Origin of the sequence: Pseudomonas sp. TWR1-1-4 (assembly GCF_049897165.1) — a bacterium.
GTDB lineage: Bacteria > Pseudomonadota > Gammaproteobacteria > Pseudomonadales > Pseudomonadaceae > Aquipseudomonas > Aquipseudomonas canadensis.
The window spans coordinates 1-57,671 of sequence record NZ_JAFCVS010000005.1; the positions used below are offsets into that span (position 1 = coordinate 1).

At 60.1% G+C, this 57,671-nt stretch carries 52 protein-coding genes and 1 tRNA gene (1 of these 53 running past the window's edge); 29 read left to right on the forward strand and 24 right to left on the reverse strand.

Translation table 11 applies throughout. The features are described from left to right. Positions 1-154 precede the first annotated feature (154 nt). Positions 155-1,354 (reverse strand): tyrosine--tRNA ligase, encoded by a 1,200-nt coding sequence (tyrS, locus tag ACP7C6_RS15755; protein WP_016977905.1) that lies wholly within the window; start codon positions 1,352-1,354, stop codon positions 155-157. Between the two features lie 208 nt (positions 1,355-1,562). Here tyrS and ACP7C6_RS15760 point away from each other — a divergent pair, with 208 nt between their 5' ends. Continuing rightward, positions 1,563-2,981, forward strand: a complete 1,419-nt coding sequence (locus ACP7C6_RS15760; protein WP_068933407.1) for a peptidoglycan DD-metalloendopeptidase family protein — start codon at positions 1,563-1,565, stop codon at positions 2,979-2,981. 3 nt (positions 2,982-2,984) lie between these two features. After that, positions 2,985-4,076 (forward strand): anhydro-N-acetylmuramic acid kinase, encoded by a 1,092-nt coding sequence (locus tag ACP7C6_RS15765; RefSeq protein WP_426108970.1) that lies wholly within the window; start codon positions 2,985-2,987, stop codon positions 4,074-4,076. A 67-nt stretch (positions 4,077-4,143) separates the two neighbouring features. Here the strand turns inward: ACP7C6_RS15765 and erpA are convergent, their stop codons facing one another. Both erpA and argC read right to left on the reverse strand, forming a co-directional pair. Next, positions 4,144-4,494, reverse strand: a complete 351-nt coding sequence (erpA, locus tag ACP7C6_RS15770; protein ID WP_003176443.1) for an iron-sulfur cluster insertion protein ErpA — start codon at positions 4,492-4,494, stop codon at positions 4,144-4,146. A 164-nt stretch (positions 4,495-4,658) separates the two neighbouring features. Then, positions 4,659-5,693, reverse strand: coding sequence for an N-acetyl-gamma-glutamyl-phosphate reductase (gene argC / locus ACP7C6_RS15775; RefSeq protein WP_010206935.1), 1,035 nt, complete (start codon positions 5,691-5,693; stop codon positions 4,659-4,661). A 135-nt stretch (positions 5,694-5,828) separates the two neighbouring features. Between argC and hemJ the strand changes: the two genes are divergently transcribed. The 6 genes from hemJ to coq7 all read left to right on the forward strand — a co-directional run bounded on the left by hemJ (position 5,829) and on the right by coq7 (position 10,271). Beyond that, on the forward strand, positions 5,829-6,257 hold the full coding sequence (hemJ, locus tag ACP7C6_RS15780; RefSeq protein ID WP_028618141.1) for a protoporphyrinogen oxidase HemJ: 429 nt from the start codon (positions 5,829-5,831) through the stop codon (positions 6,255-6,257). A 24-nt stretch (positions 6,258-6,281) separates the two neighbouring features. Beyond that, the gene (locus tag ACP7C6_RS15785; RefSeq protein WP_025857066.1) at positions 6,282-7,244 is read left to right on the forward strand and encodes an NAD(P)H-dependent flavin oxidoreductase; all 963 of its coding nucleotides are present in this window, start codon (positions 6,282-6,284) and stop codon (positions 7,242-7,244) included. A 69-nt stretch (positions 7,245-7,313) separates the two neighbouring features. After that, entirely contained in the window at positions 7,314-8,270 is a 957-nt protein-coding gene (locus tag ACP7C6_RS15790) for a DUF805 domain-containing protein (protein WP_028618142.1), read from the forward strand. Between the two features lie 63 nt (positions 8,271-8,333). Further along, on the forward strand, positions 8,334-9,122 hold the full coding sequence (locus ACP7C6_RS15795; RefSeq protein WP_016977897.1) for an SDR family NAD(P)-dependent oxidoreductase: 789 nt from the start codon (positions 8,334-8,336) through the stop codon (positions 9,120-9,122). Between the two features lie 46 nt (positions 9,123-9,168). Beyond that, positions 9,169-9,507: a histidine triad nucleotide-binding protein gene (locus ACP7C6_RS15800; protein WP_122729401.1), complete on the forward strand. Its 339-nt coding sequence runs from the start codon at positions 9,169-9,171 to the stop codon at positions 9,505-9,507. 116 nt (positions 9,508-9,623) lie between these two features. Beyond that, positions 9,624-10,271, forward strand: coding sequence for a 2-polyprenyl-3-methyl-6-methoxy-1,4-benzoquinone monooxygenase (gene coq7, locus ACP7C6_RS15805; protein ID WP_311893722.1), 648 nt, complete (start codon positions 9,624-9,626; stop codon positions 10,269-10,271). Positions 10,272-10,335: 64 nt separating this feature from the next. Here the strand turns inward: coq7 and ACP7C6_RS15810 are convergent, their stop codons facing one another. Continuing rightward, the gene (locus ACP7C6_RS15810; RefSeq protein WP_323987905.1) at positions 10,336-10,758 is read right to left on the reverse strand and encodes an OsmC family protein; all 423 of its coding nucleotides are present in this window, start codon (positions 10,756-10,758) and stop codon (positions 10,336-10,338) included. Positions 10,759-11,005: 247 nt separating this feature from the next. Here ACP7C6_RS15810 and crp point away from each other — a divergent pair, with 247 nt between their 5' ends. After that, positions 11,006-11,650: a cAMP-activated global transcriptional regulator CRP gene (gene crp / locus ACP7C6_RS15815; RefSeq protein WP_028618143.1), complete on the forward strand. Its 645-nt coding sequence runs from the start codon at positions 11,006-11,008 to the stop codon at positions 11,648-11,650. On the opposite strand, the gene ACP7C6_RS15820 is transcribed toward crp, so the two are convergent. The 14 genes from ACP7C6_RS15820 to ACP7C6_RS15885 form a co-directional block, all read right to left on the reverse strand. After that, on the reverse strand, positions 11,647-12,342 hold the full coding sequence (locus ACP7C6_RS15820) for a lipoate--protein ligase family protein (protein ID WP_426108971.1): 696 nt from the start codon (positions 12,340-12,342) through the stop codon (positions 11,647-11,649). The two genes, crp and ACP7C6_RS15820, sit on opposite strands and share 4 nt — an antisense overlap. Before the next feature lie 72 nt (positions 12,343-12,414). After that, on the reverse strand, positions 12,415-13,251 hold the full coding sequence (trpC, locus tag ACP7C6_RS15825; RefSeq protein ID WP_028618145.1) for an indole-3-glycerol phosphate synthase TrpC: 837 nt from the start codon (positions 13,249-13,251) through the stop codon (positions 12,415-12,417). Continuing rightward, complete coding sequence (gene trpD, locus ACP7C6_RS15830) at positions 13,248-14,297, reverse strand: anthranilate phosphoribosyltransferase (RefSeq protein WP_010206948.1); 1,050 nt, start codon at positions 14,295-14,297, stop codon at positions 13,248-13,250. Before trpD ends, trpC begins: the two co-directional genes overlap by 4 nt. Before the next feature lie 9 nt (positions 14,298-14,306). Then, complete coding sequence (locus ACP7C6_RS15835) at positions 14,307-14,900, reverse strand: aminodeoxychorismate/anthranilate synthase component II (protein WP_236318464.1); 594 nt, start codon at positions 14,898-14,900, stop codon at positions 14,307-14,309. Positions 14,901-14,909: 9 nt separating this feature from the next. Then, the gene (trpE, locus tag ACP7C6_RS15840) at positions 14,910-16,391 is read right to left on the reverse strand and encodes an anthranilate synthase component I (RefSeq protein ID WP_028618147.1); all 1,482 of its coding nucleotides are present in this window, start codon (positions 16,389-16,391) and stop codon (positions 14,910-14,912) included. A 70-nt stretch (positions 16,392-16,461) separates the two neighbouring features. Then, positions 16,462-17,280 carry a phosphoglycolate phosphatase gene (locus tag ACP7C6_RS15845; protein WP_028618148.1) on the reverse strand — a complete coding sequence of 273 codons (819 nt, stop codon included), beginning with the start codon at positions 17,278-17,280 and terminating at the stop codon, positions 16,462-16,464. Next, complete coding sequence (gene rpe / locus ACP7C6_RS15850; protein ID WP_028618149.1) at positions 17,277-17,951, reverse strand: ribulose-phosphate 3-epimerase; 675 nt, start codon at positions 17,949-17,951, stop codon at positions 17,277-17,279. Before rpe ends, ACP7C6_RS15845 begins: the two co-directional genes overlap by 4 nt. A gap of 84 nt (positions 17,952-18,035) precedes the next feature. Beyond that, positions 18,036-19,184, reverse strand: a complete 1,149-nt coding sequence (locus ACP7C6_RS15855; protein WP_426108972.1) for an iron-containing alcohol dehydrogenase — start codon at positions 19,182-19,184, stop codon at positions 18,036-18,038. Between the two features lie 217 nt (positions 19,185-19,401). Then, positions 19,402-20,226: an ABC transporter permease gene (locus tag ACP7C6_RS15860; protein ID WP_028618151.1), complete on the reverse strand. Its 825-nt coding sequence runs from the start codon at positions 20,224-20,226 to the stop codon at positions 19,402-19,404. Between the two features lie 12 nt (positions 20,227-20,238). Next, positions 20,239-21,486, reverse strand: a complete 1,248-nt coding sequence (locus ACP7C6_RS15865) for an ABC transporter permease (RefSeq protein ID WP_122686799.1) — start codon at positions 21,484-21,486, stop codon at positions 20,239-20,241. Between the two features lie 216 nt (positions 21,487-21,702). Further along, the gene (locus ACP7C6_RS15870; RefSeq protein ID WP_028618153.1) at positions 21,703-22,743 is read right to left on the reverse strand and encodes an ABC transporter substrate-binding protein; all 1,041 of its coding nucleotides are present in this window, start codon (positions 22,741-22,743) and stop codon (positions 21,703-21,705) included. A 43-nt stretch (positions 22,744-22,786) separates the two neighbouring features. Next, positions 22,787-23,899, reverse strand: coding sequence for an ABC transporter ATP-binding protein (locus tag ACP7C6_RS15875; RefSeq protein WP_028618154.1), 1,113 nt, complete (start codon positions 23,897-23,899; stop codon positions 22,787-22,789). A 225-nt stretch (positions 23,900-24,124) separates the two neighbouring features. Further along, positions 24,125-24,754: a response regulator gene (locus tag ACP7C6_RS15880; RefSeq protein WP_015886166.1), complete on the reverse strand. Its 630-nt coding sequence runs from the start codon at positions 24,752-24,754 to the stop codon at positions 24,125-24,127. A gap of 18 nt (positions 24,755-24,772) precedes the next feature. After that, positions 24,773-26,767 carry a PAS domain-containing sensor histidine kinase gene (locus ACP7C6_RS15885; protein WP_068933424.1) on the reverse strand — a complete coding sequence of 665 codons (1,995 nt, stop codon included), beginning with the start codon at positions 26,765-26,767 and terminating at the stop codon, positions 24,773-24,775. Positions 26,768-26,844: 77 nt separating this feature from the next. Here ACP7C6_RS15885 and ACP7C6_RS15890 point away from each other — a divergent pair, with 77 nt between their 5' ends. Then, a complete protein-coding gene (locus ACP7C6_RS15890; RefSeq protein ID WP_426108973.1) occupies positions 26,845-27,819 on the forward strand; it encodes an alpha/beta hydrolase family protein in 975 nt (324 codons plus the stop codon). Positions 27,820-27,873: 54 nt separating this feature from the next. On the opposite strand, the gene ACP7C6_RS15895 is transcribed toward ACP7C6_RS15890, so the two are convergent. From ACP7C6_RS15895 to ACP7C6_RS15905, 3 genes are read right to left on the reverse strand one after another with little or no spacing between them, the layout of a single operon-like run. Next, on the reverse strand, positions 27,874-28,641 hold the full coding sequence (locus tag ACP7C6_RS15895) for a TerB family tellurite resistance protein (RefSeq protein ID WP_028618157.1): 768 nt from the start codon (positions 28,639-28,641) through the stop codon (positions 27,874-27,876). Position 28,642: 1 nt separating this feature from the next. Then, positions 28,643-29,317, reverse strand: coding sequence for an N-acetylmuramate alpha-1-phosphate uridylyltransferase MurU (murU, locus tag ACP7C6_RS15900; protein ID WP_122686805.1), 675 nt, complete (start codon positions 29,315-29,317; stop codon positions 28,643-28,645). Continuing rightward, positions 29,314-30,339: an aminoglycoside phosphotransferase family protein gene (locus ACP7C6_RS15905; RefSeq protein ID WP_126569568.1), complete on the reverse strand. Its 1,026-nt coding sequence runs from the start codon at positions 30,337-30,339 to the stop codon at positions 29,314-29,316. Before ACP7C6_RS15905 ends, murU begins: the two co-directional genes overlap by 4 nt. A gap of 130 nt (positions 30,340-30,469) precedes the next feature. On the opposite strand from ACP7C6_RS15905, the gene ACP7C6_RS15910 reads away from it, so the two are divergent. The 11 genes from ACP7C6_RS15910 to ACP7C6_RS15960 all read left to right on the forward strand — a co-directional run bounded on the left by ACP7C6_RS15910 (position 30,470) and on the right by ACP7C6_RS15960 (position 44,506). Continuing rightward, positions 30,470-33,283, forward strand: a complete 2,814-nt coding sequence (locus ACP7C6_RS15910) for an LPS-assembly protein LptD (protein ID WP_028618160.1) — start codon at positions 30,470-30,472, stop codon at positions 33,281-33,283. Continuing rightward, on the forward strand, positions 33,258-34,595 hold the full coding sequence (locus ACP7C6_RS15915) for a peptidylprolyl isomerase (protein ID WP_016977878.1): 1,338 nt from the start codon (positions 33,258-33,260) through the stop codon (positions 34,593-34,595). Before ACP7C6_RS15910 ends, ACP7C6_RS15915 begins: the two co-directional genes overlap by 26 nt. Further along, positions 34,592-35,581: a 4-hydroxythreonine-4-phosphate dehydrogenase PdxA gene (gene pdxA / locus ACP7C6_RS15920; protein ID WP_028618162.1), complete on the forward strand. Its 990-nt coding sequence runs from the start codon at positions 34,592-34,594 to the stop codon at positions 35,579-35,581. The genes ACP7C6_RS15915 and pdxA overlap by 4 nt, the downstream gene beginning before the upstream one ends. After that, a complete protein-coding gene (gene rsmA, locus ACP7C6_RS15925; RefSeq protein ID WP_016977876.1) occupies positions 35,578-36,390 on the forward strand; it encodes a 16S rRNA (adenine(1518)-N(6)/adenine(1519)-N(6))-dimethyltransferase RsmA in 813 nt (270 codons plus the stop codon). Before pdxA ends, rsmA begins: the two co-directional genes overlap by 4 nt. 97 nt (positions 36,391-36,487) lie before the next feature. Next, positions 36,488-36,868: a Co2+/Mg2+ efflux protein ApaG gene (gene apaG, locus ACP7C6_RS15930; protein WP_068936224.1), complete on the forward strand. Its 381-nt coding sequence runs from the start codon at positions 36,488-36,490 to the stop codon at positions 36,866-36,868. Continuing rightward, positions 36,868-37,719: a symmetrical bis(5'-nucleosyl)-tetraphosphatase gene (locus tag ACP7C6_RS15935; RefSeq protein WP_028618164.1), complete on the forward strand. Its 852-nt coding sequence runs from the start codon at positions 36,868-36,870 to the stop codon at positions 37,717-37,719. Before apaG ends, ACP7C6_RS15935 begins: the two co-directional genes overlap by 1 nt. Before the next feature lie 9 nt (positions 37,720-37,728). After that, a complete protein-coding gene (gene glpE / locus ACP7C6_RS15940; RefSeq protein ID WP_426108974.1) occupies positions 37,729-38,058 on the forward strand; it encodes a thiosulfate sulfurtransferase GlpE in 330 nt (109 codons plus the stop codon). Between the two features lie 285 nt (positions 38,059-38,343). Next, positions 38,344-40,266 carry a PrkA family serine protein kinase gene (locus ACP7C6_RS15945; RefSeq protein ID WP_016977873.1) on the forward strand — a complete coding sequence of 641 codons (1,923 nt, stop codon included), beginning with the start codon at positions 38,344-38,346 and terminating at the stop codon, positions 40,264-40,266. Between the two features lie 113 nt (positions 40,267-40,379). Continuing rightward, positions 40,380-41,651, forward strand: coding sequence for a YeaH/YhbH family protein (locus ACP7C6_RS15950; protein ID WP_426108975.1), 1,272 nt, complete (start codon positions 40,380-40,382; stop codon positions 41,649-41,651). Then, on the forward strand, positions 41,648-43,213 hold the full coding sequence (locus ACP7C6_RS15955) for a SpoVR family protein (RefSeq protein WP_426108976.1): 1,566 nt from the start codon (positions 41,648-41,650) through the stop codon (positions 43,211-43,213). The genes ACP7C6_RS15950 and ACP7C6_RS15955 overlap by 4 nt, the downstream gene beginning before the upstream one ends. Positions 43,214-43,276: 63 nt before the next feature. Further along, positions 43,277-44,506: a multifunctional CCA addition/repair protein gene (locus tag ACP7C6_RS15960; RefSeq protein ID WP_426108977.1), complete on the forward strand. Its 1,230-nt coding sequence runs from the start codon at positions 43,277-43,279 to the stop codon at positions 44,504-44,506. A 57-nt stretch (positions 44,507-44,563) separates the two neighbouring features. Here the strand turns inward: ACP7C6_RS15960 and folK are convergent, their stop codons facing one another. Both folK and folB read right to left on the reverse strand, forming a co-directional pair. Continuing rightward, entirely contained in the window at positions 44,564-45,082 is a 519-nt protein-coding gene (gene folK / locus ACP7C6_RS15965; protein WP_028618169.1) for a 2-amino-4-hydroxy-6-hydroxymethyldihydropteridine diphosphokinase, read from the reverse strand. Next, positions 45,073-45,426: a dihydroneopterin aldolase gene (folB, locus tag ACP7C6_RS15970; protein WP_015886183.1), complete on the reverse strand. Its 354-nt coding sequence runs from the start codon at positions 45,424-45,426 to the stop codon at positions 45,073-45,075. Before folB ends, folK begins: the two co-directional genes overlap by 10 nt. Before the next feature lie 74 nt (positions 45,427-45,500). Between folB and plsY the strand changes: the two genes are divergently transcribed. After that, complete coding sequence (gene plsY / locus ACP7C6_RS15975; RefSeq protein WP_038843023.1) at positions 45,501-46,070, forward strand: glycerol-3-phosphate 1-O-acyltransferase PlsY; 570 nt, start codon at positions 45,501-45,503, stop codon at positions 46,068-46,070. 33 nt (positions 46,071-46,103) lie between these two features. Here the strand turns inward: plsY and tsaD are convergent, their stop codons facing one another. Further along, positions 46,104-47,129, reverse strand: coding sequence for a tRNA (adenosine(37)-N6)-threonylcarbamoyltransferase complex transferase subunit TsaD (gene tsaD / locus ACP7C6_RS15980; RefSeq protein ID WP_028618170.1), 1,026 nt, complete (start codon positions 47,127-47,129; stop codon positions 46,104-46,106). A 202-nt stretch (positions 47,130-47,331) separates the two neighbouring features. On the opposite strand from tsaD, the gene rpsU reads away from it, so the two are divergent. The 7 genes from rpsU to ACP7C6_RS16015 all read left to right on the forward strand — a co-directional run. Continuing rightward, positions 47,332-47,547, forward strand: a complete 216-nt coding sequence (rpsU, locus tag ACP7C6_RS15985; RefSeq protein WP_002551877.1) for a 30S ribosomal protein S21 — start codon at positions 47,332-47,334, stop codon at positions 47,545-47,547. Positions 47,548-47,992: 445 nt separating this feature from the next. Further along, a complete protein-coding gene (dnaG, locus tag ACP7C6_RS15990) occupies positions 47,993-49,966 on the forward strand; it encodes a DNA primase (RefSeq protein WP_028618172.1) in 1,974 nt (657 codons plus the stop codon). Positions 49,967-50,033: 67 nt separating this feature from the next. Beyond that, positions 50,034-51,884, forward strand: a complete 1,851-nt coding sequence (rpoD, locus tag ACP7C6_RS15995; protein WP_028618173.1) for an RNA polymerase sigma factor RpoD — start codon at positions 50,034-50,036, stop codon at positions 51,882-51,884. A gap of 121 nt (positions 51,885-52,005) precedes the next feature. Then, entirely contained in the window at positions 52,006-55,749 is a 3,744-nt protein-coding gene (locus ACP7C6_RS16000; protein ID WP_426108978.1) for an EAL domain-containing protein, read from the forward strand. A gap of 15 nt (positions 55,750-55,764) precedes the next feature. Next, a tRNA-Ile gene (locus tag ACP7C6_RS16005) sits at positions 55,765-55,841 on the forward strand. An 87-nt stretch (positions 55,842-55,928) separates the two neighbouring features. Next, positions 55,929-56,375 carry an Lrp/AsnC family transcriptional regulator gene (locus ACP7C6_RS16010; RefSeq protein WP_028618175.1) on the forward strand — a complete coding sequence of 149 codons (447 nt, stop codon included), beginning with the start codon at positions 55,929-55,931 and terminating at the stop codon, positions 56,373-56,375. 145 nt (positions 56,376-56,520) lie between these two features. After that, on the forward strand, positions 56,521-57,671 hold the 5' portion of the coding sequence (locus ACP7C6_RS16015; protein ID WP_028618176.1) for a flavin monoamine oxidase family protein. It continues 553 nt past the right edge of the window; only the first 1,151 of its 1,704 coding nucleotides appear in the window; the start codon lies at positions 56,521-56,523; its stop codon lies off the right edge, out of view.

Below are 57,671 nucleotides of genomic sequence, written 5' to 3' on the forward strand. Positions count from 1 at the left end.
TTTTCAACTTCCTTTTGGCTTCGATGAACTGAAGCAACCTGCTGCCGAAACCTACATAACTCATTGTTTACCAAGGAGTTTTCCATTTCGACTGCGCCGGAAGTGGGGCGAATTATAGAGAGTTACAATTCGCCGTCAATACCTAATTTCAGTTTTATTCGGATTTGAGCGTAATACGCGCAAATGCCTTCTTTCCAGCCTGGCAAACGTGGGTAGCACCCAACTCGTATATAAAGGTGCGGTCCACAACCTCACCATCTATACGCACACCACCAGAACCCAGAAGGTCGCGCGCAACGGCCGAGTTCTTAACCAGACCCGCCTTATTAAGGACAGCCGCGATCGGCATCGCCTCGGCAGCAGACAGCTCAATCTCCGGCAGATCATCCGGCAGCTCGCCATCCTTCATGCGATTACCCGCAGCACGGTGAGCATTGGCAGCAGCCTCCTCACCATGGAAACGCGCAACAATCTCTTCAGCCAGCTTGATCTTCACGTCACGAGGATTGGCGCCTGCCTCTACATCAGCACGCAGCGCATTGATCTCATCCATCGAGCGGAAGCTCAACAACTCGAAGTAACGCCACATCAGCGCATCCGGAATGGAGACCAGCTTGCCGTACATCACACCCGGCGCTTCCTGGATGCCGACATAGTTGCCCAAGGACTTGGACATCTTCTTGACGCCATCCAACCCTTCGAGCAACGGCATGGTCAGAATACATTGAGCTTCCTGCCCATACGCACGCTGCAGTTCACGCCCCATCAACAGGTTGAATTTCTGGTCGGTGCCACCCAACTCAACGTCCGCACGCAAGGCTACCGAGTCATAGCCCTGAACCAGCGGATAGAGGAACTCATGAATAGCGATCGGCTGATTGGTGGAGTAGCGCTTGTCGAAGTCATCGCGCTCAAGCATCCGCGCAACGGTGTACTGAGAGGTCAGACGAATGAAGTCCGCCGGCCCCATCTGATCCATCCAGGTGGAGTTGAATGCCACTTCGGTCTTGGCCGGATCGAGAATCTTGAACACCTGGGTCTTGTAGGTCTCGGCATTGTCGAGCACCTGCTCACGCGTCAGCGGCGGGCGTGTCGCGCTCTTGCCACTCGGATCACCGATCATTCCGGTGAAGTCACCGATAAGGAAGATGACCTGATGCCCCAGCTCCTGGAACTGGCGCAGCTTATTAATAAGCACGGTATGACCCAGGTGCAGATCCGGCGCGGTCGGATCAAAGCCAGCCTTAATACGCAGGGGCTGGCCACGCTTGAGCTTTTCGATCAGCTCAGCTTCAACCAACAGTTCTTCCGCACCACGTTTTATCAGCGCTAGCTGCTCTTCAACCGACTTCATAACAGACCCGCAAGGCTCAGATTCAAAAGGGAACCAACCATACAAGATCAGGGACTAATTACAAGTTTTGCCCTGCGAACGGACACCGTTCAGCAAGCCCAGCGTTCGCGAGCTTGCGCCACAGATGATTTGGTTATATTTTATACAGTTATTTCATCTTCATCATGTCATTCATCTTTTCCATTTCATCTTCAAAGTCAAATTACCTATGACCACTGAACCGTCTAAAGCGCCGCCGCTTTACCCGAAGACCCACCTGCTCGCCGCAAGTGGTATCGCCGCACTTCTCAGCCTGGCACTCCTGGTATTCCCTTCCAGTGACGTAGAAGCCAAACGAACATCCCTGAGCCTTGACCTGGAAAGCCCCGCTGAACAACTGACACAAGATCAAGACGCTTCCGACGCGCAACAAGCCACAAATGCACCGACCGAATCGCCGTTCGCCCAGATAGAAAGCAGCCCCGAAGATACCCAGCAAGCCGCCCAAGAGCCGCCTGCACCGGTCGTCGACGCTGCCAAGAACCCACAACACCGCGAAGTGATCGTGGCCAAGGGCGACACATTGTCGACCCTGTTCGAGAAAGTCGGCCTCCCCGCTGCCACCGTCAATGAAGTACTGGCCAGCGACAAGCAAGCCAAGCAATTCACCCAGCTCAAACACGGCCAGAAACTTGAGTTCGAACTGACGCCTGACGGCCAACTGCACAACCTGCATAGCAATGTCAGCGACCTTGAAAGCATCACCCTGACCAAAGGCGCCAAGGGCTTTGCCTTTAACCGCATCACCACCAAACCAGTGATGCGCTCCGCCTACGTGCACGGCGTCATCAACAGCTCGCTGTCACAATCCGCAGCCCGCGCCGGCCTGTCCCACAGCATGACCATGGACATGGCCAGCGTGTTTGGCTACGACATCGACTTCGCTCAGGACATCCGGCAAGGCGACGAATTCGACGTGATCTACGAGCAGAAAGTCGCCAACGGCAAAGTCATCGGCACTGGCAATATCCTCTCGGCGCGTTTTACCAACCGCGGCAAAACCTACACCGCCGTGCGTTACACCAACAAACAAGGCAACAGCAGCTACTACACCGCCGACGGCAATAGCATGCGCAAGGCCTTCATCCGCACCCCAGTGGACTTCGCTCGTATTAGCTCGCGTTTCTCCATGGGTCGCAAGCATCCAATTCTGAACAAAATCCGCGCCCATAAAGGTGTGGACTATGCGGCCCCGCGTGGCACGCCAATCAAGGCTGCCGGCGACGGCAAGGTACTGCTGGCCGGTCGTCGCGGCGGTTACGGCAATACCGTGATCATCCAGCACGGCAACACCTACCGTACGCTATATGGCCACATGCAAGGTTTCGCCAAGGGCGTGCAAACTGGCGGTACCGTGAAGCAAGGCCAGGTGATCGGCTATATCGGCACTACCGGCCTGTCCACTGGCCCGCACTTGCACTATGAGTTCCAGGTCAATGGCGTCCACGTCGACCCACTGGGCCAGAAACTGCCGATGGCCGACCCGATCGCCAAGGCCGAGCGCGCCCGCTTCATGCAACAAAGCCAGCCGTTGATGGCGCGCATGGATCAAGAGCGCTCCACCCTGCTGGCTTCGGCGAAGCGTTAAGGTATGCCGCTCTATATAGGCGTGATGTCCGGGACCAGCCTCGACGGCCTGGACATTGCCTTGATCGAGCAAGACCCGGCGATCAAGTTGATCGCCACGCACTACATCCCAATGCCAGATACCCTGCGCGCCGAGCTGCTCGCTCTATGCGCCAGTGGGCCGGATGAAATTGCCCGCTCAGCCATCGCCCAGCAAAACTGGGTGAACCTCGCCGCACAAGGCATTCACGCTCTACTCGACCAGCAAAACCTCAAGCCGCAGGACATTCGTGCGGTTGGTAGCCATGGCCAGACCATCCGTCATGAGCCCGCCCGAGGCTTTACCGTACAAATCGGTAATCCGGCCTTGCTCACCGAGCTGACAAACATCACCGTGGTCAGCGATTTCCGCAGCCGCGATGTGGCCGCCGGTGGCCAGGGCGCCCCGCTGGTGCCCGCCTTCCACGAAGCGTTGTTTGGCGAGCGCACTGGTAACCGTGCCGTATTGAATGTCGGAGGTTTCAGCAACCTCAGCCTTATCGAGACCGGTAAGCCTGTAGCCGGCTTCGACTGCGGCCCGGGCAACGTCCTACTGGATGCGTGGATTCACCAACAACGCGGCGAACACTTTGATCGCGATGGTCAGTGGGCAGCCAGCGGCAAGGTCGAGCCTCAGTTGCTCAATGCCCTGCTCAGCGACCCCTTCTTCGTGACCAAAGGCCCCAAGAGCACTGGGCGCGAAGTGTTCAACCTGGAATGGCTGCGCCAACACCTTGCCCGCTTGCCTGCATTTGAGCCTCAGAATGTGCAGGCAACGCTGCTTGAGCTGACCGCCCTGACGATCGTTGAGTCCCTACAGTCGGCCCAATCCCAGACAGAAACATTGCTGGTATGTGGCGGCGGCGCTCACAACGCCACGCTGATGAACCGTCTGGCCACCCTACTTCCGTCAACTCACGTCAGCAGCACCGCTACCTACGGGGTGGATCCCGACTGGGTCGAAGCCATGGCCTTCGCCTGGCTGGCCCACTGCTGCCTCGAAGGCATTGCCGCCAACCGCCCGAGCGTCACCGGCGCACGCGGGCTTCGGGTACTGGGCGCGATCTACCCCGCCTAAAATATCCGGACAGCAAAACGCCGCTTGGCCTATCACAGCCAAGCGGCGTTTTTGTATACGCTACAGATTAGATCGAGAACGAAGACCCGCAACCACAGGTCGTGGTGGCATTAGGGTTCTTGATCACGAAACGCGAACCCTCCAGACCTTCCTGGTAATCCACCTCGGCACCTGCCAGGTATTGGAAGCTCATCGGATCCACGACCAGGCTCACGCCCTCGCGCTCAACGATGGTGTCATCATCGGCCACATCTTCATCGAAGGTAAAACCGTACTGAAACCCTGAACAACCGCCGCCCGTAACGAATACGCGCAGCTTCAAGCGATCATTACCCTCTTCATCGACCAGGCTCTTCACCTTGTGCGCAGCACCGTGGGTGAATTGCAAAGCCGTGGGGGTGAAGGATTCAACGCTCATGCTGATAATCTCCCGGCGTACCGCCGCCATATGCGTAATGACGGCATTATCCGCTTCTCCTAGAAAAGCGGTCAACTATTGTTACGGTATATCAATCTGCGCTGCTGCCATTAAAAACACAAAAGGCCCGATCAACGGGCCTTTTGCTTAACAGCCAGGAAGCCTTAAGGCAGCATGCCCGCGTGGGACAAGCCGAGCTTCTCATCCAGGCCAAACAGGATGTTCATGTTCTGCACAGCCTGGCCAGACGCACCCTTGACCAAGTTATCAATCACCGACAACACCACGACCAAGTCGCCATCCTGAGGACGGTGTACGGCAATCCGGCACACGTTGGCACCACGTACGCTGCGGGTTTCCGGGTGGCTGCCAGCTGGCATCACATCGACGAACGGTTCGTTGGCATAACGTTTTTCGAACAGCGCCTGCAGGTCTACCGAACGGTCAACCACAGTGGCATACAGTGTGGAGTGAATGCCGCGAATCATCGGCGTCAGATGAGGCACGAAGGTCAGGCCCACATCTTTACCCGCCGCACGACGCAAGCCTTGGCGGATTTCCGGCAAGTGACGGTGACCTTTCACCGCATAGGCCTTCATGCTTTCCGACGTCTCGGAGTACAGCGAACCAACCGCCGCCCCACGACCGGCACCACTGACACCTGACTTGCAGTCAGCGATCAAACGCGAAGCGTCCGCCAGCCCGGCTTCCAGCAAAGGCAGGAAACCCAATTGAGTAGCAGTCGGGTAGCAACCCGGCACCGCGATCAGGCGCGCTTGCTTGATCTGCTCACGATTGACTTCCGGCAGGCCGTACACCGCCTCTTCCAACAGCTCCGGCGCACCGTGAGGCTGACCGTACCACTTGGCCCACTCGTCAGCGTCCTGCAGACGGAAATCCGCCGACAAATCGATCACCTTGGTACCCGCCGCCAGCAGTTCACCGGCCAATGCGTGGGCAACACCGTGCGGGGTAGCGAAGAACACCACGTCGCAGGCGCCCAGGGTCTTGATGTCCGGAACGCTGAACGCCAGGCCGTCGTAGTGGCCTCGCAGGTTCGGGTACATATCGGCCACGGCCAGCCCGGCCTCGGATCGGGAAGTGATGACCACCACCTCAGCTTGCGGATGCTGTGCCAACAGACGCAGCAATTCGACCCCGGTGTAACCCGTGCCGCCGACGATACCGACCTTGACCATAAACCTGCCCTCAACGAACCCACTGGAAAGCCGTCGATAATAGGGGCCGTATCGTCCTGCGACAACCGTCAACGTGACGTACGGGCGCATGAGCCACTACTATCTCGGCTACCGTGAACCTGGGAATAACTAAAAATGCTTTATCTATGGGTCAAAGCCTTTCATATCGTCAGCATTGTCTGCTGGTTTGCCGGGCTGTTTTACCTGCCCCGCCTGTTCGTTTACCACGCGCAGAGCGACGACACTGTCAGTAAAGAACGTTTCAGCGTCATGGAGCGCAAGCTGTACCGCGGCATCATGGGGCCGGCAATGGTTGCCGCGCTGATCTTCGGCGGTTGGCTGATCTACCTGAACCCGAGCATCTTTCACTCGGGCGGTTGGATTCACGCCAAGCTGACGCTGGTCGTACTGCTTATTGGCTACCACCACATGTGCGGCGCACAGGTAAAACGTTTTGCGCGTGGCGAAAACACCCGCAGCCATGTCTTTTATCGCTGGTTCAATGAAGTGCCCGTTCTGATATTGCTGGCTATCGTAATTTTGGTCGTGGTCAAACCGTTCTAACTTCAATTACTCGGGGTACCTCCAATGTCATTGCCCGCTCTGCTTGAACAACGCCTGCGCCTGCCCGTCGTGGCGGCGCCGATGTTCCTGATTTCCAACCCGCAACTGGTCCTGGCGTGCTGCCGCAATGGGGTGGTCGGGAGTTTCCCGGCGCTCAACCAACGTGAAAGCAGTGGGTTCAAGGCCTGGCTGGAGGAAATCGAAGCGGGCCTGGCCCAGTTGGACAATCCCGCGCCTTACGCCGTCAACCTGATCGTACACAACAGCAACCCAAGGCTCGAGGCGGATCTGGCGATCTGCGTCGAGCACAAAGTGCCGATCGTCATCACCAGCCTGGGCGCCGTGAAGGAGTTGGTAGACGCCGTACACAGCTACGGTGGTCTGGTGTTCCATGACGTCACCACCCGACGTCATGCCGAGAAGGCTGCCGAAGCCGGCGTAGATGGCCTGATTGCCGTCGCGGCCGGTGCTGGCGGCCATGCCGGCACCTGGAGCCCTTTCTCGCTGATTGCCGAGATTCGCCAGTTCTTCGACAAGACCCTGCTGCTGGCCGGCTGCCTCAACCACGGGCACGAGATTCTCGCCGCCCAGTTGCTCGGTGCAGACCTGGCCTACTTCGGCACACGTTTTATCGGCACCACCGAAAGTCACGCCCCGGATGCTTATAAAGAGATGCTGCTCACATCGCGCGCGGCCGACATCGTGCACACTCCCGCTGTCTCCGGCGTACCCGCCAGCTTTATGCGCCAGAGCCTGGAAAACGCCGGTTTCGACCTCGCCGCCTTGCAAGGCAAAGGCGAAGTCAACTTCGGTTCCAAGCTCAAGCCGTTGAGCGACGAGGCCAAGGCATGGAAGACTGTATGGTCCGCCGGCCAAGGTGTCGGTGAGATTGATGATTTGCCCAGCGTCGATGAACTGGTTGCCCGTCTGGATGCCGAATACCGCAAGGCCCGTGAACAGGCAGCTCAATTGCGCTGGCCGCGCTGACCCACCGCATGGCCTGCTGCTTGAGCCGGCCTGCACTACCTCCCTGAATCAAGTGACAAGGAAGCCCGCATGAGCGACAACCGTTTCAAGATTGTGTTTGATGGAGCCCTGCTCCCGGGTGTCGAAAGCACCACGGCCAAGCTGAACCTGGCCGAGCTGTTCAAGAGTGACGTCGAAGCCATCGAGAAGCTCTTCACCGGTCGCCCTGTCGCACTCAAACGTGACCTGTCGCGCCCGGATGCGGAAACCTACCTCACCGCACTGAAAAACGCCGGTGTCGATGCGCGCATTGAGCCCGAACAGCCTGTGGCCTTCAGCCTGGCTGAAACTCACGAGACAGACTCTGGCAGTTTCTCGCGCCCTGCGGCCTCACCGTATGCACCACCGCGCTCCGCCGTGGGTGATGACCTGCCGGAGTACGCCACCCTCAAGGTGTTCACTATCCACGGACGCATCGGTCGTCTGCGTTATCTCGCCTGGACCCTGGTGTTAACCCTGGCACTGTTGGTTGCCGGCGGCATCATCAGCACCGTCAGCTTTGCCGTTGCCACCGCTTCGCCGACTGCTGGCACCATCCTCGGCGTATTGCTGGGCCTCGCATTGTTTGTTGCGCTGGTCTGGGTCAGTGTACAAATCGGTGTGCAGCGCCTGCACGACCTGGGTTGGTCGGGCTGGTTGTACTTCCTCAACCTGGTTCCGCTGGTGAACAGCGTCTTCCCGATCCTGCTGCTGGTATTGCCAGGTAATGCAGGCGCCAACCAGTACGGCGCGCCACCACCACGCAACTCCACGGCGGTAAAAGTCCTGGCCACCCTGTGGCTGGCGTTTATCCCGGTCATGCTTGCCATCGTGGTGACCCTGGGCATGAACGGTTACCTGAACCAGCTCGAAGCCAACATGGACAGCAGCTACGAAAGCAGCTCCATCACCTCCGATGAAGATGCCGACCAAGCCGCGACCGTCGAAGAAGACGAAGCACAGAGTGCTGACGAAGCGGGCGAACCTGTAGACTCTCCAGAACAGTGAAGAAACGCCCCCGGCCTGTGATGCCTTTGTCACAGGCGCGGCGGCGTTGCGATGGAGAAAGGCATGACCCGTTACGCTCTGATCACCGGCGCCTCCAGCGGCATTGGCCTGGCCATGGCCGAAGCCTTGGCCCGTCGCGGCCGCAGCTTGATTCTGGTGGCCCGCCAGCGTGATCAGTTGGAAAGCATTGCAATCGAATTGACCCAACGGTTTGGTGTCGAGGTGCTGTTCCGAGCCTGCGACCTGGGCGAGCCGTTGCGCTTGTCCGGGTTCCTGCTGGAGCTTGAAGAAGGCGAGCGGCAGATCGACCTGCTGGTGAACTGCGCCGGCATCGGCACCAGCGGGCCATTCCTGGCCCAGGACTGGATGACCGAACAAGACCTCATGGAGGTCAACATCCTCGCCCTGACCCGTATGTGCCACGCGCTCGGTAACACCATGGCGCTGCACGGCGGCGGGCAGATTCTCAATGTAGCGTCCATCGCGGCGTTCCAGCCCGGCCCGTGGATGAGCACTTATTACGCCAGCAAGGCCTATGTACTGCATTTCTCCGAAGGCCTGCGCGAAGAACTGAAAACCTGCGGCATCAAGGTTTCGGTGCTCTGCCCCGGCCCGACACGCACCGCGTTCTTCGGCACCGCGCAGATGGACACCGCCAAGCTCGACCGCAGCCAACAGCTGATGAGCCCCGAGGAAGTGGCGCTCTATACCGTGCGGGCCCTGGAAAAGAACAAAGCCATCATCATCCCCGGCCGTCGCAACCGCTGGATTGCCTTCAGCCCGCGTTTCAGCCCACGCTGGCTGACCCGCAAGATTGCCGGCGCCATCAACAAGGCCTATTGCCCACGTTGATTGGCTGAGTACACTCACCTTGCACATTCATAATGGAGAAACAGCTGTGGATACTCTGTTCACCAAGATCATCAACAGAGAAATACCCGCGAAGATTATCTACGAGGATGACCAGGTCCTGGCCTTCCACGATATTGCACCGCAGGCACCCGTGCACTTTCTAGTCATTCCGAAGAAACCTATCCGCACGTTGAATGACCTGACTGAAGACGACAAAACCCTCGCTGGCCATATCCTGTTCATCGCCCAGCGCCTGGCCGTTGAGCAAGGCTGCGAGAAAGGTTTTCGTGTGGTGATGAACTGCAATGAAGAAGGCGGGCAGACCGTTTATCACATCCATATGCATGTGCTGGGTCAGCGCCAGATGAACTGGCCGCCGGGCTGATCAGCCTTTCAGCAAAGGTCGCAGCCCAGGCTGCGACCCCATGCCCTTGATGCAGCGCAAACGCTTCCCCCTCTCTTGCGGTAAACTGGCCGCCGAGATTCTTCCCGGAGGTCAGCATGACTACCCAACGTCACTACTCGCCGATTGACCGTCTGTTGCTGCAAGCCGATATGGCCATGCGCACGCTGCTGCCGTTCAGCGGCCAGCCGTATCGCCCTTCGCCCGCGATCGTGCAGCCCGACGCCCAGATGAGCGAGACCCAGACCCGCCACGTTGCCGGCCTGATGCGTATCAATCATACCGGCGAAGTCTGCGCCCAGGCGCTGTACCAGGGCCAGGCCTTGACCGCCAAGCTGCCGCAGGTCCGTGCCGCCATGGAACATGCCGCCGAGGAAGAAATCGACCACCTGGCCTGGTGCGAGCAACGCATTCGCCAATTGGGCAGTCACCCGAGTGTGCTGAACCCTTTGTTTTACGGCTTGTCGTTCGGAATTGGCGCCGCTGCCGGCCTGATCAGCGACAAAGTCAGCCTGGGTTTTGTCGCCGCGACTGAGCACCAAGTGTGCAAACACCTGGATGAGCATCTGGAACAACTGCCAGCCGAGGACGAAAAGTCCCGGGCGATTCTTGAGCAGATGCGCATCGATGAAGAACACCACGCGGAAAGCGCGCTGGATGCGGGCGGTTTCCGGTTTCCGGCGCCGGTGCGGTTCGGCATGAGTCTCTTGGCCAAAGTCATGACCAAAAGCACCTATAGAATTTGAATGCATCAAACCGAAAAAAGGGCGCTATCACAGCGCCCTTTCTTTTTGCCCGCCGATTGAGTGATCAACCCAACTCGATGATTTCGTAATCGTGGGTGATGGCCACACCGGCCGCGCCGAGCATGATCGACGCCGAGCAATACTTCTCGGCCGACAGCTCGATAGCACGCTTGACCTGGGCTTCTTTCAGCGCCCGGCCCTTCACCACGAAATGCATGTGGATTTTGGTGAATACCTTGGGGTCTTCAGTGGCACGCTCGGCTGCCAGGAAGGCTTCGCAGCTTTCCACGGCCTGGCGGGATTTCTTCAGGATGCTGACCACGTCGAAATTGCTGCAACCGCCTACGCCCAGCAGGAGCATTTCCATCGGGCGTACGCCCAGGTTACGGCCACCGGCTTCCGGCGGGCCATCCATGACCACCACATGGCCACTGCCCGACTCACCGAGGAACATGGCTTCGCCCGCCCATTGGATGCGTGCCTTCATCGCCCAGACTCCACTGCTAAAAAAGGGTCGCCAGCTTAGCACAGGGCCCGCCTGCGTCAGCGTTTGCAACAAAAGCGATCAATAGCAGGCTTTGCGCGGAAAATTGGCTAATCGAGTCAGAATGTGTCTGTTAAGCTGACGCCAAATCGATGGCGTAATGCCACCCTTTATACAGCGCGTATCAGTGCCGATACCCGATGAATACAACAACTCAAACTATTTAGCGCAGTCTTTTCGGGATACAACCATGGTTGCCCTTACTCCCATACCCAAAATCAAGAATCTCGACAAACTGTTGATGCATTGCCAGCGCCGCCGCTACCCGGCCAAGCACAACATCATCTGCGCCGGCGAACGCTCCGAAACGCTGTTCTTCATTATCAAAGGCTCGGTCACCATCCTGATCGAGGATGAAGACGGCCGCGAAATGATCATCGCCTACCTGAACACCGGGGATTTTTTTGGGGAGTTGGGGCTGTTCGAACAAGCCGGCAAGGAACAGGAACGCAGCGCCTGGGTGCGCGCCAAGGTCGAATGCGACGTGGCCGAGATCAGCTACGCCAAGTTCCGCGAACTGGCCCAATACGATCCCGACATTCTTTACGCACTGAGCGGCCAGATTGCCCAGCGTCTGCGCGACACCACGCGCAAGGTCGGCGACCTGGCCTTCTTTGACGTCACCGGCCGAGTCGCGCGCTGCCTGCTGGACCTGTGCAAGCAACCCGACGCCATGACGCACCCCGACGGCATGCAGATCAAGGTCACGCGCCAGGAAATCGGGCGGATTGTCGGCTGTTCACGGGAGATGGTCGGTCGGGTACTCAAGGACCTGGAAGAACGCAACCTGGTACACGTCAAAGGCAAGACGATGGTGGTGTTCGGTACCCGCTAAACCGACAGGAAGCTGGCCAGCATTTGACGGTACAGGGCGTCCAGCCGGCTGAGCGCATTCGGTGCCGGGAAGACTTCGTGCAGGGCAATATGGCTGTCGGCACGCACCCGCTGGTCGAGGCCGCAAGCTTCATTGAAGCGATTGACCGCCGCGATCAGTTCTTCGCGATCGTTCTCCAGCAACAGCGCACCGTGCACCAAGCCCACCGGGCGGCCATCACTTTGCCGCCAGCGCTGGGCCGTGCCGACCATTTTGCGACCATTGAGGTTAACGTTGTAGCGACCGTCGCAAAACGCACCGTCGATTTCACCAACGGACGCATCGCCTCCCAACTCGATCAGCAAGTCGCAGATCGGTTGGCATAAACGCAAATAACCGGTTTCGATACGGTTCTGGTCGCCTTCACTGCGCGGCGGAGCATAGACCAGGGCGATGTTGACCGTCGCATTCGACTGCGGCACCGGTTCTCCACCGGTTTCGCGCAACAATACCGGCCAACCGGCATCCGCGGAAACCTGGCTGGCGGTCTCAAATGCCGGCAAGCGGCTCAAACGACGTGGCATGACCAAGGCTTGGTCGCTGGGTTGCCAGAACAGCAAGCCGAACTCTTGTTCGCCAGCGCAAACAGCCGCCAACAAGGCTTGCTCGGCGGCAAGACCGGCTTCAACAGTCATCGCTTGCGGCTTAACCATCAACACCTACCTCTCTGAATGAACACCGCTCCCACATTTAGACTGCATCCCAAATGATGGCAGGGTTTCAAATCAATCCAGTGTCGAACCGCTAACCGCCACACCACGCTCCGGGAAGAACAGGCGCTGCAACTCAGCTCCCGGGTTCTCGGCACGCATGAAGGTCTCGCCCACCAGGAACGAATACACGCCACTGATCTCCATCAGCTCCACATCGGCACGGTTGACGATGCCACTCTCGGTAATCACCAAACGGTCGCGCGGAATACGCGGCAGCAGGTCGAGGGTGTTTTCCAGGCTGACTTCGAAGGTGTGCAGGTTACGGTTGTTGACCCCCACCAGCGGTGTGTCGAGGGTTTTCAGGGCGCGTTCCAGTTCGTCACCGTCGTGCACTTCCACCAGCACATCCAGGCCGACGCTTTTGGCCACGGCCGCCAGCTCGGCCATCTTCACGTCATCCAGGGCGGAGACGATCAACAGCACACAGTCGGCGCCCAGGGCACGAGCTTCGACAATCTGATACGGGTCGACCATGAAATCCTTGCGGATCACCGGCAACTTGCACGCGGCGCGGGCGTGCTGCAGGAACAGGTCGGAACCCTGGAAGTAGTCGATATCGGTCAGTACGGACAGGCAGGTCGCCCCGCCCTTCTCGTAGCTCTTGGCGATCTCTTCAGGAATGAAGATCTCACGAATCACGCCCTTGCTCGGCGAAGCTTTCTTGATTTCAGCAATGACGGCGGGCTGCTTGAGCTTGGCCTGGGCGATCAGCGCATTGGCAAAGCCACGCGGCGCATCGGCGATCTTCGCCTGGGCTTCCAGCTCGGCCAGGCTCACGCGGGCACGGCGCTCAGCCACTTCTTCAGCCTTGCGGGCCAGGATCTTTTCCAGAACGGTCGGCACACTCATCCTTCATTCTCCATCTTGAATACCGCGGTGAATGCTCCCAGCTCTTCGAGCTTCTCGCGAGCCAGACCGGTGTGCAGCGCATCGTGGGCCAAGGCAACACCTTCTTTAAGACTGTAGGCGTGGTCCGCCGCATACAGCGCAGCACCCGCATTCAACACTATCATCTCGGCAGCTTTTTGACCGTTCTCGGTCTTGCGACGCCCCAGGGCATCGCGAATCAACTCCAGGGAGGCCGCCGGGCTTTCCACCGCCAGGCCGTGCAGGCTCTGGCTCTTCATGCCCAGGTCTTCCGGCTCGACCCAATACTCGGTGACCTGGTCATTTTTCAGCTCTGCCACGAAAGTCGGTGCCGCCAGGCTGAATTCGTCCAGGCCGTCCTTGGAATGCACCACCAACACATGCTTGCTGCCCAGGCGTTGCAGTACTTCGGCCAATGGCCGGCACAGCGCCTGGCTGAACACACCCACCACCTGGTGTTTCACACCGGCCGGATTCGTAAGCGGGCCGAGCATGTTGAACAAGGTGCGCAGGCCGAGGTCCTTGCGCGGGCCAGCGGCGTGCTTCATCGCACCATGATGGGATTGGGCAAACATGAAGCCGATGCCGACGCTGTCGATGCAACGCGCCACTTGTACCGGCGTCAGGTTCAGGTAGATCCCGGCCGCCTCCAGCAGGTCGGCGCTGCCGCTCTTGCCGGACACTGCGCGGTTACCGTGCTTGGCCACGGTGCAACCCGCCGCCGCGACCACAAACGAAGAAGCCGTCGACACGTTGAAGATGTTCGCACCATCACCGCCAGTACCGACCACATCGACCACGCCGTCGAGGGTCTTGAGCTCGACCTTGTCCGCCAACTCGCGCATCACCGATACGGCGCCGACAATCTCGTCGATGCTTTCGCTCTTCATGCGCATAGCCATCATGAACGCGCCAATCTGCGCGTCGGTGCATTGACCGGTCATGATTTCGCGCATCACATCGCTCATTTCAGCGGTGCTCAGGTCCAGGTGGCCGACGATACGGCTCAGGGCAGTCTTGATATCCATGGAAAGTCCTTAGCGCGTGCCGCCGCTCTGCTTGAGAAAGTTGGCGAACAGCTCGTAGCCCTGCTCGGTCAGGATCGATTCAGGGTGGAATTGCACCCCTTCGACATTCAGTGTCTTGTGGCGCAGGCCCATGATTTCATCGACCGAGCCGTCTTCAAGTTGGGTCCAGGCGGTCAGCTCCAGGCATTCCGGCAGGGTTTCGCGCTTGACCACCAACGAGTGGTAGCGGGTCACCGTCACCGGCAAGTTGAGGCCATGAAACACGCCTGCATCTTTATGGAACACCGGGCTGGTCTTGCCGTGCATCACCTGTCGCGCGCGCACCACGTCACCGCCAAAGGCCTGGCCGATGGACTGATGGCCCAGGCACACGCCCAGAATCGGCAATTTGCCGGCGAAATACTGGATCGCCTCCAGGGAGATGCCCGCCTCGGTCGGCGTGCACGGGCCTGGCGAAACCACGATGCGCTCCGGGTTCAGGGCAGCGATCTCGGCCACGGTCATTTCGTCGTTGCGCACCACCTTGACTTCGGCACCCAGCTCGCCCAGATATTGCACAACGTTGTAGGTAAAGGAATCGTAGTTATCAATCATCAGCAACATGGGGAAACCTCAGGAATTGGGGGTCTGTTCAGCCAGCGCAACGGCGCGGAACATCGCGCGGCGCTTGTTCAAGGTTTCTTCCCATTCGAGGGCCGGCACCGAGTCGGCGACGATCCCGCCACCGGCCTGCACGTGCAGCTCCCCGTCCTTGATCACGGCCGTGCGGATCGCAATGGCCGTGTCCATGTTGCCGTTCCAGGCGAAATAACCCACGGCGCCGCCATACACACCGCGCTTGACCGGCTCCAGTTCGTCGATGATTTCCATCGCGCGGATCTTCGGCGCACCCGACAAGGTGCCCGCCGGCAGAATCGCGCGCAGTGCGTCCATCGCCGTCAGGCCGGCTTTCAGCTCGCCGGTGACGTTGGACACAATGTGCATCACATTCGAATAACGCTCGATGACCATCTTCTCGGTGAGCTTCACCGAACCGATTTCCGAGACACGCCCGGTGTCGTTGCGGCCCAGGTCGATGAGCATCAGGTGCTCGGCGATTTCCTTGTCGTCGCTCAACAGGTCTTCTTCGAGCGCCAGGTCGGCCTCTTCGGTCGCACCGCGTGGGCGGGTGCCGGCAATCGGGCGCACGGTGATCAGGTTGTCTTCGACACGCACCAGCACTTCCGGCGAACTGCCCACCACGTGGAAGTCGCCAAAGTTGAAGAAGTACATGTACGGCGTGGGGTTGAAGCAACGCAGCGCGCGGTACAGATCGATCGGCGCGGCCTTGAAATCGATGGACATACGCTGCGACGGCACCACCTGCATGCAGTCACCCGCGAGGATGTATTCCTTGATGGTATCGACGGCGCGCTCGTAGTCATCCTGGGTAAAGCTTGAACGAAAGATCGGATCCGCCGCCGGCGGACGGCTGAGGTCCAGGCCGCGACGCGGGGTGATCGGCTGGCGCAGTTTTTCCAACAGGGCTTCGAGGCTGGCGCGGCCTTGCTCGAACGCGTCCTCCTGGGATGGATCGGCGAGTACGATCGCGTGCATCTTGCCGGCAAGGTTATCGAACACCACCACGGCATCGGAAACCATCAGCAGAATGTCCGGCACGCCCAGCGGATCCGGGTTCGGGCATTTGCCCAAGCGTTTTTCCACATAACGCACGCAGTCATAACCGAAGTAACCCACCAGGCCGCCATTGAAACGCGGCAGGCCAGCAATGGTCGGCACGTTGTAGCGCGCCTTGAACGCTTCGACGAACGCCAGCGGATCTTCTACGTCGTGACTTTCGATCTCGACGCCATCATGGGTAATGCTCACATGATGGTCGTGTACCCGCAGCACCGTACGGCACGGCAGGCCGATGATCGAGTAACGCCCCCACTTCTCGCCGCCCTGTACGGACTCGAGCAGGTAGGAGTTAGGCTCGTCGGCCAGTTTCAGATAGATCGACAGCGGCGTGTCGAAGTCGGCCAGGGTTTCGCAGGCCAGGGGGATGCGGTTATAGCCGGCAGCGGCCAAACGCAGGAATTCTTCGCGGGTCATGATATGCCTCGTGGCTTGAGGGTCTAACAGTCAGGTATGCAAACGCGCCGCAGAGTGCGGCCAGGATCAGTCAGGCGCGCCAACGCCAGCGGGCCAGGGCCTTGATGACTTTCATCCAGAGTTTGCGAGTGACCACCACGATGGAATTTCCAGAAGGGGACGGATCGGTATCGGGCAACGTTATCTCAGCGCCAGCTCCCAAGCAACCGGGGATTAACAGGCGCAGGTCATCAATCACCAGTGAAGGCGACTCTTCGGCGATCGGCCGACCATGGTTATAGCCGTAGCTGAGGGCCACGCACTGCACGCCCGCGGCCTTTGCCGCCAGCACATCACTGCGTGAATCGCCGACAAACAACGACTGCGAGGCCGGGATATTGGCCATTTTCATCACGAAAAACAGCGCCGCCGGGTCGGGTTTTTTCTGCGGCAGGGTATCGCCACCGATGATCCAGCGGAAATACCGGCCGATTTTCATCTGGTCCAACAATGGCGCGACGAAGCGCTCCGGCTTGTTGGTGATCAGGGCCATTTCCACGCCCTGCTTGCTCAGCCACTTGAGGGTGTCGCGCACGCCGGGGTAGACCACGGTCAGTTCATGGCCGTCTTCATAGGCGGCGTTGAACAGCTCCAGGGCGTGCTCGGCCTCGACTTCATCGACACCTTCAGCATCGATGTTGTTGGCCAAGGCCCGGCGCACCAGCATCTGCACGCCGTTGCCGACCCATTCGCGCACCGACTCGATCCCGGCCGGCTTGCGCCCCAGCTTGAGCAGCATTTCGTCCACCGCCGCCGCCAGGTCGGGCACCGAGTCGATCAAGGTGCCGTCCAGATCGAACATCACCAGCCGTGGCAATTTGCCGGGGAACAGCTGCTCAAAGCCGCTCATGGACGCGCCAGCGCCAGCTCGGCACGCATCTTGTCGATGACTTCCTGGTAGTCCGGCGCGTTGAAGATCGCCGAGCCGGCCACAAAGGTGTCGGCACCAGCGGCGGCGATTTCACGGATATTGTTGACGTTGACCCCACCGTCGATTTCCAGGCGGATATCGCGGCCGGAGGCATCGATCAGCGCACGGGCTTCACGCAGCTTGTTCAGCGTGCCCGGGATGAACTTCTGGCCGCCGAAGCCCGGGTTGACGCTCATCAGCAGGATCATGTCGACCTTGTCCATCACGTACTCAAGCACGCTCAACGGAGTGGCCGGGTTGAACACCAGGCCCGCCTTGCAACCACCTTCGTGGATCAGTTGCAGGGTGCGATCGACGTGCAGCGAGGCTTCCGGGTGGAAGGTGATGTAGGTGGCGCCGGCGTCGACGAAGTCGCCGATGATGCGATCCACCGGGCTGACCATCAGGTGTGCATCGATCGGCGCAGTGATGCCGTACTTGCGCAGCGCGGCGCAGACCATCGGGCCGATGGTCAGGTTGGGTACGTAGTGGTTGTCCATGACGTCGAAGTGCACGAAGTCGGCACCGGCGGCCAATACCTTGTCCACTTCCTCACCCAGGCGGGCAAAGTCGGCGGAGAGAATCGATGGAGCAATGACGAAGGGCTGCATGACGCACCTTTTTTGAGCTAAATCACGATGGCGCGCATTGTATACCTCATGCTTTGCCGCGCGCACCGTGACCTAACTCAACGGTTAGTAAGCGGCCCGGTAGATTTTCTCGATATCGGCCGCGCTGAGCTTGCGTGGATTGTTGCGCATCAAGCGCTCAATACCCGCCGCTTCTACCGCCATGGCTGGGATCGCGTCCTCGGGCACCCCAAAACTGCGCAACCCCGCCGGGATCTCTACTGCGGCACACAGTCGCGTCATCGCCTCGACGGACTGGTCGGCGGCATCGTTGACGCTCAAGCCGGTGACATTCACGCCCATCGCCTGAGCGATGTCCTGCATGCGCTCGACACAGGCCAGCTTGTTCCAGTGCATCACGTAGGGCAGCAACAACGCATTGCTCACGCCGTGGGCGATATTGAAGCGCCCACCCAGCGGATACGCCAACGCATGCACCGCCCCCACCCCGGCATTGCCGAACGCCATGCCGGCCATCAGGCTGGCAGTGGCCATGTCGTCGCGGGCCTGCAGGTTGGCCGGGTTGGCGTAGGCCTTGGGCAATGCACTGGCGATCAGCTTGATGGCGCCGATGGCCAAGGCGTCGGTGATCGGCGAGGCGTTCAGCGACAAGTAGGACTCGATGGCGTGCACCAGCGCATCGACACCACTGGCGGCGGTAACACTGCGCGGGCAGGTCAGGGTCATCTGCGGGCTGATCAGCGCCACATCCGGCAGCAGGTAATCGCTGACGATGCCTTTTTTCAGCTGCGCGACCTTGTCGGAGAGGATCGCCACATTGGTCACCTCCGAACCGGTGCCGGCGGTGGTGGGGATAGCGATCAGCGGCGGGCCCTTGCGTGGCACCTGGTCGACGCCGAACAAGTCGGCCAGCGCGCCGTGGTAGCCGGCATACGCCGCAACACTTTTGGCAATGTCGATGGCGCTGCCGCCACCCACGCCAATCAGGCCGTCGTGCCCGCCCTCGCGGTAAACGCGCATGCAGTCTTCGACAATGGCGATTTCCGGGTCGGGTAACACCCGGTCGAAAATCTCGTAGGTGCGCTCGCCCAGATGTTCGAGTGCCAGCGCCACGGTGCCGGACTTGACCAGCGCGGCGTCGGTGACAATCAGCGGGTTGTCCACATCCAGACGGTTGAGCTCAGCCGCGAGTTGTTCGATGGCGCCAGCGCCGGTCAGCAGTTTGTGGGCGATCTTGAATGAGGAAGTACTCATGTGCGCGGCCTCTTATTAAGTGATGGGCTGGCACAAGAGTAGCTGAGTCAAAGAGGTTGTCTGCCATTCAGCGGCTGAATGGCCATCTTATGAATGAACACAAACCCGTGTGGGAGCGGGCTTGCTCGCGAATGAGGTTTGTCAGTGAATACACCTTTTAACTGATCCACCGCTTTCGCGAGCAAGCCCGCTCCCACATTTTGATCGCCAACGGGCTCTAAACCTGGGCGGTACGCAGTTTCTCGCTACGGCCACGCAGCCATTCCAGGGTCAGCAACAGCAGCACCGAGAACGCAATCAGCAGGGTTGCCGCCGCCGCAATCGTCGGGCTGAGGTTTTCGCGGATGCCGCTGAACATCTGGCGTGGCAGGGTCGCTTGCTCGGGGCCGGCGAGGAACAGCGTTACTACCACTTCATCAAACGAAGTGGAGAAAGCAAACAGCGCCCCGGAAATCACCCCCGGCGCGATCAACGGCAAGGTCACCCGGCGGAATGCAGTCAATGGCGAGGCGCCGAGACTGGCCGCCGCCCGCACCAGATTATGGTTGAACCCCTGCAACGTCGCCGAGACGGTGATGATCACAAACGGCACACCCAGCACCGCATGCACCACGATCAGCGAGAAGAAACTGTTGCCCAGGCCCAACGGCGCAAAGAACAGGTAGCTGGCCACGCCGATGATCACCACCGGCACCACCATGGGTGAAATCACCAGCGCCATGACCAACGCCTTGCCGGGGAAGTTGCCGCGGGTCAGGCCGATCGCCGCCAAGGTGCCGAATACCATCGCCAGCACCGTGGCAGCAGGGGCAACGATGATGCTGTTCTTCAGCGCCCGCATCCACTCGGCGGAGGCGAAGAAGTCCTGATACCAATGCAGCGAAAAGCCTTGCAGCGGGTACACCAGGAAACTGCCGCTATTGAACGACAGCGGGATGATCACCAGCACCGGCAGAATCAAAAACAACAGGATCAAGCCGCAGAGGATCCGCAAGCTGTAGAACCACACCCGCTCAACGGGCGACATATAAGGGCTCAGCATCACAAGGTCTCCTCAGCTCAGGCGCAAGCGGCTGGCGCCTACCAGGCGGTTATAGATCAGGTACAGCAACACGGTGGCCAGCAGCAACAGGCCGCCCAGTGCCGTGGCCATGCCCCAGTTGATGCTGGTGTTGGTGTAGAACGCCACGAAGTAGCTGACCATCTGGTCGTTCGGACTGCCCAGCAGCGCCGGGGTGATGTAGTAACCAATCGCCAAGATGAACACCAGCAGGCAACCGGCGCCGACACCGGCGTAGGTCTGCGGGAAGTACACGCGCCAGAAGCTGGTGAATGGGTGGCAGCCCAGGGAAATCGCCGCGCGCATGTAGGTGGGCGAAATGCCCTTCATCACGCTGTAGATCGGCAGGATCATGAACGGCAGCAAGATGTGCACCATGGAGATGTAGACGCCGGTCCGATTGAACACCAGCTCCAGCGGCTTATCGATCAGACCCATGCCCAACAGTGCACTGTTGATCAGGCCACCGGACTGCAGCAACACGATCCACGCGGCGACTCGCACCAGGATCGAGGTCCAGAACGGCAGCAACACCAAGATCATCAGCAGGTTGCTTTTGCGTGCCGGCAGATTGGCCAGTAGGTAGGCCAGCGGATAGGCCAACAGCAGGCAGACCGCAGTGATCACCAGGCCCATCCAGAAGGTCCGGGCGAAAATATCCAGATAGATCGCCTGGTCCGGCGTGGCCGGCGCCACTTCACCGAGGTCATCGATGCGGTGATCGACCGCCGCCAGCAGGTAGAACGGCGTCAGGCTGCTGGTATTGCGCCGGATCGCCTGCCAGTACGCCGGGTCCCCCCAACGTTCATCGAGGCTTTCCAGCGCTTCTTTATAGGAGGCAGGCGCTTCGCTGAAGGGCAGCGCCCGCGCAGTTTTGGTCAGCAGGCTGCGGTAGCCGGCCAGTTCCATGTTCAAGCGTTTGGACAGATCGCCCAAGGTCTGATTTTGACGGGCCTCGCCCAAGTCCTCACTGAGGGCCCGGTACACCGGCTCGCCCGGCAAACCCCGGCCATCCCATGCCGTCACCGCCACCACCGTACGCGGCAAACCGCCCACCACTTCGGGGTTGCCGACGCTTTTGAACAGCAGCGCAACAATCGGCACCAGGAACACCAGCAGCAAGAACAGCACCAGCGGCGCGATCAAGGCTTGGGCCTTCCAGCGATTGAGCCGCTCGGCACGCGCCAGGCGCTGCTTGAGGGTGGGGCTGTTGACCTCGTTCGAGGGAACGGCGATGGCCATGGCTGACTCCGAAAATCTAAAAATGACGACAAACCTGTGTCTGGGCTCTGACTCTGTGGTGAGCGGGCTTGCCCCGCGCTGGGCTGCGAAGCAGCCCCTTTTGACCAGCACCGCGTTCTGTCAGACAAAACACAGCGCCTGGTTTGGGACTGCTTCGCAGCCCAGCGCGGGGCAAGCCCGCTCACCACAAAAGCCCATCAAACACAGCAGGTGGTGTTATTTGGCCGCCCACGAGTTGAAGCGCTGCTCCAACTGCTCACCGTTATCCGCCCAGAAGCTCACGTCGATCTGCACCTGGTTGGCGATGTTTTCCGGGGTAGTCGGCATGTCTTTGAGGATGTCCTTGGCCAGCAACGGCACGGCTTGGGTGTTGGCCGGGCCGTAGGCGATGTTTTCCGAGTAGGTCTTCTGCTGCTGTGGTTGCACCGAGAAGGCGATGAATTTCTTCGCCGCTTCAGCACGGTCTTTCGCCAAGCCTTTAGGAATCGCCCACGCGTCGAAGTCGTAGATCCCGCCGTTCCACACCACTTTCAGGTTGCTTTCTTTCTGCACGGCGGCGATGCGGCCGTTGTAGGCCGAACTCATCACCACGTCGCCCGAAGCCAGGTATTGCGGCGGCTGTGCACCCGCTTCCCACCACTGGATCGATGGCTTGAGCTCGTCGAGTTTCTTGAACGCGCGGTCCTGGCCATCTTTGCCGGCCAGCACTTTGTAAACGTCCTTCGGCGCAACGCCGTCGGCCATCAGTGCGAATTCCAGGGTGTACTTGGCGCCTTTACGCAGGCCGCGCTTGCCCGGAAATTTCTTGGTGTCCCAGAAATCCGCCCAACTGGTCGGCGCGCTGGCCAACTTGTCGGCGTTGTAGGCGAGCACGGTGGACCATACGAAGAAGCCCACGCCGCATGGCTGGATCGCGCCCTTCACGTAGTCGGCGCTGTTGCCGAACAGTTTCGGGTCCAGTGGCTCGAACATGTCTTCATCGCAGCCACGGGACAGCTCCGGCGATTCCACTTCTACCAGGTCCCAGGACACGCTCTTGGTGTCGACCATGGCTTTGACCTTGGCCATTTCACCGTTGTACTCACCGGCGACGATCTTGCCGTTGCCCGCGCTTTCCCATGGTGCGTAGAAGGCTTTGACCTGGGCCGCCTTGTTCGCGCCGCCAAAGGACACGACCGTCAGGTCCGGGCCTGCCATGGCCTGTGTCGCGCCCATCAAGCCCAAAGCCAGGGCGGAATACTTCAGGGATCTCAACATTGTTGTTCTCTCCACGTGCAGGGTTGGTGAAGCCAGGGGGCGATCAATTCGCCTCTAGAAGTGGGTCGAGTGCGCGAACGTGCTCGACTTGCCAGCCAATCGGTACCACGTCGCCAACCGCCAGGGCTGGGTCCAGCTCGGCAATCGGTTGTTTCACAAAAAAATCGGCCTTGCCGCAGACTTCCAGGCGCACACGCACGTGGTCGCCCAGGTAGATGAATTCGGCCACGCGCCCGGAGAAGCGGTTGACGCAAGATTCGCTGGAACCATTGAGGCTGACGCGCTCCGGGCGTACCGACAGGGTCACCGGGCCGCCGACCTGGCCGACATTCACCGCCAGCGCCTCGACCTTCTCACCGCGCGCCAGCTCCACCACGCAGCGCTCGCCGGTATGGCTGTGCAAGCGGCCATTGAGCCGGTTGTTCTCGCCGATGAAGTTGGCGACGAAGGTGTTCTTCGGTTCTTCGTAGAGGGTTCGCGGCGCGGCGATCTGCTGGATTTCACCCTGATGGAACACCGCCACGCGGTCAGACATGGTCAGCGCCTCGCCCTGGTCGTGGGTCACATACACCACGGTCACGCCGAGGCGCTGGTGCAGGTGCTTGATCTCCATCTGCATGTGTTCACGCAGTTGCTTGTCGAGGGCGCCGAGGGGTTCGTCCATCAGCACCAGCTGTGGTTCGAACACCAGCGCGCGGGCCAATGCCACGCGCTGTTGCTGGCCGCCAGAGAGTTGCGCCGGGTAGCGCTGGGCGAAAGCATCGAGCTGGACCATGCTCAGCACCCGTTTGACCCGCTCGCTGATATCGGTCTTGCTCAAGCCCCGCACCGACAGCGGGAACGCCAGGTTCTCGGCCACGGTCATGTGCGGAAACAGCGCATAGTTCTGAAACACCATGCCGATGTCGCGTTTATGCGGCGGCACGTTGTTGATGGAGCGCCCGGCCAGCTGGATTTCGCCGGCCGTCGGCGTTTCAAAGCCGGCGAGCATCATCAGGCTGGTGGTCTTGCCCGAACCGGAAGGCCCGAGCAGGGTGAGGAACTCGCCCTTGCGAATCTCCAGGTTGAGGTCTTTGACGATCAGGTTCTCGCCGTCGTAGCTCTTCTGCACGCCACGAAAGCTGACCAGCACATCATTTGAATCCACCTCGCTCATACCCGCACCTTTTTGTTTTGGACTGCTGTGAGACAAGCGTAGTCCAGCCGCAAGGCCCCGGAAATCGGGGGCCAGGAGAGAATTGCATCAGCCGGATGGAAGGTTTGGGGTAGGGATTGCCCTACACGGATGGCGCGCACGGGACGGTGCAGCGACAAGTGGCGAGCTGCAAGCGGCAAGAATGGGCTCGGCGGGGTTTTCGCGGTGTCGTTATCAGGTATGTGGTTAGAGCAGCTTGTGTTCCATGGCGTACTTCACCAACTCCGCCAGGGACGTGATATTGAGCTTTTGCATCAGTCGCGCCTTGTGGGTGCTGATGGTCTTGCTGCTCAGCGCCAGTTGCTGGGCGATGTCGTTGACGTTGGCGCCCTGGGCCAGGCGCTCGAACACCGAGAACTCGCGCTCGGACAGTAATGAATGCAGCGGTCGCGTATCGGTGAGGCCGACTTCGAAGACCATCCGGTCGGCCAGGTCCGGGTCGATGTAACGCCCGCCGGCCGCCACCTTGCGAATCGCCGTGAGCAACAGCGCCGGGTCGCTGTCCTTGGTGGCGTAACCGGCGGCGCCGACCTTCAAGGCGCGGGCAGCCATTTGCGCTTCGTCGTGCATCGACAGCACCAGGATTGCCGGCGGATTGTTCAGCGCACGGATCCGCGCAATCGCTTCCAGGCCGTTGACGCCGGGCATCGAGATGTCCAGCAAAACCACCTCGCAGGGCACGTGGCGCAGGGTCTCCAGCAATTGCTCGCCATTGCTGGCCTCCCCCACCACCAGCAGGTCCTTGGCCAGGCCAATCAATTGCTTGATGCCCTCACGAACGATGGTGTGGTCTTCGGCTACCAGTACGCGGATCACAGGGACTTCCTCTTGGTGTTATGCATCCAATGGCACCGTGACACTCAGGGTGGTGCCCTCCCCCAATTCGCTGTCCAGCCTCAATTGCCCACCCATGATCAGCACGCGCTCGCGCATGCCTACCAGGCCAAACGACACCGGGCGGCCCTGCGCCTGGACGAAGCCGACGCCATCATCGCTGATGGTCAGGCGCAAATCCGTGCCCTCCAGAGAAAGGGTCAATTCGACAGTATGCGCCTGGGCATGGCGCATCACATTGGTCAGCGCCTCCTGCAGGATGCGGAATAAGCCAATGGCCTTGGCATCGCTGAGAGCCGGCAGGTTATCCGGAACCTGCACCAAGCAGGGAATTTGCGTGCGCGCTTCGAAGCGCCGCGCCTGCCATTCGATGGCTGAAGCGATACCCGCATCCAGAATCGGCGGGCGCAGTGCCGTCGCCACGTCCCGCACCAACTGGAACAGCTGGGCGATCAAGCGCTTCATGCTGTTCAAGCGCTCGTGCAAACCGGGGTCGAGTTGCGCATAGGCCAGCTCGCACATAGAGGTTTCGAGCTTGAGCACGGTGAGCATTTGCCCGAGCTCGTCGTGCACTTCGCGGGCGATACGGGCTTTTTCTTCTTCGCGTACGGTTTCCAGGTGGGCGGACAGTTCGCGCAGTTGCGCTTCGCTTTGCAGCAACGCGGCCAACGTCCGCCTCAGTTCGCTGACATCGTTGAGGTAGACCACCAGGTATTCAGCTTCGGCAAAGCGCAGGAAACTCAAGGACACATTGGTTGGCAGGATGCTGCCATCGGCTCGCCGACAATCGGTAGCGAAGTTCTGCGGCCCTTCTTCACTGGCCCGTGCACGTTTCCAGAGGTTGAGCCAACGGTCCATGTCCAGGCTCGGATCAAGGTCGGCGAGCGGCCGCTCGATCAGCGCACCGGGGCCGTAGCCGAGCATGCTTTCGGCCGCGTGATTGGCGTAGCGCACATGACTGTCCCAGTTGACCCAGAGGATGCCGACGGTGCTCTGGTCGATGGAAAACTGTGTCAGCCTTAGGGCCTCGGCACCGGCGGCGCGGGCGGCGCTTTCTTCCCGTGCGGCCAACAAGCCGTGTTCCAGCACCCGTTGCTGGCGGCGTTGCCAAAACACCACGGCCAGGCTGGCGAGCAGCAACAGGCCCAGCAACAGACTGAGGTTTTGCCAGAGGCCCGGGGACTCGGTAAGGCGCGGGTATTTGGGTTGCAGCCAGCGGTTGTGCAGTTGGTCCAAGTCGCGAGCGGGGATGGCGCGCAAGGCGCTTTGCATGATGCCGGCCAGTTCCGGCCATTCTCGCCGCGTGGCCACCCGCAGCAATTGCGGCAGGCCGATGTCGCCCACCACTGCCAGCCCGGCAAACTCCGCCTCGCCGGACAAGCGGCTCAACTGCGCTTCATCCACCACCGCATAACGCGCTTGCTGGCTCACCAACAATTGCAGGGCCTGGCGCTCCATCGGCACGCCCTGCAGGTTGAGGCCGGGATAAGTGCTGCGCAGGTAATCAGCCACGGCGCTGGGCATGCGCACAGCGACGCGGGATTGTTCATCGAGTTTTTCCAGCTCCACGGCACCGCCGCCATCGCGGATGCCGACGATGTGTTGCGGCACGCGCATGTAGGGGTCGGTGAACAACCACAGGCGCAGACCGGACGGGGTTTGTTGCAGGCCTGGGGCAATGTCCACCTCGCCCTCGCGCACGGCGGCTTCCAGTTGCTCCTGATTGGGAAAATTGCGCCAGGTCAGCTCGATATTCAGCGCCTTGGCCAGCCACTGCATCAACTCGACATTCGCCCCGGACAGCCGCTGCAAACGCCGATCGTATTGCGCGTAGGGTGCTTGCAACACCAGTCCGACCCGCAGCTCAGGGTGCTGAGCCAGCCATTCGCGTTGCTGCGCATTGAGCTGTGCCTGGGGCGCGACGGGCGCAGGGGCGGCATTTGCCATCAAGCCAAGGCACAAACAGCCGATAACCAGCAGACAGCGAAAACCCATGATCCACGTCTCACATCACTGACAAATACTGACCAACCCATTAGGCTGCTGGAATCACTTCTGGCCGGGAATTTACGATGCCCTTTTTTCACCGTTCAGCATTGCCAGCATTGTGCCTGTCGCTGCTTTTTACCAGCGCCTTTTCCGTACAGGCTGCTGACCCACCCGCACCTGCCGCCGATAAACCCGTCGAGCGCCAGCCTTTACCCGAGCGCAGCCAGGCAGAAGCCAGCGCCCTCGAACGCAAGATCCCACAACAAGAACAGCAGCAATTGCAGGCCGGCAGCGATTCCTTCCTCGCCCTGTGGAAACCCGCCAACAGCGCCGAGCCCGAAGGCGTGGTGATTATCGTACCCGGCGCTGGCGAAAATGCTGACTGGCCGCAAGCAATCAGCCCGTTGCGGCACAAATTGCCGGACGCCAACTGGGGCAGTCTCAGCCTGTCGTTACCGGATGTTAGCGTGGATACGCTGCCACCGCGTGTGATGGAAGCGCCCAAGGCGACTGTCGACACCAGCAGCAAGGAAGCGAGCACCGCCGACAAACCGATCGAGCAAGCCGCCAGCGCCGAAGCCGAAGGCACCGACCCGGCGGTGGTGCCGGGTGCCGATGAGCAGGACAAGACCGACGCTTCGCGCATCTTCGCCCGCATAGATGCCGCCGTGGCGTTCGCCCAAACACAAAGCGCGCGCAGCGTTGTGCTGCTCGGCCATGGCACCGGTGCCTGGTGGGCCGCACGGTATTTGAGCGAGAAACAACCGTCCCAGGTGCAGAAGTTCGTCATGGTCGCGGCGCAGACGCCCACCGGACGGCATCCGGATGTACAACAACTGGCCCCCGGCCTGAAGTTGCCGACCGCCGATGTCTTCTATCAGGACACCGACCCATCACGCAAAAACGCCCAGGCCCGCGCCCAGGCGGCCAAACGTTTGAAAAATGACGGTTACAAGCAGGTGTCCTTGAAAGCGTTGCCCGGCAACAGCGCTGCCGAGCAGGAGCAGTTGTATCGCAGGATTCGCGGCTGGTTGAGCCCACAGGCGAACGCCGACTGAGGGAACACCGCAGGTCCCCTGTGGGAGCGGGTTATCAACGTGAAGGAGTGAAAGCTAACGAAAATCCCGGCGCTCGCGAATCAACGTATAGGCATTGTGCAGTTCGCGAGTGCGCTCGGTAGCCTCACGCACTTGCGCGGGGCTCGCGCCGGTGCCGGCGATCTTGTCCGGGTGATGGCGGCTGAGCAGGCGGCGATAGGCTCGCTTGATCACCGATGGCTCGGTAGTGGCAGTCACCCCCAACAGGCGCAGCGCGTCCTGATAGGTAGCACCGCGACTGACCAGCGGCTTGCGCTCCGGTGTGTAGTCGGCCGCCAGTGCCTGCAACTGTTGCGGCGTCCAACCAAGCCACTTGCCCCACAGGTCGATCAGGTCACGCTCGGCGTCATCCGCCTTTCCGTCCGCCCAAACCATGCGCCAACAGGCGCGCAATACGCCTTCCGCCGCATGGGGTTGAGCCTTGAGCACGCGCAGATAGCTGCGCACACGGTCGGAGCCGGACTTGCCGCGATTGAACGCCGCAATCGCGCGGCGCTGGGCCGAGTCGGTCATGTCGAGCGAGCGCATCTCCTGACGCGCCTGCTGGATATGCCCATCCACTACCCGGCCATTGCTCTTGGCCAAACGCCCCAGCAACACAAATAACAACTCGTCATTGCGCAACGCCGGTCGCCCGCCCAGGCGCTCGCGCAGCTGCGCCCAACTGTGCAATTGCAGGCGACGGTCCAGCGCCTGCCCCAACAGCGCACCCAACATGGCCCCGGGAATACTGGCAATGGCAAAGCCAGCCCCGGCGCCGATCAGCGTCCCTGGCCACAGCATGTTACTGCCCCGCTGTCAGCAGGGTTTCGACCTGCGCCAAGCGCTCCAGCGTGCCGACATCAATCCAGCGTCCCTCCATGTGCTCCCCCGTTACCAGACCTTTGGCCATCGCTGCCCGCAGCAGCGGCGCAAGCTTGAAGGCACCCGCGCTGCAACCCGCGAACAGCTTGGGGTCGAGCACTGAAATGCCACTGAAGGTCAGGTTATCGGCACCGGCCGCTGCATCATGAAGCAAACCTTGATCCAGGTAGAAATCACCGCCCGAAGGATGATGGGGCGGGTTGTCGACCATCACCAAATGGGCCAGGCCCTTGAGCGGCTGCTTGAGCTGGGTGAAGTCGTAGTCGGTCCAGATATCGCCATTGACTACCAGGAAAGGTTCATCCCCCAGCAACGGCAACGCCTGGAAAATCCCACCGCCGGTTTCCAGCGGCTCGCCTTCGGGGGAATAACGGATGCGCAAACCAAACTGCGCGCCATCCCCCAGGTAACTTTCGATCTGCTGGCCGAGCCACGCATGGTTGATCACGATATCGGTGAAGCCAGCCTTGGCCAGCGCCTCCAGGTGATACTCGATCAGGCGCTTGCCGCCGGCCTGCACCAGTGGCTTGGGCGTGTGCAAGGTCAGCGGGCGCATCCGCTCGCCTTTGCCGGCGGCCAGGATCATCGCCTTCATACGCTTGCCCCGGCGGATTGGCGCAGGCTGGCGAGCAACTCACCCAGCTCACTCAACTCCGGACGGTCCGCCAAGACCTCTTCTATATAAGCAAAGAAGCGTGGCACGTCGGCCAGGTAGCGTGGCTTGCCATCGCGATGGCATATGCGCGCGAAGATACCGATGACCTTGAGGTGACGCTGCACGCCCATCAGGTCGCTGGCACGCAGGAACTCTTCGAAATCCGCCTGCACCGGGATATTCAGTTGCCCCGCACGCGCCCAATAGTCGCGCTGCCATTCCCGCACACGGGCCTTGGGCCAGCTGAGGAAGGCATCCTTGAACAGGCAGGTGATGTCATAGGTGACCGGCCCGTAGACCGCATCCTGGAAATCCAGCACCCCAGGGTTGGGCTCGCTGATCATCAAGTTGCGCGGCATATAGTCGCGATGCACCAACACTTTCGGCTGCGCCAGGGCGCTGTCGATCAGGTGATCACTGACACGCTGCCACAGCGCTTGCTGCTGCGTATCCAGTTCGATACCCAGGTGACGGCGCACGTACCACTCTGGAAACAATTCCAGCTCGCGGCGCAGCAAGGCAAGGTCATAGCTGGGCAACGGTGCATCCATTGGCAATTGCTGGAAGGCCAGCAAGGCGTCGATGGCATCGGCGAACAATTGATCGGCGTTTTTGTCGTCAATCACGTCCAGATAGGTTTTTCTGCCCAGGTCATTGAGCAAAAGAAAGCCGCGCGGCAAATCTTCTGCGTAAATTTTTGGAACATTTATTCCTGACTTTGCCAGCAAATGTGCGATATCGACGAAAGGTTTGCAGTTTTCCTGGGGGGGTGGAGCGTCCATTACCACGAAGGTCCGGCCACCGCCTTCCCAACGGAAGTAGCGCCTGAAACTCGCGTCGCTGCTGGCCGCGGTCAATGTAGCCGGGGGTACGGCACCCCAGCCTTGAGCGTTGAAAAGGATCGGTAACTGCTCATCCAGCCAGACTTCCAGCTGTTGTAAACGTAGATCTTGCTCGGGCATTACAAGGGTCTCCGACGGCGCTAGCCGTCAAGCGGGGCATGCTTTATTATCACGCATCTTTTTCAGACCATCGAGAGGCGTGCGGCCCAAACCGCGGGCAGATGGCACGCAGGAAGCCCGGACTAATAAGATGGCATTGAAATCCCCCGCGTTTCGTAGAAAATTTCCGTTGCTGGTAACCGGCAGTCTGCTGGCCTTGCAACCCTTCGCCACCTCATTCGTGGTCGCCGCGGAACAGTATGACTGCTCAGTCTCTGCTTCGGGTGCCTGGGATTGCGCGCCGAAAACCGCCGCAGCCCCGCTACCACCGCGCCCGGTGCATGATGGCGCTGCCATCAGCTCCGCCAACAGCACGGCTCAGACCGATGCTGGCGGCAACGCCGAGGCCGAGCCCAAGACCGCACTGGTCACCGAATCCAAGGGCCGTGGCCTGCGCTCGCGCAGCGCCGATTACAGCCACCTGGACTGGGTACCACGCGAGAAGCTGACCGCAGCGCAGCTGGCCGAAACCGGCCCGTACTGCGGCGGTGCGTACATCGAGCCGACTCGTCCTGGCATGAACGACAAGACGAACAAGAGCGATGCGCCCACCTTCATCGGTGCCAAGGCTTCGCGTTACGAGCAGGAACAACAAGTCGCGACCCTGGCCGGTGACGTCGTCATGCGCCAGGGCAGCATGCAGTTGGAATCTGAAGAAGCCAGCCTGTACCAGGCCGAGAACCGTGGCGAGCTGAACGGCAAGGTCCGTCTGCGCGACAACGGTGCACTGATCGTGGGCGACCATGCCGAAGTGCAACTCGATACCGGCGCGGCCCAGATCGACAACGCCGAATATGTGCTGCACAAATCGCGCATCCGCGGTAACGCGCTGTACGCCAAGCGTGCCGAAAACGCGATCATCCGTCTCAAGGACGGTACGTACACCACCTGCGAGCCAGACAGCAACGCCTGGCAGCTCAGGGGCAACAACATCACGTTGAACCCGGCCACCGGTTTCGGTACCGCCACCAACGCGACGTTGCGGGTCAAGAACATCCCGATCCTCTATACCCCTTACATCTATTTCCCGATCGACGACCGTCGTCAATCCGGCTTCCTGCCGCCAAGCTTCAGCACCGGCAGCGAAACCGGCTTCACCCTGGTGACGCCGTACTACTTCAACCTGGCGCCCAACTACGACGCCACGTTGTACCCGCAATACATGACCAAGCGCGGTTTGTTGATGGAAGGCGAATTCCGCTACCTCACCAAGTCCAGCGAAGGCCAGTTCGGCGGCGCGTACCTGAACGACGACAACGACGAGCGCAAAAAACAGACCGACTACGAAAAAACCCGCTATATGCTCAATTGGCAGCATAAGGGCGGGCTGGATTCGCGTGTAGCGACCCAGGTGGATTACACCCGCATCAGTGATCCTTACTACTTCCAGGATCTGAAGTCGTTCCAGGAAGGTGTTGAAAGCCGTGATGCCCTCAATCAACAGGGTTCCGTGACCTACCGGGGCGACTCTTACCAGGCGCGCCTGAACCTCCAGGCTTACCAGCTAGCGACGATCTCACAGATCACGCCGTATGACCGGTTGCCGCAAATCACCTTCAATGGTGCGCTGCCGTATCACCCGGGTGGGCTGAACTTTACCTATGAGACTGAAGCTGTTCGCTTTGAACGCAGCCTTGAAAATGGCACGTTCACCGATCAGGACGGATTTGTGTCGCCTCGCCTGGACACCTACGTCCGCGGCCTGACCCGTGCAAACGGTACACGCCTGAACGTGGCACCAGCCGTCGCCTATCCGATGAACTGGACCTACGGTTTTATCACGCCGAAGCTCAAGTACGTTTACACCAAGTACGATCTTGATTTGGATAGCACCGGCAAGAACCAGATCATTGCGAGTCAAAATGCGGCAGCCGCAGCCGGCACTCAATATGCCGGTGGCACCTTCAAAAGCTCGCAAGACCGCGCGGTGCCAATCGCCAGCGTCGACAGCGGCCTCTATTTCGACCGCAACACCAACTGGTTCGGCAAAGACTATCGCCAGACCCTTGAGCCGCGTGCGTTCTACCTGTATGTGCCGAACAAGGACCAGAGCGACATCCCGGTCTTTGATACCAGCGAATACTCGTTCAGCTATGCGTCGCTGTTCCGCGATAACCGCTTCAGCGGCACCGACCGGATCGGCGACGAGAATAAACTTTCCCTGGGCGTGACCAGCCGCTGGATCGAAGAAAACGGCTTTGAACGTCAGCGTGTGTCCGTTGGCCAGGCGGTTTACTTCAAGGATCGTGAGGTTCAACTGCCGGGTATCCTGGCGGCTGACCGTGCCGATGCACAGTCCGACGTTTCGCCGGTTGCACTGGACTACGAGTTCCGCTTCAACCGTGACTGGCGCGCCACTGCCGACTACAACTGGGACACCGAGGAACACAGTCCTCGTTCCGGCAGCGCGATGCTTCACTACCAGCCGGAAGACAACCCGAACAAAATCATCAACGTTGGTTATCGCTATCGTAATGACCAGGTCGTCTACAACCAACTGACCGGCAAATGGCAGTTTGGTGGCGACTACGGCACACCGGGCGCAGATAACTATGTGAAGGATTACTACAAAATCCAACAACACGACTTCTCGATGATGTGGCCGATCATTCCCCAGTGGAACCTGATCACCCGCTGGCAGTATGACTACGCTCGCAACCGTACCCTGGAAGCCTTCGGTGGTTTCGAGTACGACAACTGCTGCTGGAAACTGCGCGTCATCAACCGTTACTGGGTTTCCAACGACGAATACAGCCAGATCGCCCCGCTTAACGAAAAGGGTGACCACGGGCTCTTCTTCCAGATCGTCCTCAAAGGACTCGGCGGCCTGACCGGCGCCAAGGTAGAGAGCTTCCTCGACAAAGGCATTGAAGGTTATCGTGAACGTGAAGACCAAGCTTTCTGATTGTCTGCGCCCGCTAGTGCTGGGCGCACTGTTCCTGGGTACCGCATCGGCGCACGCTGCGGTTCAAGAACTGGATAAGGTAGTGGCCATCGTCGATAACGACGTGATCATGCAGAGCCAACTGGACCAGCGCGTCAAGGAAGTCCAGCAAACCATCGCCAAGCGTGGCGGTGGCGTGCCACCGACCAGCGTCCTGGACCAGCAGGTACTCGAGCGTTTGATCGTCGAGAACCTGCAACTGCAGATCGGCGATCGTTCCGGCATCCGTATTTCGGACGAAGAACTGAACCAGGCCGTGGGCACTATCGCCCAGCGCAACAACATGAGCATCGACCAGTTCCGTGCAGCCTTGGCACACGACGGTTTGTCCTATGAGGACGCCCGTGACCAGATCCGCCGTGAAATGATCATCAGCCGTGTACGCCAGCGCCGTGTGGCCGAGCGGGTTCAGGTCTCCGAGCAGGAAGTGAAGAACTTCCTGGCGTCGGACCTGGGCAAGATGCAGCTTTCCGAGGAACTGCACCTGGCCAACATCCTGATCCCGACACCGGACAGCGCCAACTCCGAGCAGCTCAATGCAGCCGCCGCCAAGACCCAGGCTATCTATGATCGCTTGAAGGCGGGTGCCGACTTCGCCCAAATGGCGATCGCCCAGTCCGGCAGCGACAACGCACTAGAAGGCGGCGACATGGGCTGGCGTAAAGCGGCTCAATTGCCTCCTCCGTTCGACCGCGAGCTGAGCGCAATGGAAGTGGGTGGCATCACCCAACCTGCGCGCACACCGGGAGGCTTCATCATCCTGAAGCTCTTGGAAAAACGCGGCGGCGAAACATCGCTCAAGGATGAGGTGCACGTTCGCCACATCCTGGTCAAACCTAGCGAAATCCGCACCGAAGCCCAAACCAAGGAACTGGCCCAGAAGATCTATGACCGCATCCAGAGCGGTGAAGACTTCGCTACCCTGGCCAAGAGCTTCTCGGAAGACCCGGGTTCTGCCCTCAATGGCGGCGACCTGAACTGGATCGATCCGAAAGCGCTGGTGCCGGAGTTCCAACAGGTGATGGCCGATACCCCGCAGGGTGTATTGTCCAAGCCGTTCAAGACCCAATATGGCTGGCATGTGCTGGAAGTCCTTGGCCGTCGCGCCACCGACAACACCAACCAAGCCCGCGAGCAACAAGCGCTGAACGTACTGCGTAACCGCAAATACGATGAAGAGCTGCAAACCTGGCTGCGTCAGATCCGCGACGAAGCCTATGTTGAGAACAAGCTGCCAGGCGCCCAGACAGGCACCGACCAGGCAGCTCAGTGAAACCCCAGCGTTTCGCGGTGACACCCGGCGAGCCGGCCGGCATTGGTCCTGACCTGTGCCTGCTGCTCGCCTCGCAACCCCAGCCACACCCCCTGATTGCCATTACCAGCCGCGACCTGCTCCTTGAGCGGGCCGCGCAGCTGGGTGTGGCCGTCATTCTGTTGGACGTGGCGCCCGGCAATTGGCCGGACCTGCCTGCCCCGGCAGGAAGCCTGTATGTGTGGGACACCCCGCTGCAGGCCAACGTGGTTGCCGGGCAACTGAACAAAGCCAACGCAGCGTTCGTGCTGGAAACCCTGACTCGCGCCGGGCAAGGCTGCATCGACGGCGACTTCGCCGGCATGATCACCGCGCCCGTACACAAAGGCGTGATCAATGAATCCGGTATCGCCTTTTCCGGCCACACCGAGTTCCTCGCCGAGCTGACCCACACCGAACAAGTCGTCATGATGCTGGCCACGCGCGGCCTACGGGTCGCCTTGGTGACCACGCACCTGCCGCTGCGCGAGATTGCCGATGCCATCACCGTCGAGCGGGTGGAACGCGTCACGCGCATCCTGCACGCCGACCTGCAACAGAAATTCGGCATCGCCCAACCGCGCATCCTGGTCTGCGGGCTCAACCCCCACGCCGGCGAAGGCGGCCACTTGGGCCATGAAGAAATCGACATCATCGAACCCACCCTGGAGCGTCTGCGCCAAGAAGGCATGGACCTGCGCGGCCCACTGCCTGCGGACACTCTGTTTACCCCCAAATATCTGGAGCACTGCGACGCAGTGCTGGCGATGTACCACGACCAGGGGCTGCCGGTGCTTAAATACAAAGGCTTCGGCGCCGCAGTCAACGTGACACTGGGCTTGCCGATCATCCGCACCTCCGTCGACCATGGCACTGCCCTGGACCTGGCGGGCAGCGGCAAGATCGATACCGGCAGCCTGCACGTGGCCCTGGAAACCGCCTATCAGATGGCCGAGACCCGTATATGACCGAGCATTACCAACACCGGGCGCGCAAGCGCTTCGGGCAAAACTTCCTGCACGACGCTGGCGTGATCGACCGCATCCTGCGCTCCATCCATGCCAAACCTGAAGACCGTCTGCTGGAAATCGGTCCGGGCCAGGGCGCGCTGACCCAAGGCCTGCTGGCCAGCGGCGGCCAACTGGACGTGGTGGAACTGGACAAGGACCTGATCCCGATCCTCAACCAGCAGTTCGCCGGCAAGCCCAACTTCAACCTGCATCAGGGTGATGCGCTGAAGTTCGACTTCAACACCCTCAATGCCGCGCCCAACAGCCTGCGTGTGGTGGGTAACCTGCCGTACAACATCTCCACGCCGCTGATTTTCCACCTGCTGAACAACGCCGGCATCATCCGCGACATGCACTTCATGCTGCAAAAGGAAGTAGTTGAACGTCTGGCCGCGGGTCCTGGCGGTGGTGATTGGGGCCGTCTGTCGATCATGGTTCAGTACCATTGCCGCGTCGAGCACCTGTTCAACGTGGGCCCTGGCGCGTTCAACCCGCCGCCTAAGGTCGACTCGGCCATCGTGCGCCTGGTGCCCCACGCCGTGTTGCCACACCCGGCCAAGGACCACAAGTTGCTGGAGCGCGTGGTGCGCGAGGCCTTCAACCAACGCCGCAAGACCCTGCGCAACACGCTCAAGGCGCTGCTGAGCAATGCCGAGATCGAAGCTGCCGGCGTCGATGGCGGCCTGCGTCCCGAGCAACTGGACCTCGCCGCGTTCGTGCGCCTGGCCGACCAGTTGGCGATCCAGCCTGCGCCAGCCGCAGACTGACAGCGCCGGGCAAGGCCAGACACATGTCTGGCCTAGTGCCCTCCTCTTGGCCTAGACTGACCCGCATCTGCTGTCCTCCGCTTTTAAGGCCTCTTGCATGTCCGATCCTCGCTACCAGATCGACGTCAGCGTCGTCACCCGCTTCCTGGCGGACCAATCCCAACCTGAACACAACCGCTTTGCCTTTGCCTACACCATCACGGTGAAAAACAACGGACTGGTGCCGGCCAAGCTGCTGTCGCGCCACTGGGTGATCACCGACGGTGACGGTCAGGTCGAAGAAGTTCGCGGTGCCGGCGTGGTGGGTCAGCAACCATTGATCGACAGCGGCGCCAGCCATACCTATAGCAGCGGCACGGTGATGACCTCCAAAGTCGGCACCATGCAAGGCTCGTATCAGATGAAAGCCACCGACGGCAAGTTGTTCGACGCCATCATCGCGCCCTTCCGCCTTGCCGTGCCGGGAGCCCTGCACTGATGGCGACGTACGCGGTCGGCGACCTGCAGGGCTGCCTCGAACCGCTCAAATGCCTGCTTGAACGCGTAGCCTTCAACCCAACCCACGATCGCCTGTGGCTGGTCGGCGATCTGGTCAATCGCGGCCCGAAATCCCTGGAAACGCTGCGCTATTTGTATAGCCTGCGCGACGCTCTAGTCTGCGTATTGGGTAATCACGACCTTCATCTGCTGGCCGCCGGCAATAACATCGAGCGTCTGAAAAAGGGCGATACCCTTCGGGAAATCCTCGAAGCGCCGGATCGCACCGAGCTGCTCGACTGGCTGCGCCGGCAGAAAGTCATGCATTACGACGAAGGCCGCAACATGGCCTTGGTCCATGCTGGCATCCCGCCGCAGTGGACACTGAAGAAAGCCCTCAAGTGCGCCGCCGAAGTCGAAAGCGCCCTGGCCGATGACAACCTGTACACCGCCTACCTCGACGGCATGTACGGCAACGAACCAGTAAAGTGGAACAACGACCTCACCGGCGTCACGCGCCTGCGGGTCATCACCAACTACTTCACGCGCATGCGTTTCTGTACCGCCGAGGGCAAGCTCGACCTCAAGAGCAAGGAAGGCGCTGACACCGCGCTGCCGGGCTACAAGCCGTGGTTCGCTCACAAAGAACGCAAGACCCGTGACACCAAGATCATTTTTGGCCATTGGGCGGCCCTTGAGGGCAAGTGCGATGAACCCGGCGTGTTCGCCCTCGACACCGGTTGCGTGTGGGGCGGCGCCATGACCCTGATGAACATCGACACCGGCGAGCGTTATAGCTGCCAGTGCGAATCCCCTCTTCCCGTTACACTGCCGGCTACTGCCAAGCCATAGGAGCCCGCCATGAGCGAATTCAAACGTATCCCCCCTGAACAAGCCCAGGCCCTGCGCGAGCAAGGCGCCGTGGTTGTCGACATTCGTGACCAGCCGACTTATGCGGCCGCCCACATCACCGGCGCCCAGCACCTGGACAACGTCAACATCGCCGATTTCATCCGCGCCGCCGACCTCGACGCGCCGGTGATCGTGGCCTGTTATCACGGCAACTCCAGTCAGAGCGCAGCGGCCTATCTGATCAGCCAGGGTTTCTCCGACGTCTATAGCCTGGACGGCGGCTTTGAACTGTGGCGTACGACTTTTCCTGCGGAAATTTCTTCCGACAATTCGCAATAATTTTTTTCACACCCCGCTACCCCGCGTGACGCTTGGGCTCGCGCCGTTTCTGACGAACGGCGCAGCCAAACTAATTGCGCATCGCGCCTTGACCTCTCTGATTCCGAACTATCCTTAAGCGCAGGCCATCCGAATCAGGGGAGAGCCGGTACACCGGCGTGCGGGTCATCGGTAGCGTTTCAGGGTGTTCTGGGGGGAAAACGGCCATTGGCGTCTGCCAATGTCTGCCAGCATCGACTGATTGATCCGGCGTCGGCTCCACGTATCGAGCGAGGTGACGACGTCATGAGTATATTCAGCCACTTCCAACAACGCTTCGCATCCACACAGCAGGAAGAACTCACGCTGCAAGAGTATCTCGAGCTGTGCAAACAGGATCGCAGCACCTACGCGTCTGCCGCCGAACGCCTGCTGCTGGCAATTGGCGAGCCAGAGCTGATAGACACCTCGAACAATTCGCGCCTGTCGCGAATATTCTCCAACAAGGTGATCCGCCGCTATCCGGCCTTTGAAGACTTCCACGGCATGGAAGAATGCATCGACCAGATCGTTTCCTACTTCCGCCATGCTGCCCAAGGCTTGGAGGAGAAGAAACAGATCCTCTATCTGCTTGGCCCCGTCGGCGGTGGTAAATCGTCCTTGGCCGAAAAACTCAAACAACTGATCGAAAAAGTGCCCTTCTACGCCATCAAGGGCTCACCGGTCTTCGAGTCGCCCCTGGGCCTGTTCAACGCCACGGAAGATGGCGCGATCCTCGAAGAGGACTTCGGCATCCCGCGCCGCTACCTCAACACCATCATGTCGCCCTGGGCCACCAAGCGCCTGGCCGAGTTCGGCGGTGACATCAGCCAGTTCCGCGTGGTCAAGCTCTACCCATCGATCCTCAACCAGATCGGCGTGGCCAAGACCGAGCCGGGCGACGAGAACAACCAGGACATCTCGGCGCTGGTGGGCAAGGTCGATATCCGCAAGCTTGAAGAATTCCCACAGAACGACGCCGACGCCTACAGCTACTCAGGCGCACTGTGCCGGGCCAACCAGGGCCTGATGGAGTTCGTGGAGATGTTCAAGGCACCGATCAAGGTGCTGCACCCATTGCTCACCGCGACCCAGGAAGGCAACTACAACAGCACCGAAGGCCTGGGCGCGATTCCGTTCACCGGGATCCTGCTGGCGCACTCCAACGAATCGGAGTGGCACACCTTCCGCAACAACAAGAACAACGAAGCCTTCATCGACCGGATCTATATCGTCAAGGTGCCGTACTGCCTGCGGGTCAGCGATGAAATCAAGATCTACGACAAGCTCCTGTTCAACAGCTCCCTGGCCAAGGCGCACTGCGCACCCGACACCCTGAAGATGCTCGCCCAGTTCACGGTGCTGTCGCGCCTCAAGGAGCCGGAAAACTCGAACATCTACTCGAAGATGCGCGTGTACGACGGCGAAAACCTCAAGGATACCGATCCCAAGGCCAAGTCGATCCAGGAATACCGCGACACCGCCGGTGTGGATGAGGGCATGAACGGTCTGTCGACACGTTTTGCGTTCAAGATACTGTCCAAGGTCTTCAACTTCGACCCCCACGAAATTGCGGCCAACCCGGTGCACTTGCTCTACGTGCTGGAACAGCAGATCGAACAGGAGCAATTCCAGGCCGAAACCCGCGAACGCTACCTGCGTTTCCTCAAGGAATACCTGGCGCCGCGCTACATCGAGTTCATCGGCAAGGAAATCCAGACCGCGTACCTGGAGTCCTACAGCGAATACGGCCAGAACATCTTCGACCGCTACGTGCTGTACGCCGACTTCTGGATCCAGGACCAGGAGTACCGCGACCCGGAAACCGGCGAAATCCTCAACCGCGTGGCCCTCAACGAGGAACTGGAAAAGATCGAAAAACCCGCCGGCATCAGCAACCCGAAAGATTTCCGCAACGAAATCGTCAACTTCGTGCTGCGCGCCCGCGCCAACAACAATGGCAAGAACCCAACCTGGCTCAGCTACGAGAAGCTGCGGGTGGTCATCGAGAAAAAAATGTTCTCCAACACCGAGGACCTGCTGCCGGTCATCAGCTTCAACGCCAAGGCCAGCAAGGAGGATCAGCAAAAACACAACGACTTCGTCACACGCATGGTCGAGCGCGGCTACACCGACAAACAGGTACGACTGCTCTCCGAGTGGTATCTGCGGGTTCGCAAATCGCAGTAAGGCAGCGACAGGCGTGAACTGCCGGGCCACTGGCCTGGCAGCTGACCGCTTGTCTCTAAGCTTCCAGCTCGCGGCTTGAAGCTTGTAACGTGAAGCTGCCCGGAGGGCTCCCCATGAGCTATGTGATCGACCGACGCCTCAATGGCAAGAACAAGAGCACGGTAAACCGCCAGCGTTTCCTGCTGCGTTACCGTGACCACATCAAAAAGGCCGTCGAAGAGGCCGTCAGCCGCCGTTCCATCACGGACATGGAGCACGGCGAGCAAATTAGCATTCCTGGACGGGACATCGACGAACCGGTGCTGCACCACGGCCGGGGCGGCAAACAGACCGTCGTTCATCCTGGCAATAAGGAATTCACGACCGGCGAACATATCCAGCGCCCCCAAGGCGGTGGCGGCGGTAAAGGGCCGGGCAAGGCAGGCAATTCCGGCGAAGGCATGGATGAGTTCGTGTTCCAGATCACCCAGGAAGAATTCCTCGAATTCATGTTCGAAGACCTGGAACTGCCCAACCTGGTCAAACGCAACCTGACCGGCACCGACACCTTCAAAACCGTGCGCGCCGGGATCAGCAACGAGGGTAACCCGTCCCGCATCAACATCATCCGCACCCTGCGCTCGGCCCATGCGCGGCGCATCGCTCTGTCAGGCAGCAGCCGCGCCAAACTGAGGGACGCCAAGGAAGAGCTGGCGCGGTTGAAGCGTGAAGAGCCGGACAACTTCGGCGATATCCAGGAAATAGAGGCGGAAATCGAGAAACTAAGCGCACGTATTCACCGCGTGCCATTCCTCGACACCTTCGACTTGAAATACAACCTGCTGGTCAAACAACCCAACCCCAGCTCCAAGGCGGTGATGTTCTGCCTGATGGACGTGTCGGGCTCCATGACTCAAGCCACCAAGGACATCGCCAAGCGCTTCTTCATTCTGTTGTACCTGTTCCTGAAGCGGAACTACGACAAGATCGACGTCGTATTCATCCGCCACCACACCAGCGCCCGAGAAGTCGACGAAGAGGAATTCTTCTACTCGCGGGAAACCGGCGGCACCATCGTTTCCAGTGCATTGAAACTGATGCAGGAGATCATGGCCGAGCGCTACCCGGCCAATGAATGGAACATCTACGCCGCCCAGGCCTCGGACGGTGACAACTGGAACGACGACTCCCCAATCTGCCGTGACATCCTGATCAACCAGATCATGCCGTTCGTGCAGTACTACACTTACGTTGAAATCACCCCCCGTGAGCACCAGGCCCTGTGGTTCGAATACGAGCGCATCGGCGAAGCCTTTGCCGACACGTTCGCCCAGCAGCAACTGGTCTCGGCCGGCGATATCTACCCGGTCTTCCGTGAACTCTTCCAGCGCAGGTTAGTGACATGACCGCCAAAAAAGAGCAAAGACGCCAACCGATCTCCACGGGTTCCGAGTGGACCTTTGAACTGATCCAGGCCTATGACCGCGAAATCAGCCGCATTGCGGCGGGTTATGCCCTGGACACCTATCCCAACCAGATCGAGGTGATTACCGCCGAACAGATGATGGATGCCTACGCCTCGGTCGGCATGCCACTGGGTTATCACCATTGGTCCTACGGCAAACACTTCCTCAGCACCGAAAAGTCCTACAGCCGCGGTCAGATGGGCCTGGCCTACGAGATCGTGATCAACTCCGACCCTTGCATCGCCTACCTGATGGAAGAGAACACCATCTGCATGCAGGCGTTGGTGGTGGCGCATGCCTGCTATGGGCATAACAGTTTCTTCAAGGGCAACTACCTGTTCCGCACCTGGACCGACGCCAGTTCGATCATCGATTACCTGGTGTTCGCCAAGCAGTACATCATGCAATGCGAGGAGCGCCACGGCATCGATGCGGTGGAGGACCTGCTCGACTCCTGCCATGCGCTGATGAACTACGGCGTCGACCGCTACAAACGCCCGTATCCGATCTCCGCCGAGGAAGAACGCCTGCGCCAGAAGGAGCGTGAGGAGCACCTGCAGAAACAGATCAACGACCTGTGGCGCACCATTCCCAAGCGCGCCGGCAAGAATAGCGACAAGGACAATGCGCGCTTCCCCGCCGAACCGCAGGAGAACATCCTCTATTTCCTGGAAAAACACGCACCGCTGCTGGAACCCTGGCAGCGGGAAATCGTGCGTATCGTGCGCAAGATCGCCCAGTACTTTTATCCACAGCGCCAAACCCAGGTGATGAACGAAGGCTGGGCCACGTTCTGGCACTACACGTTGATGAATGACCTGTACGACGAAGGCCTGGTCACCGACGGCTTCATGATGGAGTTCCTCACCTCCCACACCAGCGTGGTGTTCCAACCCGGCTTCGACAGCCCTTACTACAATGGCATCAACCCCTATGCATTGGGCTTTGCCATGTACCGCGATATACGGCGCATGTGTGAACACCCCACCGAGGAGGACCGCCGCTGGTTCCCGGAAATCGCCGGGAGCGATTGGCTGTCCACCATAAAATTCGCCATGAGCAGCTTCAAGGACGAGAGTTTTATCCTGCAGTACCTGTCACCGCAGGTCATTCGAGACCTGAAACTGTTCAGTATTCTCGATGATGACCTCAAGGATGACCTGGTGGTGCCGGCCATCCACGATGAACCCGGCTATCGCACCATCCGCGAAACCCTGGCGGCCCAGTACAACCTGGGTAACCGCGAGCCCAACGTGCAGATCTACAGCATTGATGTACGCGGCGACCGCTCGCTGACCTTGCGTCACCAGCAGCACGACCGCAAACCCCTGGGCGAGTCCACCGAGGAAGTGCTCAAGCACCTGCACAGGCTTTGGGGCTTTGATATTCACCTAGAAACCCTGCAGGGCGACCAGGTGATGAAAACCCACCACGTGCCACCGCGCACCGATCACAACGATAACGACTACGGCCGCCTGGACCTGGCCGTCGTTAATCTCTGAAACAGCAAAGCCTCCATTGGCCAGGCACAGACGGTATCCTGTGCCGCTAATGGAGGCTTTTTCATGAAAATCTACAAAGTCGGCGGTGCGGTGCGAGATCGCCTCTTGGGTATCCCGGTGACCGATATCGACCGCGTCGTGGTGGGCGCGACTGCCGAAGAGATGCTCGCCAAGGGCTACAAGCCGGTGGGTGCTGACTTCCCGGTATTTCTGGACCCAAAAAACGGTGACGAGTACGCCCTCGCCCGTACTGAGCGCAAAAGCGGCCGGGGTTATGGCGGCTTTGTATTTCACGCCAGCCCCGAGGTGACGCTGGAAGAAGACCTGATCCGCCGCGACCTGACGATCAACGCTATGGCGGAAGACGACGACGGTAACTTGACCGACCCTTATCACGGTCAGCGAGATCTTGAAGCCCGCATTCTGCGCCATGTTTCTCCGGCGTTCGCCGAAGATCCCTTGCGAGTACTGCGTGTTGCACGCTTCGCCGCACGTTACGCGGCACTGGGGTTTACCGTCGCACCAGAAACATTTGAACTGATGCGCCAGCTCAGCGAATCCGGCGAACTGGAGGCGCTGACGCCCGAGCGCAGTTGGAAAGAAATTTCCCGCGCACTGATGGAAGACCAACCCGACGTGTTCATTCAGGTACTGCGCGACTGCAATGCGCTGAAAACCTTGATGCCAGAAGTGAATGCCCTGTTCGGCGTCCCACAACCCGAAGCCCATCACCCGGAAATCGACACCGGCATTCACACCTTGAGCGTGCTGGAACAAGCGGCCTTGCATCAGCAGCCCCTTACCGTGCGCTGGGCCTGCCTGCTGCACGACTTGGGCAAAGGCACGACCCCTGTGGATAAGTTGCCGCAGCACATCGCCCATGAACAGCGGGGTTTGGAGCTGATCAATGCCGTCAATGAACGCTTCAAGGTGCCAAGAAATTGCCAGGAATTGGCGTTGCTGGTGGGCCAGTATCACACCCACGGTCATCGTGCGCTGGAGCTGAAAGCCTCGACGCTGCTGGAGTTGCTGCAAAGTTTCGACGTTTACCGTCGGCCGCAGCGCTTTGAGGAATTCGTGGTCGCTTGCGAAATGGACGCCCGAGGCCGCAAGGGTCTGGAGCAGAGAAGTTATCCACAAGCGGATTATTTGCGTGGGGCCGCGAAGGCAGCTCGCGAAGTGGCCGTTGCACCCTTGCTGGAGAAGGGTTTCAAAGGCCCTGAGCTGGGCGAGGCGCTCAAGCGCGAACGGCTCAAGGCCCTAAAAATCTACAAAGAACACCACGCACTGTAGGAGCCAGGCTTGCCGGCGATAGCGAGCTCAGGAACGCCATCGTCGGCAAACCAGCTCCTACAGGAGAATGTTCGGCGTGAGTTGCTGGCCCTGCCATTCAAATGCGACAGGCGCCAGCACCTGGTCAATCTGCGCCTCGCGCCACAACTCGGCCAACGTCTTGCCCGCCTCAGGGTGCACTCGTTCAGGCGCCATCAACGACAGCGGCCACAGCACAAAGGCGTTCTTGAGGATTTCTACACGCGGCAGGATCAATCCATCGAAGTTACCCACCAGATCGCCGTACAACAGCACATCGATATCCAGCGGCAGGCCCTTGCGATCCGGCGCGTAGCGACCGTTGTCGGCCTCGATGAATTTCAACCGCCGGTCCAGCTCCATCAGCGGCAGGTCGGTGTAGGCCGACACCACCAGATTAAAGAACGGCCCGCTCTTGATGCCCACCGGCTGGCTTTCAAACACCGCTGAACAGCGCACATCCGTCAAAAAACTCGCCAGCGCATCCAGGCCAGCGCGGAGGTGAGACTCGCGCTCGATATTGCTGCCTAGACCTAGGTAAACCTGAGTTAGCGGCATCCGCGCTCGATCTCCACGCCCACACCCTTGGCAGCCGGAACGGCGCCTGGCTTGGTCAACTTGAGGTGCAACCAGGGAATCTGAAATTCACTCATCAGTACTTCGGCCAACCGTTCGGCAAAGGTTTCCACCAATTGGTACTGGGATTGTTCGGCAAAGGCCTGGATACGCGCAGATACACTGGCGTAATCCAGCGCCAACGTCAGGTCATCACCGGCCGCAGCCGGGCGGTTATCCCAGGCGAAGCTCAGGTCCAGGCGCAGGCATTGACGGATTCCGCGCTCCCAGTCGTAGGCCCCGATCACGGTGTCGACTTCCAGGCCTTCGATAAACACTCTGTCCAAGCACTCTTCTCCGCAGCACGACAAGGGCGCGATGCCCCGTTAGAATCAGGGCGTCCTCGCCCGGAATAGTTAGCATGTTTTGGTCACTGGCGATTTTCGCCTACCTGCTCGGCTCGCTGTCCTTCGCCATTTTGCTCAGCCGCCTGACGGGAAATCCCGACCCGCGAATGAGTGGTTCAGGCAATGCCGGCGCCACCAATATGTTGCGCCTGGCCGGCAAGAAACTCGCCGTACTGACGCTGCTGGGCGACCTCTGCAAGGGCCTGTTGCCCGTGCTGATCGCCAGCCTCGCCGGCCTGCCCCTGCAACAGCAGGCCTGGATCGGCGTATGCGCGGTCCTCGGCCACCTGTTTCCCCTATACTTCCGCTTTCGCGGCGGCAAAGGCGTCGCCACGGCAGCCGGCATGTTGCTCGGGATCTACCCGCCGGCGGCTTTGCTGGCCGTACTCGCCTGGCTGCTGACGTTCTACCTGACCCGCACCAGCTCGCTCGCCGCGTTGATCGCCACCCCGCTCACCCTGCCGCTACTGGCCTGGCAAGAACCGGCGGCACTGCTGCCAATGAGCGTGCTGACACTGCTGATCGTCTGGCGCCACCGGGGCAATTTACGCGACCTGTTTGCCGGGCGCGAACGGCATTTTTAAATACCGTCGATGAGCCCGGCCCACCTTGCAGCCTTACAACGGCGACAACTGCTCCATCGGCCAGCGCGCCTGCACGCTGATTGCCAGGCTTTCATGCTGACCAGCCTGCAGGCGCTGGCAACCGGCATAGGCGATCATCGCGCCGTTGTCGGTGCAGAACTCGGGGCGCGCGTAGAACACGTCGCCCTTCATGTCGCCGAGCATTTTTTCCAGCGAAGTGCGCAAGGCCTTGTTGGCGCTGACGCCGCCTGCGATCACCAGGCGCTTCATGCCTGCCTGTTTCAAGGCGCGCTTGCACTTGATGGTCAAAGTCTCCACCACGGCCTGCTGGAACGCCAGAGCGATGTCGCAACGGGCTTGCTCGCTGTCGTCTCCGGCGCTGACGCTTTGCTGCCAGGTGTTCAGCGCAGAGGTTTTTAAACCGCTGAAGCTGAACATTAGGCCCGGGCGATCGCACATCGGCCGCGGGAAGGTGTAGCGACCGGCAACACCTTTTTCGGCGAGGCGGGCGATTTCCGGACCACCGGGATAATTGAGGCCCATCATCTTCGCGGTCTTGTCGAAGGCTTCGCCGGCAGCGTCGTCCAAGGATTCACCCAAAAGGGTGTATTGGCCGATTCCGTCCACCTGAACCAACTGCGTATGGCCGCCGGAAACCAACAATGCGACGAACGGGAACTCTGGCGGTGTTTTTTCCAGCATCGGTGCCAGTAAATGGCCTTCCATATGATGCACGCCGAGGGCCGGAATGCCCCAGGCAAACGCCAGCGCCTGGGCGCAAGAGGCCCCAACCAGCAGGGCTCCGACCAATCCGGGGCCTGCGGTGTAGGCGATGGCGTCGATCTCGGTCGGCACGCAGCCGGCCTCATCCAGCACTTGGCGGATCAGGGGCAGCATGCGCTTGACGTGATCACGGCTGGCCAGCTCCGGCACCACGCCACCATAGGCACGGTGCAGGTCGATCTGACTGAACAGTGCATCGGCCAAGAGCCCGCGTTCACTGTCGTAAAGTGCGACACCGGTTTCGTCGCAGGAGGTTTCAAGTCCCAGTACTAGCATGGGTTTGCGCCTTGTAGAGGCTGAATTCGAAGGCGCGCATAATAGTCGCCACTCCCCCTCCCGACTAGCGGTTTTCGATCAGAGGCTTTGCATTCCGGGCAATGAGGGGTTAACATCCGCAACCCTTAAAAACCGACGACCTCAGCCGCGAATTTTTTGCGACGAGAACGTTGATCCCGGTAATGAAAGAAGGTAGCTCTGGATGCCAGCCGTCAAAGTTAAAGAGAACGAACCCTTCGACGTAGCTCTGCGTCGTTTCAAGCGCTCCTGCGAAAAAGCCGGTGTACTGGCTGAAGTTCGTAGCCGCGAATTTTACGAGAAGCCAACTTCTGAGCGTAAGCGTAAAGCAGCAGCCGCTGTTAAGCGTCACGCCAAGAAAGTTCAGCGCGAACAGCGCCGCGCCGTTCGTCTGTACTAATACACAGACGTTCGTAGCAAGCTTCTGCCAAGCCCGGCCCTCAGCCGGGCTAATGGCATTTGCGGATATCGCTTGATGCTTCACTGTTGACGCCGCACACGCGACCGATACAACTGCTTCACACGTCAGGACTGGCTCTTTTGCCAGCGGTGCACGTCTCTTCTGACGAGCCTATCAAGGCTACTGACGAGCACACTTATTCTTCAAACAGGCGATCAACTGTATCGACTGTGCCCGACGACGAGCTTCCGAGGCCGCCATTGGCCAAGACCGGGTGCCGGGGCAACATTTCCATGCCAAAAACCTGATTGAAACTAACGTCAGTGAATGAACGGCAGATACACTTCCTGAATGCCCAAGCAGACAACTGATGAACGAGCCACGCACTGCGTGCGCTTGAGCAATCATTGGGCCCTCATTGACACGCAGTGATGACGAGAACGCCATGGCCGGGCTGATTCCCCAGAGCTTTATTGACGACCTTCTGAACCGCACCGACATCGTCGATGTTGTCAGCTCGCGCGTGCAACTGAAAAAAGCCGGCAAAAACTACACCGCCTGCTGCCCGTTCCACAAAGAGAAAACCCCGTCATTCAGCGTCAGCCCCGACAAGCAGTTCTATTACTGCTTCGGCTGCGGCGCAGGCGGCAACGCCCTGGGTTTTCTCATGGACCACGACAACCTGGATTTCCCCCAGGCTATCGAGGACCTGGCAAAAGCCGCGGGCATGGAAGTCCCTCGGGAAGAAAGCGGGCGGCCGCACAAGCCGCGCCAACCTACTGATTCGCCGCTTTACCCGCTACTGACGGCCGCTGCCGACTTTTACCGTCAGGCGCTTAAAAGCCATCCGCAGCGCAAGGCCGCCGTCGACTATTTGAAAGGTCGCGGCCTCACCGGGGAAATTGCCCGGGACTTCGGCCTGGGGTTCGCCCCGCCCGGTTGGGACAACCTGTACAAGCACTTGAGCAGCGACACCCTCCAGCAAAAAGCCATGATCGACGCCGGCCTGCTGGTGGAAAACGCCGAGACCGGCAAACGTTATGACCGCTTCCGCGACCGGGTGATGTTCCCGATCCGCGACAGCCGTGGGCGCATCATCGCCTTTGGTGGCCGAGTACTGGGGGACGACAAACCCAAGTACCTGAACTCCCCGGAAACTCCGGTATTCCATAAGGGGCAGGAGCTCTACGGTCTGTTCGAGGCGCGCAAGAACAACCGCAACCTCGATGAGATCATCGTGGTTGAGGGCTATATGGACGTGATCGCGCTCGCCCAACAGGGCCTGCGCAATGCCGTCGCCACGCTGGGCACCGCGACCAGCGAAGAACACATGAAGCGCCTGTTTCGCGTGGTACCCAGCGTGCTGTTCTGCTTCGACGGCGACCAGGCCGGCCGCAACGCCGCCTGGCGCGCACTCGAGGCCACGCTGTCGAGCCTGCAGGACGGACGTCGCGCACGCTTCCTGTTCCTGCCCGAAGGCGAAGACCCGGATACCCTGGTCCGCTCCGAAGGCACTGACGCCTTCCGCGCGCGCATCAACCAGCATGCTCAACCGCTGGCCGACTACTTCTTCCAGCAACTGACCGAAGAAGCCGACCCGCGCTCCCTCGAAGGCAAGGCCCACATGGCCACCCTCGCGGCGCCGCTGATCGACAAGGTTCCCGGCGCCAACCTGAAATCACTGATGCGCATGCGCCTGCAGGAAATCACCGGGTTAAGCGGCGAAGCCGTCAGCCAACTGGTGCACAACGCGCCGCATGACGCACCGCCGCCGACCTACGACCCAGGCATGGATTACGACGCCATGCCGGACTATTCCGACTTCCATCAACCGCAGGAGGCCTACGCGCCCCAGCAGGAATGGACACCGAAAAAGTCTGGCAGCGACGGCAAGAAATGGGAAAAGAAACCCTGGAGCAAGAATGGCAAGCGCGGTGACCGTGACGAGGCTTATGCCCCGCGAACGCCTGTCGCCGTAGAAGCGCCAACGCTCATTGCCCTGCGCACGCTCATCCATCACCCGCAACTGGCGGAAAAGGTCGAGAGTGCTGATCATTTTGCCAATGCGAGCAACACTTACGCCCAGGTATTGATCGCCTTGATCGAGGCGGTACAGAAAAATCCTAAGCTAAACTCAATCCAGTTGATGGCGCGCTGGCACGGCACCGAACAGGGCCGACTATTGAAAGCCCTCGCGGAAAAGGAGTGGCTAATTGACGGCGATAACCTTGAACAACAGTTTTTAGACACCATTACTAGGTTATCCGCGGGTCAGCACACGCAGACCCTCGATGACCTGATCAAGAAAGCAAGGCAGCCGGATTTATCGGCTGAAGAGAAGATTCAGATAGCAAAACAGATGCGCGACCTCTTAAAACAGAACGTTTGCGCATCAAACCCGACCTCAACTGGCGCGTGAGGTCATAGCTCAGGTATAATCCTCGGCTTGTTTTTTGCCCGCCAAGACCTTCAGTGGATAGGGTGTTATGTCCGGAAAAGCGCAACAGCAGTCTCGTATCAAAGAGTTGATCGTTCTCGGTCGTGAGCAGGGTTACCTGACTTACGCGGAGGTCAACGACCACCTGCCTGAGGATATTTCAGATCCAGAGCAGGTGGAAGACATCATCCGCATGATTAACGACATGGGGATCAACGTATTCGAAGCTGCGCCAGATAAGGATTCCCTTATGCTGGCGGACGCCGATACCGACGAGGCTGCCGCTGAAGAAGCGGCCGCCGCGCTGGCTGCTGTGGAGACCGATATCGGTCGTACCACCGACCCTGTGCGCATGTATATGCGTGAAATGGGTACCGTCGAGCTGCTGACACGCGAAGGCGAAATCGAAATCGCCAAGCGTATCGAAGAGGGCATCCGTGAAGTGATGGGCGCAATCGCGCACTTCCCTGGCACGGTTGACCATATTCTCTCCGAGTACACCCGCGTTACCACCGAAGGTGGCCGCCTGTCCGACGTGCTGAGTGGCTACATCGACCCGGACGACGGCATTGCGCCGCCTGCCGCCGAAGTGCCGCCACCAGTCGATGCCAAGGCTGCGAAAGCGGACGACGACTCCGAAGACGACGACGCTGAAGCCAGCGGCGACGACGAAGATGAAGTTGAAAGCGGCCCAGACCCAATCGTCGCTGCCCAGCGTTTCGGTGCGGTTTCCGATCAAATGGAAATCACCCGCAAGGCCCTGAAAAAGCACGGTCGCGCCAACAAGCAGGCAATCGCCGAGCTGCTGGCCCTGGCTGAGCTGTTCATGCCGATCAAGCTGGTGCCGAAGCAATTCGAAGGCCTGGTTGAGCGGGTTCGCAGCGCCCTGGAGCGTCTGCGTGCACAAGAGCGTGCGATCATGCAGCTCTGTGTCCGTGACGCGCGCATGCCGCGTGCCGACTTCCTGCGTCAGTTCCCGAGCAACGAAGTAGATGAAAGCTGGACCGACGCACTGGCCAAGGGCAAGGCGAAATACGCCGAAGCCATTGGTCGCCTGCAGCCGGACATCATCCGTTGCCAGCAAAAGCTGCAAGCATTGGAGACCGAAACCGGTCTGACGATTGCCGAGATCAAGGACATCAACCGTCGCATGTCGATCGGTGAGGCCAAGGCCCGCCGCGCGAAGAAAGAGATGGTTGAAGCGAACTTGCGTCTGGTGATCTCCATCGCCAAGAAGTACACCAACCGTGGCCTGCAATTCCTCGACCTGATCCAGGAAGGCAACATCGGCTTGATGAAGGCTGTGGACAAGTTCGAATACCGTCGTGGTTACAAGTTCTCGACTTATGCCACCTGGTGGATCCGTCAGGCGATCACTCGCTCGATCGCCGACCAGGCCCGCACCATCCGTATTCCGGTGCACATGATCGAGACGATCAACAAGCTCAACCGTATTTCCCGGCAGATGTTGCAGGAAATGGGTCGCGAACCGACCCCGGAGGAGCTGGGCGAACGCATGGAAATGCCTGAGGATAAAATCCGCAAGGTATTGAAGATCGCTAAAGAGCCGATCTCCATGGAAACCCCGATTGGTGATGACGAAGACTCCCACCTGGGTGACTTCATCGAAGACTCGACCATGCAGTCGCCAATCGATGTCGCCACCGTTGAGAGCCTGAAAGAAGCGACTCGCGACGTGCTGTCCGGCCTCACTGCCCGTGAAGCCAAGGTACTGCGCATGCGTTTCGGCATCGACATGAATACCGACCACACCCTTGAGGAAGTCGGTAAGCAGTTTGACGTGACCCGTGAGCGGATCCGTCAGATCGAAGCCAAGGCGCTGCGCAAGTTGCGCCACCCGACGCGAAGCGAGCATCTGCGCTCCTTCCTCGACGAGTGATACCAGAACCCCCGGCCCAGGCCGGGGGTTTTGTTTTGTATCGATAAAACCTTGCGCAACACCCCTCCCCCGCAATGCCCGTCTACACTCGAAACATTCCCCGTGCCATAACGAGACCGTTATGCCCAGATTGCCGGCTGTGTTTTTGCTGTGGCTGCTGACCTGGACCGCAACGGCTGGCGCGTTGACTCTTAGCGATGATGAGCGTGACTGGCTGGCGGACCATCAGGAGTTGCGCCTCGGGGTGGATGCGTCATGGCCACCCTTTGAATACCGTGACGAAAGTGGCCGCTATCAAGGCTTGGCGGCAGATTATGTGCGCCTGATCCAGGATCGCCTCGGCGTGCGCGTCAAGTTGATTGAGCCTGCAAACTGGAGTGCGGTCCTGGAGCAAGCCCGCAACAACCAACTCGACCTGCTGCCGGGCATCATGTCCACACCGGAACGCCAGGGCTATATGGCGTTCACCCGGCCTTATCTGGACTTCCCCATCGTTATCCTGGCCCATGAGGGCGGCGCCAAACCGCGCACCCTGAAAGACCTCTACGGCTTGAAGATTGCCGTGGTGGAAAACTACGCCCCCCATGAGCTGCTGCGCACCCATCACCCCGATCTCAACCTGGTGGCCATGCCAAATGTCAGCTCGACGTTGCAAGCCCTGGCCACCGATGAAGTAGATGCAGTGGTCGGCGATCTCGCCTCCAGTGTCTGGAGCCTGCGCCAACTCAAGCTCGATGGCTTGTACGTCAGCGGCGAAACGCCCTACCGCTACCAATTGGCAATGGGTGTACCGCGCGATAACAAAATGCTGGTGGGCGTCCTGGACAAGGTGCTCGCCGACCTCAGCCCGCAAGAAACCGATGCCATCCAGCAGCATTGGGTCGGCAGCTTTACCGATCACCGCACCTTCTGGACCGACCTGCTGCTTTACGGCCTGCCTGCCGTGCTGTTGCTGAGCACCGTGTTGGCCGTGGTGATTCGGATCAACCGTCGTCTCAGTTCGGAAATTTCCCGCCGTGTCGCCCTCGAACAGGAGCTGCGCAGCAGCGAGTACCACTATCGCGGTTTAGTGGAGAGCCTGTCCGCCATCGCCTGGGAAGCCAATGTCACCGATTTCACCTACAGCTACGTGTCGCCCCACGCCGAAGAATTACTGGGCTATCCGCGCGCCCATTGGCTGATCCCGGGGTTCTGGCGCAACATCATTCACCCCGCCGACCTGACCCGCGCCGAAGCCTACTGCTATCGCGAAACCCGCGCCAACCGTGACCACAGCATTGATTACCGAGTGATCACTGCTGACGGCCGTTGCTTGTGGGTGCGCGACATTGTCAGCCTGATCGAACATGGTCATGAGCCGGTTCTGCGCGGCTTGATGATCGATATCAGTGAGGCTAAGCGCACTGAAGAGGCGTTGCAGCTGTCCGAGCAGAAATTCGCCTCGGTGTTCCAGCAATGCCCGGACATGCTGGTGATTGCACGGCTGTCTGATGGCTGCCTGCTGGAAGTGAACAAGGCATTCGAAGACCAGATTGGCCTGACGGCCGAACAGGTCGTTGGTAAAACCGCCACCGAGTTGAATATCTGGGGCATCAAGGGCGTCGGTCCCGACCTGCTGCAACGGGTGCAGACCACTAGCATCCGCAACCTGGAAATGCCCTTTCTGCGCAGCAATGGTCAGGCGTTCACCGGGCTGATCTCCGCCGAGCCGTTCCAACTCGACACCACCGAGGCCATCGTTGTGGTGGTGCGCGATATCACCCAACTCAAGGAAACCCAGCAACAACTGCAAACCTCCGAAGAGAAATTCGCCAAGGCCTTCCACGCCTCCCCCGACGGCTTGCTGCTGAGCCGGCAGCGCGATGGGTTGTTGATTGAAGTGAACGACGGTTTCAGCCGGATCACCGGCTTCACCAGCGCCACCTCTCTCGACCAATCCACCCTGGACCTGGGCATCTGGGTCGACCTCAACGAACGCAAACACATGCTCGAGATGATGCAGCGCGATGGTTTTGTGCGTGACTTTATCTGCCATATACGCCGCAGCGATGGGCAGATCCGCTTGTGCGAGCTGTCCAGCCGCCCGCTGCCGATTGGCGATGAAGACTGCATGCTGACCATCGCGCGGGACATCACCGAGCGCCAGCTGATGCAGGAAAAACTGCAACAAGCCGCCACGGTGTTCGAGAGCACCGCCGAAGGCGTGTTGATCACAGACACCCGGCAGAACATCAGCGCCGTCAACCGTGCCTTCACCGAGATCACCGGCTACAGCGAGGCCGAAGCCCTCGGCCACACCCCGCGCCTGCTGGCCTCCGGCCTGCATGACAGCGCCTTCTACGCCGCCATGTGGCACCAGTTGACCGCCCAGGGACACTGGCAAGGCGAGATCTCCAACCGCCGCAAGAACGGCGAGGTGTACCCAAGCTGGTTGACGATCAGTGCCGTGCGCAACCGCCACCAGTTGATCACGCACTTCGTCGCGGTGTTTGCCGACATCTCCAGCCTCAAGCTGGCTCAAGCCCGCCTCGACTACCAGGCGCATCACGACCCGTTGACCGGCCTGCCCAACCGCACGCTGTTCGAAAGCCGACTGCAAGCGGCCCTCAACGGGCACCAAGAAACGGGCAAACAAGGCGCCGTGCTGTTTCTCGACCTGGACCGCTTCAAACACATCAACGACAGCCTCGGCCATCCGATCGGCGACTTGCTACTCAAAGACATCGCCGTGCGCCTCAAGGAACAACTGCGCGACATCGACACCGTCGCCCGCCTGGGCGGTGACGAATTCATCATCCTGCTCCCCGGCCTGCAGCACGCCAGCGACGCCCAGTACCTGGCCAATAAACTGCTGGCCTGCTTCACACCCCCATTCCAGGCCGGTGAGCACGAGTTTTTTATCAGTGCCAGCATCGGCACCAGCCTCTACCCCGAGGACGGCACCGACGTCGCCACCCTGGTCAAGAACGCCGACGCGGCGATGTATCGCTCAAAGGCCAAGGGCCGTAACCGGGTCGAAAGCTATACCCGCGACCTGACTGCCCAGGCCAACGAACGCGTGGCACTGGAGCACGAACTGCGCCGCGCCATCGAGCGCGATGAGCTGAGCCTCTACTACCAACCCAAGCTGAGCCTGATGACCCACGAACTGATCGGCGCCGAAGCCCTGATACGCTGGCGCCACCCCACCTTTGGCGACGTTCCCCCCGAACACTTCATCGCCCTGGCCGAAGAAAACGGCATGATCCTGCAGATTGGCGACTGGGTGCTGGAACAAGCCTGCCGGCAAATACACGCCTGGCAAGGCCACTTCGACGATTTCGGCCCGCTGTCGGTCAACCTGGCCGGCGCGCAATTACGTCACCCCGGCTTATTGGGCCGCATCAAACAGCTGCTGCATGACTACCAACTCGACCCCGGTCGCCTGCAACTGGAGATCACCGAAAACTTCATCATGAGCCAGGCCGAAGAAGCGCTGGAGGTGTTGCACCAGCTCAAAGAGCTCGGCGTACAGCTTGCCATTGACGACTTTGGCACCGGCTATTCATCCCTCAGCTACCTCAAGCGCCTGCCCCTGGACTTCCTCAAGATCGACCAATCCTTCGTCCGCGGCCTGCCCGACGACCCCCACGACGCCGCCATCGTCCGCGCCATCATCGCCCTGGGCCACAGCATGCAATTCACCATCATCGCCGAAGGCGTGGAGAACCCCGCACAGCAAGCTTTCCTGGCTGCTGAAGGCTGCGAACAGATGCAAGGCTACATCGTCAGCCTGCCGCTACCGCCGGAGCTTTTTGCTGCTACGTTTCTTCGTATGCGCATTGAGGATTATTCGGATGGCACAGCGGGGAAACCATCGTTATAATCCGCGACCTACTGAGGGCCTATAGCTCAGTTGGTCAGAGCAGAGGACTCATAATCCTTTGGTCCACGGTTCAAGTCCGTGTGGGCCCACCAAACAAGAAAGCCGCGCATTGCGCGGCTTTCGTGTGTCTGGAAGGCTGTAATATGCTTCCCGCCCCCGCCCATACTCTGGAGCCCACCTTGCCCGCCCTAGATGAAATCGACCGCCAACTGATCGCCGCCCTGCAGCTCAACGCCCGCGAAAGCGTGGCCATGCTCGCCCGGCAGTTGGGCATCGCGCGCACTACCGTGACGTCGCGCCTCGCGCGCCTGGAGAAAACCCAGGTAATTACCGGTTATGGCGTGCGTCTCGGGCAGCGTGTGGTCGAGGGTGGTTTGCAGGCGTATGTCGGCATCACCGTGCAGGCGCGCTCGGGCAAGGAAGTGCTGCGCCGACTCAGTGCGATGGCGCAGGTGCAACAATTGTGCGCGGTGAGTGGCGAGTTCGATTACGTCGCATGGCTGCGCACCGATTCGCCGGAACAGTTGGACCAATTGCTCGATCAGATCGGCAGCGTCGACGGCGTGGAGAAAACCACCACTTCGATCATCCTCAGTAACAAATTGGATCGCGGACAACCAATCTGATCACCGATCTCGTCACTCTGACTAAAAACAAAGCAATTTGACGACACTTTGCGTCTTATTAACGAACGCTACGCTCTCTAAACTGGCTGCCATCTTTTCCTATACTCAGCGGGTCACGCCCGCCTAGTCGCCAGTAAGGTCAGCCATGAGCATTCCGTCCAGCACCCTCAGCAAGACCAATCGCCACCCCGCCGACGGTAAGAAGCCCATCACCATCTTTGGCCCGGACTTCCCGTTCGCCTTCGATGACTGGATTGAACACCCGGCCGGCCTGGGTAGTATTCCTGCGGCCAACCACGGTGCCGAAGTGGCGATCGTCGGCGCCGGGATCGCGGGCCTGGTGGCCGCCTACGAGCTGATGAAGCTCGGCCTCAAGCCGGTGGTGTACGAAGCCTCGAAAATGGGCGGACGCCTGCGCTCCCAAGCCTTCGAAGGTGCCGAAGGCATCATTGCCGAGCTGGGTGGCATGCGCTTCCCGGTGTCGTCCACCGCGTTCTACCACTACGTGGACAAGCTCGGACTGGAAACCAAACCCTTCCCCAACCCACTGACCCCGGCGTCCGGCAGCACGGTCATCGACCTTGAAGGCCAGACCCACTACGCGCAAAAACTCTCTGACTTGCCGGTGCTGTTCCAGGAAGTGGCCGACGCCTGGGCCGATGCTCTGGAAGCCGGCTCGCAGTTCGGTGATATCCAGCAAGCCATCCGCGACCGTGACGTGCCGCGCCTCAAGGAGCTGTGGAACAAGCTCGTGCCGCTGTGGGATGACCGCACCTTCTACGATTTCGTCGCCACCTCCAAGGCATTTGCCAAATTGTCCTTCCATCACCGCGAAGTGTTTGGCCAGGTCGGTTTCGGCACTGGCGGCTGGGACTCGGACTTCCCCAACTCCATGCTGGAAATCTTCCGTGTGGTGATGACCAACTGCGATGACCACCAACATCTGGTGGTCGGCGGCGTGGCTCAGGTGCCAATGGGTATCTGGCGTCATGTGCCGGAGCGCTGCGCCCACTGGCCGGCCGGCACCAGCCTGAGTTCGCTGCATCGCGGTGCACCAAGAGCCGGGGTGAAGCGCATCGCCCATGCCGCCGATGGCCGTTTCGCCGTCACCGACAACTATGGCGACACACGCGAATACGCCGCGGTACTGACCACCTGCCAAAGCTGGCTGCTGACCACCCAGATCGAATGCGACGAAACCCTGTTCTCGCAAAAAATGTGGATGGCCCTGGACCGCACGCGCTACATGCAATCGTCGAAAACCTTCGTGATGGTCGACCGGCCGTTCTGGAAAGA

Coding starts and splice junctions, on each gene's coding strand:
- tyrS (WP_016977905.1), bottom strand. CDS start 1,354: ATGAAGTCGGTTGAAGAGCAGCTAGCGCTGATAAAACGTGGTGCGGAA.
- glpE (WP_426108974.1), top strand. CDS start 37,729: ATGAGCGAATTCAAACGTATCCCCCCTGAACAAGCCCAGGCCCTGCGC.
- ACP7C6_RS15795 (WP_016977897.1), top strand. CDS start 8,334: ATGACCCGTTACGCTCTGATCACCGGCGCCTCCAGCGGCATTGGCCTG.
- dnaG (WP_028618172.1), top strand. CDS start 47,993: ATGGCCGGGCTGATTCCCCAGAGCTTTATTGACGACCTTCTGAACCGC.
- ACP7C6_RS15765 (WP_426108970.1), top strand. CDS start 2,985: ATGCCGCTCTATATAGGCGTGATGTCCGGGACCAGCCTCGACGGCCTG.
- rpoD (WP_028618173.1), top strand. CDS start 50,034: ATGTCCGGAAAAGCGCAACAGCAGTCTCGTATCAAAGAGTTGATCGTT.
- ACP7C6_RS15865 (WP_122686799.1), bottom strand. CDS start 21,486: ATGGCCATCGCCGTTCCCTCGAACGAGGTCAACAGCCCCACCCTCAAG.
- ACP7C6_RS15875 (WP_028618154.1), bottom strand. CDS start 23,899: ATGAGCGAGGTGGATTCAAATGATGTGCTGGTCAGCTTTCGTGGCGTG.
- trpD (WP_010206948.1), bottom strand. CDS start 14,297: ATGGATATCAAGACTGCCCTGAGCCGTATCGTCGGCCACCTGGACCTG.
- ACP7C6_RS15820 (WP_426108971.1), bottom strand. CDS start 12,342: ATGGTTAAGCCGCAAGCGATGACTGTTGAAGCCGGTCTTGCCGCCGAG.
- ACP7C6_RS15905 (WP_126569568.1), bottom strand. CDS start 30,339: ATGCCCGAGCAAGATCTACGTTTACAACAGCTGGAAGTCTGGCTGGAT.
- crp (WP_028618143.1), top strand. CDS start 11,006: ATGGTTGCCCTTACTCCCATACCCAAAATCAAGAATCTCGACAAACTG.
- ACP7C6_RS15835 (WP_236318464.1), bottom strand. CDS start 14,900: ATGTTGCTGATGATTGATAACTACGATTCCTTTACCTACAACGTTGTG.
- murU (WP_122686805.1), bottom strand. CDS start 29,317: ATGAAGGCGATGATCCTGGCCGCCGGCAAAGGCGAGCGGATGCGCCCG.
- apaG (WP_068936224.1), top strand. CDS start 36,488: ATGTCCGATCCTCGCTACCAGATCGACGTCAGCGTCGTCACCCGCTTC.
- plsY (WP_038843023.1), top strand. CDS start 45,501: ATGTTTTGGTCACTGGCGATTTTCGCCTACCTGCTCGGCTCGCTGTCC.
- ACP7C6_RS15935 (WP_028618164.1), top strand. CDS start 36,868: ATGGCGACGTACGCGGTCGGCGACCTGCAGGGCTGCCTCGAACCGCTC.
- ACP7C6_RS15885 (WP_068933424.1), bottom strand. CDS start 26,767: ATGGGTTTTCGCTGTCTGCTGGTTATCGGCTGTTTGTGCCTTGGCTTG.
- tsaD (WP_028618170.1), bottom strand. CDS start 47,129: ATGCTAGTACTGGGACTTGAAACCTCCTGCGACGAAACCGGTGTCGCA.
- trpE (WP_028618147.1), bottom strand. CDS start 16,391: ATGACCCGCGAAGAATTCCTGCGTTTGGCCGCTGCCGGCTATAACCGC.
- ACP7C6_RS15870 (WP_028618153.1), bottom strand. CDS start 22,743: ATGTTGAGATCCCTGAAGTATTCCGCCCTGGCTTTGGGCTTGATGGGC.
- ACP7C6_RS15860 (WP_028618151.1), bottom strand. CDS start 20,226: ATGCTGAGCCCTTATATGTCGCCCGTTGAGCGGGTGTGGTTCTACAGC.
- ACP7C6_RS15785 (WP_025857066.1), top strand. CDS start 6,282: ATGTCATTGCCCGCTCTGCTTGAACAACGCCTGCGCCTGCCCGTCGTG.
- ACP7C6_RS15845 (WP_028618148.1), bottom strand. CDS start 17,280: ATGAGCGGCTTTGAGCAGCTGTTCCCCGGCAAATTGCCACGGCTGGTG.
- ACP7C6_RS15790 (WP_028618142.1), top strand. CDS start 7,314: ATGAGCGACAACCGTTTCAAGATTGTGTTTGATGGAGCCCTGCTCCCG.
- ACP7C6_RS15810 (WP_323987905.1), bottom strand. CDS start 10,758: ATGAAGGCACGCATCCAATGGGCGGGCGAAGCCATGTTCCTCGGTGAG.
- ACP7C6_RS16000 (WP_426108978.1), top strand. CDS start 52,006: ATGCCCAGATTGCCGGCTGTGTTTTTGCTGTGGCTGCTGACCTGGACC.
- ACP7C6_RS15960 (WP_426108977.1), top strand. CDS start 43,277: ATGAAAATCTACAAAGTCGGCGGTGCGGTGCGAGATCGCCTCTTGGGT.
- argC (WP_010206935.1), bottom strand. CDS start 5,693: ATGGTCAAGGTCGGTATCGTCGGCGGCACGGGTTACACCGGGGTCGAA.
- ACP7C6_RS15855 (WP_426108972.1), bottom strand. CDS start 19,184: ATGAGTACTTCCTCATTCAAGATCGCCCACAAACTGCTGACCGGCGCT.
- hemJ (WP_028618141.1), top strand. CDS start 5,829: ATGCTTTATCTATGGGTCAAAGCCTTTCATATCGTCAGCATTGTCTGC.
- folK (WP_028618169.1), bottom strand. CDS start 45,082: ATGCCGCTAACTCAGGTTTACCTAGGTCTAGGCAGCAATATCGAGCGC.
- ACP7C6_RS15910 (WP_028618160.1), top strand. CDS start 30,470: ATGGCATTGAAATCCCCCGCGTTTCGTAGAAAATTTCCGTTGCTGGTA.
- ACP7C6_RS15945 (WP_016977873.1), top strand. CDS start 38,344: ATGAGTATATTCAGCCACTTCCAACAACGCTTCGCATCCACACAGCAG.
- ACP7C6_RS15760 (WP_068933407.1), top strand. CDS start 1,563: ATGACCACTGAACCGTCTAAAGCGCCGCCGCTTTACCCGAAGACCCAC.
- ACP7C6_RS15890 (WP_426108973.1), top strand. CDS start 26,845: ATGCCCTTTTTTCACCGTTCAGCATTGCCAGCATTGTGCCTGTCGCTG.
- rpsU (WP_002551877.1), top strand. CDS start 47,332: ATGCCAGCCGTCAAAGTTAAAGAGAACGAACCCTTCGACGTAGCTCTG.
- rsmA (WP_016977876.1), top strand. CDS start 35,578: ATGACCGAGCATTACCAACACCGGGCGCGCAAGCGCTTCGGGCAAAAC.
- trpC (WP_028618145.1), bottom strand. CDS start 13,251: ATGAGTGTGCCGACCGTTCTGGAAAAGATCCTGGCCCGCAAGGCTGAA.
- ACP7C6_RS15895 (WP_028618157.1), bottom strand. CDS start 28,641: ATGCTGTGGCCAGGGACGCTGATCGGCGCCGGGGCTGGCTTTGCCATT.
- ACP7C6_RS15950 (WP_426108975.1), top strand. CDS start 40,380: ATGAGCTATGTGATCGACCGACGCCTCAATGGCAAGAACAAGAGCACG.
- coq7 (WP_311893722.1), top strand. CDS start 9,624: ATGACTACCCAACGTCACTACTCGCCGATTGACCGTCTGTTGCTGCAA.
- erpA (WP_003176443.1), bottom strand. CDS start 4,494: ATGAGCGTTGAATCCTTCACCCCCACGGCTTTGCAATTCACCCACGGT.
- ACP7C6_RS15955 (WP_426108976.1), top strand. CDS start 41,648: ATGACCGCCAAAAAAGAGCAAAGACGCCAACCGATCTCCACGGGTTCC.
- rpe (WP_028618149.1), bottom strand. CDS start 17,951: ATGCAGCCCTTCGTCATTGCTCCATCGATTCTCTCCGCCGACTTTGCC.